Here is a 57,671-nt window from a genome sequence, read left to right as displayed (position 1 = left end):
TGCATCAGAGCATGCTTGTGGATTGAGGTATTCATCTACGAAGCGCATCACAAATTGAATGTGACCTTGAGGTTGCATATTCCCACCCATTACGCCAAACGCCATTGCTGGCTTACCATTCTTGGTTAAGAAGGCGGGGAGGATGGTATGGAAAGGGCGCTTTCCAGGGCTAACTTGGTTGGGGTGCCCATCTTGCAGGCTAAAGCTCATGCCGCGATTATGAAAAGCGATGCCGCCAGGTGCCACTACACCAGAACCAAAGCCTTTGAAGTTTGATTGGATGTAGGAAATCATCATGCCAGATTCATCGGCAGCGCATAAGTACACAGTGCCACCAGAGTGAGGATCGCCAGCGCCGTAGCTGCCTGCTTTATTGTGATCAATTAATGCAGCGCGGCTCGCTAGATAGTCGCGACTCAAAAGTTTGGTCACTGGAACACCCATAGATCTGGCATCAGATACATAGGCATATGCATCGGCAAAGGCCAGTCGCATAGCTTCAATCTGCAAATGGATACGTTGCGCAGAGTTAGCAGGGTATTGTTTAACATTTGCCGCTTGCAAGATTCCTAAAGCCATTTGTGCAGCAATGCCTGAGCCATTGGGCGGAATCTCTAGAAGGGTGTAATCACCATAATCAAATGCCAATGGCTCAACCCAATCTGGCTTATTGTCTGCAAAGTCTTGCATGGTGAAGCAACCACCTGTTGATTGCGCAAAGTCGACCATGCTTTGAGCTAAGGGACCCCTGTAGAAAGATTCACCTTGAGTAGTAGCAATTTCTTTGAGGGTTTTTGCTTGCGCTGGGTATTTCCAGATCTGACCAGCTTGAGGCGCTTTGCCATCAATCAGAAAGGATTCTGAAAATCCGGGTTGGTTTTTAAGAATCGGAATCGCTTCACGCCATTGACGTGCAATGACGGGGGAGACAGGAAAGCCATTTTCTGCGTAATCAATCGCACGCTTAAATAGTTGTGCAAATGGAAGCTTGCCAAATTTTTTGGAAAGCTCAACCCAGCCAGCCACCATGCCAGGCACGGTAACTGTATTCCAGCCAATTAAATCCATTGCGGATTTGCCAGCAAAATATTCTGGGGTCCAAGCTGCCGGCGCACGACCTGATGCATTGAGTCCATGAATTTGTTTGCCATCCCACAAGATGGCGAAACCATCGCCTCCAAGACCATTCATGGTGGGCTCTACAACTGTCAGTGTGATAGCTGTGGCTAAGGCGGCGTCAACTGCATTCCCACCGCTCTGAAGTGCCTCAATACCTGCTTGAGTGGCGAGTGGCTGAGAGCTGGCAACCGTATTTCTGGCAAGAACTGGGGCGCGACCGCCACCGAAAGGAGGGGAAATCAACATGACTTATATATTTAGTGGGTTAATCGACTTTGACATTGGCAGACTTTACTACTTTCTCCCATTTGTTTGCTTCATTTGCGGTGATTTCACTTAACTTCTCTGAATTAGCAAATTGCGGATGAATACCTTGGGTTGCCATCCGCGCCTTGAAATCGGGATTAGTCAAAATCTTGCGGATTTCGCGCTCTAACTTTGCAACAATGCTTGGCGATGTACCCTTAGGAACATATATAGCGTAAAAGTTTTCCACATCAAATGACTTCATTCCGTCTTGGCCGAGTGTTGGCACATTTGGCATGAGTGGTGAGCGTTCCGCTGCAGCAATCGCAATCGGGCGTAGCTTTCCACTTTGAATATGAGGTAGCGAGGCTGTCACACTATCAAACATCATCAAGGTGTTGCCTGCAATTAAATCAGGAAGGGCAAAGCTGCTGCCTTTGTAAGGAATATGTGTCCCGCTGGCACCTATGCGTTCCATAAACATGGTTGACTCTAGGTGAGACAAGCTGCCATTACCTTGAGAGGCGTAGTTGAAATTCCCCTTCTTGGATTTGATAAAGGCGATGAGTTCAGGAAGATTTTTAGCCGGCACTGTGGGGTTAATCACAATGAGATGGGGTACTGTTCCAATCAAGGCAACCGGAACAAAATCTTTTTGCAAATCAGCCGGGGGATTTTTAAATAGTGCCGAAGAGATGGATTGATTCGTAAGAGCGCTAATGTGAATCGTATAGCCATCTGGAGCAGCTTTAGCGGCTGCTTGAAGACCAATCATCCCACCAGCACCTGGTTTGTTATCGACCACAATCGATTGACCCAAGGCTTCGGCCAAAGGAGCCGTTACGCTGCGCGCAAAAATATCGGTAGATCCACCTGCAGGAAAGGACACTATTGCAACGATGGGTTTCTTAGGCCAATCAGTTTCATTGGCGGCATGAACCGATACGCATAAGCTTGCAATTGCGCAAAGACCATATAAGAGAGATTTTGTAAAGGTCATTTCAAAGTCCGAGAGTTCTAATGGTTGAAATAGATTGCTAGAGTTATTGGGTAATATAGTATTGGATATTTCAATGTATTACACAGAGACACAATCATATGAGCGGATCGAATAAAACCGTAAATGGAGTAGATATGTCAGCCTATTGGTTGCCATTCACGCCCAATCGATATTTTCACCAACATCCCAAGATCATGCAGTCTGCTAAAGGAGCATACTACTTTGATGATCATGGACGTAAGTTGTTTGATGGCTTATCTGGGCTGTGGTGCTCACCTTTAGGGCATGCTGATCCACGTATTGGTGCAGCGATATCCAAACAATATGAAACGATGGATTATTGCCCCGCATTTCAGATGGCAAGTGAAGATACTTTTCGCTTGGCAACCCGTATTGCGGACATGGCCCCTAAAGGCCTAGATAAAGTCTTTTTCACAAACTCTGGCTCGGAAGCGGTTGATACTGCTCTCAAGATTGCCATTGGGTATCACCGTGTGATGGGTAATGCTTCGCGCATTCGCATGATTGGACGAGATCGTGCCTACCATGGTGTTGGTATGGGTGGTATTTCAGTTGGGGGGATGGTGGCTAACCGCAAGATGTTTGCCAGCATGATGATGCCTGGTGTCGACCATTTGCCGCATACATTAAATCTTTCGCAGATGGCTTTCTCAAAAGGCTTGCCAACTTGGGGCGCGCATCTAGCGGATGAGTTAGAGAAGATCGTAGCTCTACATGATGCCAATACGATTGCGGCGGTCATTCTTGAACCAGTGCAAGGCTCAACTGGCGTGATTGTGCCGCCACAAGGTTACTTACAAAAGATCCGCGAAATTTGTACTAAGCATGGCATCTTGCTGATCTTTGATGAGGTGATTACCGGATTTGGTCGTCTAGGCGCAAATTTTGGCGCTGACAGATTTGGCGTAGTGCCTGACATGATCACTTTTGCTAAGGCGATTACCAATGGCGTGATTCCATTGGGTGGGGTGATTGTGCGTGGTGATATTTATGACAACATCATTGCCAATGGCGGCCAAGAGCAGGCTATTGAGTTTTTCCATGGCTACACCTACTCGGGGCACCCAATTCCTACGGCTGCAGGTCATGCGGTGCTCGATATTTTTGAATCAGATGATTTGGTGAATCGCGCAAGAGCACTAGAACCCGTCCTAGAAAATGGTTTGCATGCCATGAAAGGAAAAACAGGCGTATTAGATATTCGGAACTTTGGACTTTCTGGCGCAGTCGAGCTTGAGCACATTGCAGGTAAGCCAGGCTTACGAGCCCTCAAGGTTTTGGAGGCCTGTATTGAGCGTGGGGTATTAGTGCGAGTAGCGGGTGATGTCATCGCTGTTGGCCCCCCATTTATTTCTGAGCCGAAAGAGGTGGAGTTCTTGTGTAGCGTACTTAGCGATGCCGTTGATGCTGCGATGAAGCTCAGTTAATACGTTTATCGATTTAGTACGTGATAAATGATAGGGATAGTAACGGCGCTGATAACACCGTTCATTCCCATTGCTAGGCTGGCGTAGGTTCCTGCCTCGGGATGGATGCTAAAAGCGCGTGATGTGCCAATCCCATGCGCGCCAATACCAATCGCAAAACCTCTTTGCCACCAAGCCTTCATTCCAAGGGCATTCAAAACAAATGGCGCCAAGATTGCACCCAATATTCCTGTGCTAACTGCAAAGATGGCGGTTAGTGTTGGCGATACATTAATGCGTTCTGCGATACCCATGGCAATCGGAGCAGTTACTGATTTAGGGTACATAGCTCCAGTGATGCTGCTATCAGCACCTAGGAGAGTGGCAATGCCTACCGCACTCACAATAGACACCAAGCCACCCGTGCATAGCGAAACTAACAGGGGAATAGAGCGGCCTTTGAGACTATTGAGTCCTCGGTAGATCGGGATTGCAAGTGATACTGTTGCCGAGCCTAATAAGAAGTGAATAAATTGTGCGCCCTCAAAATAAGTTGAGTAGGGCATGTCAATCAATTGAATTGTGCTGGCAACTATCAAAATCGCAATTGCCACAGGATTGGCTAGCGGATTTTGTTTTGAGTGCTTATAGATAGTCAGGCCAATCTGATAAGCCGCCAAGGTGATAAAGAGCGCGAATAATGGGCTACCAGATAGGTATACCCAAATTTCAACGATGGAATGTTTTTCACTCATCGCTTGCTTTCTTGCTTAGAAGGCGAACCACAAAAGCGCTTGAGCTAATGGTGAGAATGACACTTCCAACTAAAGCTGTAATGATGGCAAAGGCATTTGCTTTGAGTTGCGGCAGGAATAAAACCACTCCAACAGCTGCTGGCACAAATAAAAGCCCAAGATACTGGCTAAAGGTGTCAGCGACTGTTGCCAGCTCCGCATTGATACCTTTGCGAATGACTAGCCAAATAACCAATAGAACTAGCCCAATAACTGGACCTGGGAGGGCGGGGAGCAGGAACTTGGAGACTAGTTCGCCTAGGCTTTGAAAGAGGAGGATTTGAACTAAGCCAAAAATCATGAATTGATCTTACAGGCTAGATTTATGTTGCATAGCAATAATTTAATTCTTGTTTAAGATATCTACATAAATACCTAGGGGTTTATGCCCCTATTTACTAAAACGAATACAAAAAGAGACTAATAGGAGACCGTAATGGCCGAGTTAAATGTCAATGGCAAAAAATATAAAGTGGACGTTGATCCGGATACCCCCTTGTTATGGGTAATCCGCGAGCAAATTGGCTTAACTGGAACTAAATACGGTTGTGGTGTTGGCCAATGTGGTGCTTGCACAGTCTTGTTTGAGGGGCAGGCTTTACGCAGTTGTTCTTTACCAGTTGCTGCAGCAGAAGGTAAAAAAATTGAAACGATTGAGAGTTTAGAGAAGAGTGGTCAGCTTTCTAAAGTGCAAAAGGCATGGGTTGACAATCAAGTACCTCAGTGTGGCTACTGCCAATCTGGCATGGTGATGGCAACCACTGCATTGCTTCGCAACAATCCAAAACCAACTGATGCTCAGATTGATGAGTCCATCACCAATATCTGCCGTTGTGGCACATTCCAACAAGTGCGTGCAGCTATTCATGCTGCTAGCAAGGCTTAAGGAGGTAATCATGACAAATGCAATTAATACTTCCCGCCGCCAGTTTGTAGTTGGTTCTAGCGCCATTGCTACAGGCTTAGCAATCGGTTTTGATTTGAGCTTTATGTCCAGTGCCAATGCTGCAATGGGCACAGGTACTACCTCTATGGCACCTTTAGCTACTCCAGAGATTGGTGTATGGGTAGTCGTGAAGCCAAATGATGATGTTGTTGTTCGTATCGTTCGCTCAGAAATGGGTCAAGGCACGATTACTGGCTTGGCACAGATGGTTGCCGAAGAGTTAGAGTGCGACTGGAAAAAAGTCAATTATGAATATCCAAGCCCGGCAGAAAGCTTAAAGCGTAAAGCGGTATGGGGTAGCTACTCAACCGGCGGTAGCCGTGGTATTCGTACTTCAGAGCAATATGTTCGTAAGGGCGGTGCAGCTGCCCGCATGATGTTGATTCAGGCGGCAGCAAATCAATGGAATGTGCCCGCTTCAGAGTGCGTTGCCGCTAATAGCGTGATCACCCACACTCCATCAGGACGCAAAACAACGTTTGGAAAAGTTTCTGTAGCGGCATCTCAGTTGCCAGTACCAACGGAAGTTCCACTGAAGGATCCAAAAGGGTGGAAGCTGATTGGTAAGCCAGTAGATCGTATTGATGGCGTATCTGATAAGGTGACAGGCCGTCAGATTTATGCCATTGACCTCAAAATGCCTGGCATGCTCGTTGCCAATATTAAGGAGTGTCCAGTATTCGGCGGTAAAGTAAAGAGTTATGACGCCGCTAAAGCTCAGAGCATGAAGGGTGTTAAGAAAGTTGTTCAAGTTGGCGATTCAGCAGTTGCTGTGGTTGCTGATACTTTCTGGCAAGCTAAGACTGCTTTGGACCAAGTTAACATCGTTTGGGATAACGGTGCGAATGGTGATGTTTCAAGCGCTTCAATTAAGAAGATGCTTGAGGATGGCCTGAATGCAGATGATGCATTTGTTCACAACACTAATGGCGATGTTAAGTCTGCTCTCTCAAGCGCATCCAAGAAGGTAGAGGCTACTTACTTCTACCCATTCTTAAATCATGCAACGCTTGAGCCACAAACAGCTACAGCAAAATGGACTCCAGATTCTTGCGAAGCATGGGTTCCTACCCAAGACGGTGAGGCATCTTTAGCGGCGGTGATTGCTGCTTCTGGTTTGCCTGCCGAGAAGTGCAATGTCTATAAAGTAAACCTTGGCGGCGGCTTTGGTCGTCGTGGCGCCTTCCAGGATTACACCACCCAGGCGGTGAATATTGCCAAGCAAATGCCTGGTACACCGATTAAGTTGATCTGGACCCGTGAAGAGGATATGACGCAAGGTCGTTACCATCCGGTGATGATGTGCAAAATGACTGCAGCAATCGATGATAAGAAAAATGTCACTGGTTTGAATATGCGCTTATCAGGCCAATCTATTTTGGCTGCCGTGCGCCCAGCAGTTGTAGCAGCAAATAAAGGTAAAGATCCATTGACATTCCAAGGTCTTGAGCCAAGCGGTGAGCATGGCATTACCTACAGCTTCCCTAACTTGACGATTGATCATGCCATGCGTAACACCCATGTGCCACCAGGATTCTGGCGCGGTGTTAACGTTAACCAAAATGCCATTTTCATTGAGACATTCATGGATGAATTGGCAGAAGCAACTGGTATGGATGCGGTGGAGTTCCGTCGCAAGCATATGCAAGAGTTCCCAAGAGCGGTAGCGGTATTAAATGCAGTTGCTGATGGTATTGGCTGGACTAAGCCTGCAGCGCCCGGTTTTTATCGCGGTGTTGCGCAGATGCGCTCATTTGGTAGCTACGTTGCAGCAGCTTGTGAGCTTTCGGTGACAAATGGTAACGAGGTGAAGATTCATCGCATTGTTGCTGCAACTGATCCTGGTTATGTAGTTAACCCAGCGCAAGTTAATCGTCAGGTATCAGGCTCTTTCGTGTACGGCCTATCCGCACTCTTTGAGGAGGAGATTACGCTTGAGAAGGGCGCGGTCGTACAGAAGAACTTCGATACCTTTAATTCGATTCGACTTGCGCAAATGCCAAAAGTAGAAACTATCATCATCCAAGGTGGTGGTAAGGACTGGGGTGGCGTTGGTGAGCCAACAATTGCAGTTGCAGCACCTGCGGTGCTCAATGCAATCTATCGCGCTACTGGCAAGCGTTACCGCACAGTCCCTCTGAAAAATAGCGGCATCAAGCTCGTTTAATTCAGAGAAGTGCAGTAGATGAGCAAGAAGGGCGTTCTAGCGATCATATTGCTAGGCGCCCTTAGTTTTTCTGGAGCATTTGCCCAAGAAATGGTGGCGGGTCAAATTGAAAAGCCCCTTACCGTAATCCCAGGAGATCCACAACATGGTCGTGCGATTGTTTTGAGTCGTCAAACAGGCCTGTGTATTCTTTGTCATAGCGGACCATTTCCAGAAGAACGCTTTCAGGGTAATTTGGCTCCGGATCTAGCTAGTAGCGTTGCCTCTTTGACCGCGCCTCAGCTGCGTGCCAGAATCGTTTATGCAAGTTATTTCAATCCCAATACCATCATGCCTTCTTATTACCGTACAGATCATTTAAATCGTGTGGCAAGTAAGTTTGCAGGCCAAACGATTTTGACTGCGCAAGAAATCGAGGATGTTGTTGCGTTTTTGCTAACCCTGCAGAACGGGAATCAAAAGCCAAAAATAACAAGCAACTAAACAATAAACAAAATACACTTATTGAGTTATGAAGATGCAATCAAGTCGCCGCCATTGGTTAAAAAGAATTCAAAGTCTCAGTATTTTGGCTTTGGGTGCTTGGTTTAGCCCCTTAACTGTATTGGCCAAAAAAGAAGATGCAACAAAAGCTATACAAGAAATCACGGGTGGTAAGCCTATTATTGACGGCAAGGTGAAGCTGGTTATTCCACCGCTTGTAGAAAACGGAAACTTAGTGGTACTCAAGCTGAGTGTGGATAGCCCAATGACTGCGAATAATTATGTTAAATCCGTTCACGTCATTGCAGAGGGCAACCCTTTGCCAAATATATTCACAGTGCACTTAACACCACGATCTGGAACCGCCAATATTACGACTCGTGTACGTTTGGCAGACAGTCAAACAGTATGGGCAATTGCGCAAATGAGTGATGGCACTTTCTATCAAGGTTCTGCCGAAACTTTGGTAACACTCTCAGCCTGTACAGAGCTTGTGTGAGGACACGATAATGAGTAAAACATCACGTACCTCAATCACCATGCCAAGCACAGCAAAGCAGGGTTCGATTATTGAGATTCGCGCAATTGCGCAGCATGATATGGAGTCAGGTTTTCGGTATACCGAAGGCGGTAAATTGATTCCTCGCGATATTATTCGTGAATTCACCTGCACCTATAACAATGTAGAAGTCTTTAGGGCTGATTTTTATCCAGGTACTGGCGCCAACCCATTAATTATTTTCACTACCATTGCTACAGAAACCGGTAACCTGGAATTTAGATGGGTTGGCGATGATGGCTATGAAGCAATTAACCAAGCCCACATAACGGTTTCATGAGCACTTCAAAAGCTTGGGCTTTTGTATTGGGCCTTTTATATTTATTTGCTTCTACTGTCAGTGGTGCAACGGATCTCAGTAAATTAAAACCTCAGTCAAGTTATGAACTCATGTCGGCTGAGAACAAAGCTATGCAAGACGATGCAAGCTTAAATCCAGCGATGTTTTGGGTGGGTGATGGTGAGACCCTGTGGAATAAGCCCTCTGAACAAAATGGAAAATCATGTGCCAGCTGTCATGGCGAGGCGAAAAAGTCGATGCGTGGAGTGGCCGTTGTATTCCCCAAAATCATTAAAGGGAAATTGCTAACCCTTGAGGGACAAATCAATCAATGTAGAACTCAGGCTCAAGCCTCAACAGCTCTTGCTTACGAGAGTAAAGATCTTCTTGCTCTGACCGCGTTTGTTGCCTATCAATCAAAAGGTTTGCCTATTGCCGTTCGCGAGACCCCTGAAAATAAAAGCGCCATGCAAAAAGGTCGCAAAAATTTTTACGAACGAATGGGGCAGCTCAATTTATCTTGCGCACAGTGTCATGAAGAGCGAGCAGGACTTAAATTGGGCGGTGCAGTCATTCCACAAGGGCATCCCAATGCCTATCCAATCTACCGCTTGGAGTGGCAAACTTTGGGTTCTTTACAGCGTCGTTTGCGTAACTGCATGAGTGGCGTTAGAGCTCAGCAATTTGATTACGGCTCCCCTGAAATGGCGCAACTTGAATTATTTCTTGCTGCCCGTGCTCGAGGACTTCCCCTGGAGTCTCCAGGGGTAAGGCCTTAATGAAAGCAAAAAACTAATTAGTCAGAGCCAATTAATCAGAGTTAATTAGTCAGAAAACACGACTGAGGTTGCGCCGTTAATTAATACGCGGTCGTGCAAGTAATAGCGCAGAGCGCGTGAGAGAACAGTACGCTCTAGGTCGCGACCTTTGCGTACGAGATCTTCTGGGGTATCGCCGTGTGTAACACGAGTGACGTCTTGTTCAATGATTGGGCCTTCATCTAAATCGCTTGTAACAAAGTGCGCAGTTGCACCAATCAATTTAATGCCGCGAGCGTGCGCTTGATGGTATGGCTTAGCCCCCTTAAAGCTAGGCAGGAATGAGTGGTGTACGTTAATGCAACGTCCCGATAATTTGGTAGATAAATCATCAGAGAGAATTTGCATATAGCGCGCCAAAATCACCATATCAACCTTAGATTCGGCAATGATGTCCAAGAGTTTTGATTCTTGTGCAGGCTTGGTCTCCGGGGTCACTGGTAAGTGATAGAAGGGGATATCAGCAAAATCAATGCTGGCATAAACATCACGTGGATGATTAGAAACAATTCCACAGATAATCATCGGTAGTTCACCAATACGCCAGCGATAGAGAAGATCGACCAAGCAGTGATCTAATTTAGAAGCCATGATGAGTACGCGTTTGAGATCTTTTACTGCGCGCAAATTCCAAGTGAGCTCAAAACGTTTTGCGATTTCAGTAAAACCAGATCGCAAAGTGTTGCCATCGGTAGGGCAGCTAAAGCTAACGCGCATGAAAAAGCGTTTTGAAGCCTTGTCATCAAACTGTTGTGCCTCCTCAATATCCCCACCAGCTTGAAAAATATAAGTGGATACAGCAGCCACAATTCCAGGTTTGTTTGGGCAGGTCAGCATGAGGTAATAGTTTTCAGTTGTCATCTTCAGAAGCGTAAATAGTGCTGGTAAACCCTGATTTTAGCCTTTACTAGTCGGTAATGACTAAATTCAAAGTAATTATTTCTTGATAGGGTCTTTGGGTGGATCGGCTGGGCCAGTGAGTGGCGAGCTCTTATCGATAACTCTAGGGACGGGTATTTCTTCGCAGATGGGTTTGGGGCCAACGATATTGGTAAAGCTGCATTCCTTTTTGGTAGCCGCAGATGCTACATGCTCTAAAGGTGATTTACCCGTAGTAACGGTTGATGCCACACTGGTTGCGGTAACGGGGTTAGCTACTGCAACAGCAGCAACGCTGGTGCCAGCCGAGCTAGCTGCAGCCGTGCTGCTGGCACCAATTGCCGCAAGAGGAGCGGCACAACCTTGTAGATAAATTGTGCTGGCTATAGAAACTAAAAGCGAGGCAATCCAAAGCGCCCGCATAGATTAAATCGAGCTTACTTCGCTACTTTGCAGACAGTATTAAAAACACCAGCAGTCCAGCTTTCGCTCACTACAGGCTCATACTTGCTGTCAGGAGTATTGTTTTCTGAAACGACCTTGCCTGCCCCTTTGTTTCCTGAAAATTCTTTATAGGCTATTGGGCGGTAGCTCACTGATGGGCAGTCAAATTCATTTAGTCCAATGATGGAGTTAACAGGCTCTTTATTGTTTGGATTGGTTCCTGGTTTCTTAAAGTCGAGCATAGAAAAGATTTGGGCTTTCTCACCTTGCGTTTGAACGGTATCTAGATCGACGTAAACAGTCATGACTGCATTGGAGCCGAGTTCTTTCCAGGCCGCATTAGCAACGCCTTGTGTGGCAACAAAAAGCGTTGAAGCAGTCAGCGTAGCAAGAAGAATCTTTTTCATGAAGTACCTTATTAATGAATGATGTAGCTAAGGATTAAGCTTGAAGATTATTTTATACGGCTACAGCAACTTTGCCATATCGGGGCCTATTTATTGCTTAATTCCAGGGTGTGGGTCATCTTCTCAGGCTTCATTTGTAAGGGGAGGTACTCATTTTTAGCCCAAAGCGAACTCATATTTCGGTACCAAGGGCTCTGGACCCAACCTGATTGACCCGCTTGATAAATAAAGAGGGATTTTTCAAGATCGGATAAGTCATAAATCGTGCGAAGACTAGGGGCTTGTAATGTTTCAAATGGATTTTGGGAATTATTGAGCTCAAGTCGACCCACATTGACTGAAAAGCTATCACCCGGAAATGGTGTGGTGATATTAAAGAACTTGCCAAGCACGGGAACCTTGCTTAAGGGGCGATGCTCTGAAATGGCAAGATGCGCCTTACCCCATGACCATGATTTTGGATCATTACCATATTGATCGCTTAAGTACTCTAGTGCGCGATCAAAGGCGATATTGGAAGACTCGGCACAGGTTTCAACAGCAGGAGTGCTTGGTATGTCGCACCATGGGCTATTGGGATTCTGGAGGATCGAAATCAGTGGAAAGCGATAGTTCCGTGCTCCATAGTTTTCAAAAAACAAATAGCTTAGTCTGGAGAACACATTGCGAGTAAGTTGATCGGCCCAGGCATTAAAGATTAATGCGCTCGGACTATCAATGCTCATATTGCCATCAAAGTTTTTAGTGAGCTCAAGTGCTTTTGCGCCCAGGGCATGTTTTGGTTGGGAAGACTTGAATAAATCGAGAAGCGGGGTGGCGCCTAATGAGAGCGTATCACCCTGCATCTTCTTTACATATTGCGTATCGTGAGTGCTTCGCTCCTTAATCATTTGCACAATACGGTCATATCGGGTTGGTACATCCCAATCAGCCGTGAGTGGATTGGGATTATTGGAGGCGATGATTTGTTGGTTTGCAGTTGCAATCCAGCCTTGCTCCGGATTATTGCTAGCTGGTAATTGATCAAAGGGTAGATAGCCATTCCAGTCATACTGCTTATCCCAGCCAGGGGCTGGGGCAACACCATAGAGTCCCTGATGAAGCGTCCGTTTTGGCGCAACACCTGCAGCTTGATAGGAGATATTTCCTTCTGTATCTGCCATGACAACGTTTTGCATCGGCGCATAGTTTTTATGCAATGCCGCCTTAAATGAATCAAGGTCCTTGGCTCGATTCATCTCAAGTAGGCCAGCGACAGATTGGTTTTCAGTATCCAAAGCAGTCCAACGTAGAGCAAGCGCATAACGTTTGGTATCAATCGCACGTTGTACACGAGCATAAGAATCTGAAATCACCGGACCATGGCGTGTTTCTTTAACAATAAATGTTAGCGGAGTTGATCCCTTGATATCAATAATTTCTTGGCGAACTGTAAATGGCAACATCCCATTTGGGCCGCGATACATTCCTGGATTATTTGGATCTAATTGTTCTAGGTAAGTATCTTGAACATCAGGATTGGTGTTCGTAAAGCTCCATGCGTATTTTTCAGTTCTACCTAAAACTATCGCTGGAATACCGGGAAGCGTGCCGCCGATAACATTTAATCCTGGCGCATCTAAATGGGCAAAGTACCAAACCGCAGGTGCAGACAAACCAAGATGTGGGTCATTTGCCAATAATGGCTTACCAGTATCGGTAAGCTTGCCGCTCAAAACCCAATTATTTGAACCAATTCCATCTTTGCCGCCAGGTAAGTCATTTGTACTTAGTTCGGTAGAGGGTAGTTTCTTGGATTTATGATTTTCCCCCTTGGGATTTGTATTAAATACGTTCAGCTCATGGTACATCTTGGCAAAGTCCATATTGCTGACTGGTTCGTTGTGAGAATAGGGCTGGATTACTTCCCAAACTTCTTTTGTGCTTAGGTATTGCGAAAGCTCAAGTCGTTGCAATTCTTTCTGCCAGTTACCGCCTAAGTCATACGCCATCATCAACATCCAGGCAACACTATCGGTAGGTGACCAGTGTCCTGGTTTAGAGCCAGTTAAAAAATATTCCACTGGAAGCGCCCATCCCAAGTTCGCATTACCAGCATTGACACCATCGGCATAAGCTTGAAGCAATCTTTTTGCGGCAACGGGATATTTATCAAACTGCTTTTCTGCTGCGCGTTTTACACCTAAAGTTCTAATGAAACGGTCGATGCTCACCGTGTCTTGACCTAGGATTTCCGATAGTCGTCCGCTAGCGATGCGACGATTCATTTCTAGCTGCCAAGAGCGCTCAGTTGCATGAAGGTAGCCTAATGCAAATAGGGCATCAGATTGGCTTTTTGCTTGGATATGCGGGATGCCAGTTTCATCAAAAGAGATAACAACAGAATCACCTAGGCTTTTGATTGTTCTTTTGCCGGAGGGGTTAGATTGGGCTGAGTACAGATAAGCAATAACAACTGCCAGTACGATTAATACAGAGCCCCCAGCAACCCAACGAAGCGGTCGCAAGAGTTTGTAAATGCCGGCAATCTCGCCCCGAGAATTCATATAAATATTGTAATGATTTAGGTCAACCCACCTTTGGATTTTAAGTCCGAAGGACTATTAAAGTCTGTTTTTAGCCTACATGCTAAAATTCACCCTGTCTTGATTTACATGCGCGGCAGTTATTGCTTGTGCGAGCCCGGGTGGTGAAATCGGTAGACACACAGGATTTAAAATCCTGCGACCTAAACAGTCGTGCCGGTTCGATTCCGGCCCCGGGCACCAAACTCATTCCTCGTATTCATTTCTTATGAATTTGTCCAAAATCCTTTTCTGTCTTTGCCTGTCTTCAATTCCTGTATTAGCGTGGTCGATTGATGTGATGGAGTTTCATTGCTCAAGAAAAGAAAAGGATTACACGGAGGAGTACGACATGAAAATTACCTTGGCATCTGGAAACCAGAAAGCCAAGGTGTATCTAGATGATCGTGATTTAGATCAGTCTGATGAATTCGGAAAGCAGGTGGTCAAGAGTGTAACTATGGCGCGTCCCAACATTGTGATTTTGATTGAGGCGAGTTTTGAGCCAGAAAAAATAATGGATGTTGCTTATTCTGCTGGAACGGTAGCAACGCAAATCACACTAGACCCCATTACAGGCAAGCTCAAAAAAGTAGAAAAGATTCAGGGTGGAATTTTGGGTGCCACAATTGGTAATGGCACACATGTGAGCGAAGAGAGTTGCGCGTTAACGAAGATGCCTTACAGAGTCACTAGTAAATAAGACGCACCAGGCCCAGACCTAGCTTCTAAGGGGTCTAGTTAGGCTCTGTAACAAATCCCAGTTTCGTCAAGCCTGCACGGCGAGATGCGGCAAGCACTTGCGCCACATACTCGTATTTCACAGCCTTATCGGCGCGTAAATTTATCTCTGGTTGAGGATCTTTTTGAGCTGCTTTTTCTGCATAGCCATCAAAGGTCTTGAGATCAATCTGAGTGCTATTCCAAAAGATTTGACCTTTGGCATCAATCGTCAGTTGGACTGACTCAGGCTTTACTTCATTGCGCACGCTATTGGCTTTAGGTAATTCAACTTTCACGGCTTGTTGAATAACAGGTAGGGTGATGATGAAAATAATCAGCAGCACCAACATGACATCCACCATTGGCGTCATGTTGATTTCCGCCATGATGGCGTCATCGTTTTGATCGTCTTGCAAATGAAACGCCATACTTATTCTCCGGAATTCACACGGGCACCAGTGACAAAATAGGCTAACAAATCATTGCCAAAGCGATTGAGATCGGCAACAAACAATTTGTTTGCGCGATTAATAGCGTTAAATCCCAATACCGCAGGAATTGCTACGGCAAGACCTAAGGCGGTCATGATCAAGGCTTCACCAATTGGGCCTGCAACTTGATCGATTTGAGCGCTACCAGAGCTACTAATCGAAATCAGCGCATGGTAGATGCCCCATACAGTGCCAAATAAGCCGATAAACGGTGCAGTCGCGCCAGTTGAGCCCAAAAAGGTTAGACCCTTCTGTAGAGTTGCGGCTACGCCATCAATGCTGTTCTTAATGCTTCTTGCCATCCACTCTGAATAGTTCAAGGTTTGAAGTAATTCACGATGATTGCTCGATTGGCCTTGGTGGTGCACTGAAGCGCTGCTCGCAGATTTGGCAATCTGATAGTAGGGATTGCTAGTCGGTGTGCTAAAGGATTGCAAGCCTTGCTCAAATGAGTTTGCGTGCCAAAATTGATCGAGCTCAGGCTTGAGTTTGCGAAGGTTGCGTAATTCCCAAAGGCGAGTGAGCAAAATAACCCAAGTAATGATTGAGCATGCTAGTAGGGCAATTGCCACAAAGCGGGTGATGCCGTCGCCTTCAAGCCAGAGATTCGCAATTCCAAAAGGTGTATTCATAGCGCTTAATTCTTGAGGTTAAATTTAATTAAAAGATTTGTTGAAATTCGTTGGGGTGAGCCATTGACTAAAAAAGGTTTAAAGCGGTAACGCCGGCCGATATCAGTAGCAGCGCGATCGAGTCTAGGAAAGGAGCTTGATTGCAATAAGGCAACATCTTCAACTTCACCCGTTTCAGAAATAATTAAACGCACTACTGCCGTTCCTTGCTCCCCAGATCTCTTGGAGAACGAAGGGTAATATCCATCAGCATCAGGCTGGAACACGACGACCAGTTTACCAATGTCCGTCTGTATTGGGGTGCCACTTGCTCCACCAGAAGTCGCTGGTGCTACAGCGGCATTTTGCATCTGACTTTGAGAAGATGATTCATTCTTTTGTGTAGGGGTATTTTGAGTTTGTGCTGGTGTTGGCTTTTGAGAAGACTTTTCTTCCGCCGTTTTCTTTTTTGGTTCTACTTTGGGCTTTGGCGGTGGCGCAGGTGGTTGTTGGCTTTTGCTTGAATCTGTATCTGGGCTAACTAGATTGGCCATGACTCGCTCATCATCTACGTGAGTTGGCTTAGATGACCAGTTTAAGAATTCAAAGGCAGGCAAAGCGTGCAATAAAAGCACGATTCCAATAATGATGCGTTCACTTTTGGTGAATGGTAGTCGTTCATCCATCCTTTGCCAAAATGTACTCATAATGCCGATCCCAATTGCGCTGTACTAATGCGATGGTTCTTGAGATCGGTGTGCATTAAATCTTGCGCCATCTTCAAAAGCGCTTGCTCATCTTTGCTGCTAAAAAAATGTACGGCACCATATTCTGAGGAATCGCTATCGGCGAAATCTCCTTGATTGAGCGCAAGCGTCTCTAATTGCCGCTTTAATTGCTTTACTACTGCTTCACTGGTATCGATGAGAGTAATTTTTTCGCCAAGTAGTTTGCGAATGGCTTTGCGTAAAAACGGGTAGTGAGTGCAGCCTAAGACAATCGTGTCGGAGCCTGCCGCCTGAATGGGCTCTAAATGCTTAGCAAGTAACTCTAGAGTTTCACCATCGTTAGCTTTGCCTGCCTCAATTAGCGGCACTAGTCCTGCGCCAGCTTGTTTAATAAATTGACAATGATTGGGTAATGTTGAGAGTAGGGCATTGAACTTGTCGCTATTTAAAGTCGCTTCAGTGGCTAATACTCCAACGATGCCGTTTGCCGATTGCATGGCAGCAGGCTTAATGCCTGGCTCAACGCCCACAATGGGAATTGGGATTGCTGCGCGAATATCTTTAATTGCTTCTGCGGTAGCAGTGTTGCAAGCAACCACGATGGCATCGCAGCCAGCTTGAGCGAGATACTTGCAAAGGCTTAGGCTACGATCCGCAATCCAATCAGGAGATTTTTCACCATAAGGCGCATTTGCTGAATCAGCCAAATAGATGTAGTCGTGTTGTGGAAGCTGGCGTAGCGCCTCATCCAAAATGGATAAGCCACCAACGCCAGAATCAAAAACGCCTATTAACGACAATTCAGTGTCAACTCAGTACCAAGTTAAAACTAATCAGCAAAAATGGATTAAGCAATCTTGACGGGAATTCCGCCAATTTTTGCTTGCCATTCTTTTGGACCAGTCTCATGCATAGAGATGCCTTCTGAATTCACGGCAACGGTTACTGGCATATCTTTGACTTCAAATTCATAGATTGCTTCCATGCCAAGATCTGCAAAGCCAACCACTTTAGAGGTCTGGATTGCTTTAGAAACGAGGTAAGCAGCGCCACCAACTGCCATGAGGTAGGCGGACTTATGTTTCTTAATCGCTTCAATAGCCACGGGACCACGTTCTGCTTTACCAATCATGGAGATTAGGCCAGTTTTAGCCAACATCATTTCGGTGAACTTATCCATGCGAGTGGAAGTAGTGGGGCCTGCTGGACCAACAACCTCATCACGTACTGGATCTACTGGGCCAACGTAGTAGATGACACGGTTTTTGAAGCTTACTGGTAATTCTTCACCCTTCGCGAGCATGTCCTGAATACGTTTATGAGCTGCATCACGACCAGTCAAGATTTTGCCGTTCAGGAGTAATGTCTCCCCTGGTTTCCAGCTAGCGACTTCTTCCGCAGTTAAAGTATCTAAATTGATGCGCTTAGATTTTTGAACGTCTGGTGTCCAAGTCACATCTGGCCAATCAGATAAAGAAGGAGCCTCAAGCTTCGCTGGACCATCACCGTGTAAATGGAAATGCACGTGACGTGTCGCTGCGCAGTTTGGAATCATTGCTACAGGCAATGAGGCTGCGTGAGTTGGGTAATCCAAAATCTTAATATCTAAAACTGTGGCTAAGCCGCCCAAGCCTTGAGCGCCAATACCGAGTTTGTTGACTTTGTCATAGAGTTCTAAACGCAATTCTTCAACGCGGTTTTTAGAACCACGCTCAATCAATTCTTGAATATCTACCGGACCCATTAAAGCTTCCTTAGCCATCAGCATCGCTTTCTCTGGTGTGCCGCCAATACCAATACCAAGAATGCCAGGAGGGCACCAGCCAGCACCCATAGTTGGCACAGTCTTCAGCACCCAATCGACGATCGAGTCAGATGGGTTGAGCATCACCATCTTGGCTTTGTTTTCAGAGCCACCACCTTTGGCTGCGCAAATTACTTCAACATCATCGCCTGGAACAATCTCATAGTGAACAACAGCGGGGGTGTTATCGCCAGTGTTCTTACGTTTACCTGCGGGGTCAGTTAATACAGAAGCGCGCAAGGTGTTGTCAGGATTAAGGTAGGCACGACGCACACCTTCATTCACCATTTCAGTCACGCTCATGGTGGCATCCGCCCATTGAACATTCATACCAATCTTCAGAAAGACCACTGCAATACCAGTATCTTGGCAAAGCGGACGATGGCCTTCAGCGCACATGCGGCTATTGGTCAAAATTTGCGCAATCGCATCCTTGGCTGCTTCACCTTTTTCTAGGGAGTAAGCCTTGCCCATGGCATCAATAAAGTCTTTCGGGTGGTAGTAGGAAATGAACTGGAATGCGTCCGCAACGCTTTGAATGAGGTCGTTTTGTTTAATCTGAGTCATGGTTTTAGGCTTATTTCCACATAATTAGTAAGGTTTCCCCTATTTTAAGGGTTTGCCATAGAGCAAATCCCAAGTGTTTTCACTTATCTTCGTAATTCTTGAGGGGGTATAACCCGTCATTTTGCTGGTTTTTGGCAAAAAAAGAACATTGTTTATTAAATAGAGGGCAGTGAAGCATGGAACCATTAAAGCAAGAAAACCGCGTTTTTAACCCACCTGCAGACTTTGTAAAGGGTGCGGCTATCCCAGGCATGGATGCCTACAAGAAGCTTTGCGCTGAAGCTGAAAAAGATTACGACGGTTTCTGGGGTCGCCTCGCTAAAGAGAATATCTACTGGAAAAAACCCTTTACTAAAGTTTTGGATGAATCTAAAGCGCCTTTCTATAAGTGGTTTGAAGACGGCACAACTAATGCGTCTTATAACTGTTTAGACCGCCAAGTAGAAGCTGGTCTCGGTGATAAGACAGCCATTATTTTTGAAGCCGATGATGGCACAGTAACTAAAGTGAGTTACAAAGAGATGCTTGAGCGCGTTTGCAAAATGGCAAACGCATTGCGCAAAATGGGCATCAAGTCTGGTGACACGGTCATTATTTACATGGCCATGACCATCGAAGGTATTGTGGCAATGCAAGCATGTGCTCGTATTGGTGCTATTCACTCTGTAGTGTTTGGCGGTTTCTCTGCACAAGCATTGCGCGACCGCATTATTGACGTTGGCGCAGTAGCGGTGATTACTGCTGATGGCCAATATCGTGGTGGCAAATCATTGCCTCTTAAAGCGATCTGCGATGAAGCACTCTCTACTGGTGAATGCGGCAAGGTAAAGCATGTCATCGTGAGCAAGCGTACCGGTACCGCAATTGAGATGAAAGCAGGCCGTGACGTTTGGATGCAAGATATTGTGGCCAATGAGCCAACAACTTGCGAGCCAGAGTGGGTCAGTGCTGAGCATCCACTCTTCATTCTGTACACATCGGGCTCTACCGGTAAGCCAAAGGGTGTGCAACACTCAACTGGTGGCTACCTCTTGTGGGCGATTCTCACAATGAAGTGGACCTTTGATATCAAGCCAACTGATGTCTTCTGGTGTACGGCTGACATTGGTTGGGTAACAGGTCACTCATACATCACATACGGCCCACTCGCAGTAGGGGCTACTGAGATTGTGTTCGAAGGTGTGCCAACTTATCCAAATGCGGGTCGTTTCTGGGACATGATCCAAAAACACAAAGCAACGATTTTCTACACAGCACCAACTGCGATTCGTTCATTGATCAAAGCATCCAGCAATGATCAAGCAGTGCACCCAAAGAGTTATGACTTATCTTCATTACGTCTCTTGGGTTCAGTAGGTGAGCCAATTAATCCGGAAGCATGGATGTGGTACTACGAGAATGTGGGCGGTTCACGTTGCCCAATTGCCGACACTTTCTGGCAAACCGAAACGGGCGGTCACATGATTTCCCCATTGCCTGGTGCAACACCAATGATTCCAGGGTCATGCACATTGCCATTGCCAGGTATTCAGGCGGCGATTGTGGACGAAGCTGGTCATGACGTGCCAAACGGAAATGGCGGTATCTTAGTTGTGAAGCGTCCATGGCCTTCTATGATTCGTACTATTTGGAATGATCCAGATCGTTTCGTGAAGTCTTACTTCCCAGAGGAGTTAGGTGGCAACCTTTACCTCGCAGGTGACGGCGCGATTCGTAACAAAGAAACTGGTTACTTCACTATTACTGGCCGTATCGATGACGTTCTGAACGTATCAGGTCACCGCATGGGTACGATGGAAATCGAATCTTGCTTGGTAGCGAACCCATTGGTTGCAGAAGCGGCTGTAGTAGGTCGTCCAGACGATCTCACTGGTGAAGCGATTTGCGTATTCGTGGTGCTCAAAGGTGGTCGTCCAACTGGTGAAGATGCCAAGAAGGTTGCAACGGAATTGCGTAACTGGGTGGGCAAAGAGATTGGTCCAATCGCTAAGCCAAAAGACGTTCGCTTTGGTGATAACTTGCCAAAAACCCGTTCAGGCAAGATCATGCGTCGTCTCTTGCGTGTAATCGCGAAGGGCGAGGAAGTAACTCAAGATACATCCACTTTGGAAAACCCAGCAATCTTGGAGCAACTCAAAGAGTCTCTCTAAGCCGTATTTACTTGGATTTGGGGCAAAACCCTTTCGGCAATCGTATAATCAACGGTTCCGGAAGGGTGGATGAGCGGTTTAAGTCACACGCCTGGAAAGCGTGCGTAGGTTAATAGCCTACCGCGGGTTCGAATCCCGCCCCTTCCGCCAATCAATCTCAAGTGCAGATATCACGCACTCGTTATCAAAACATCTACTGGCGCTTATTGCGATCAATTCAACTTAAATCAAATTCTTCGTTGGAGAAAAAATGAATCAAACCATTTTTAAAAAAATAGTTGCCACATCCCTATCGGCGGCATTGGTCTTAGCGCCTGCTGTTAGTAATGCATGTACGAGCTTCATGTTGTGGGGTAGTGATGGTGGTGCTGTTTACGGCCGTACTATGGAATTTGGTATGCCACTCAAATCTGAGCTCCTCTCCATTCCTCGTAACTACACTCTAAAGGGTATTGGTGTTGATGGTCAGTATGGCAGTGGACGTAGTTGGATTTCTAAATATGCTGCTGCCGGAATGAACCCGCTAGGATTGCCCGAACTTGTTGACGGCATGAATGAAAAAGGCCTGATTGGTGGCGTGCTTAATCTTCCAAATAGTGCTGAGTATCAAGCGGTGACCAGTGCCGAATCTGGTGAGAGTATTAACTCCTTACAAGTCCTTACTTATGTGTTGACAAATTTTGCAACGGTAGATGAGATTAAGGCGGGTCTAAAAAATATCAAGGTTAATGGTGCAAAGATTGCCGCCTATGGCAATAGAACACCATTAATACATTACACCTTTCATGATGCCAATGGAAAAAGCCTTGTCGTTGAGTACATTAAAGGTCAATTGATGGTTACCGATAATCCTTCAACAATTCTGACTAATGATCCTCCGATTCAGGATCATCTAAATAGTATTGGTAACTATGTAAATCTTTCAAATGTAGAAAAACCGCCATTGATCATTCATGGTACTAAGTTCAGTGCACCTAGTTCGGGTTCAGGCTTGCATGGCATGCCTGGAGATTCACTAAGCCCAAGTCGGTTTATTCGTGCGCTCTTCCTATCAAACTCCGTACCTGCAAGTTTTACCAATGCACAAATGGGTGATGCAGCTTGGCATATTTTGGGTAGTTTTGATATCCCCCCTGGTTCTGTAACATTGCCTGCAAGCAATCCTTACGGTGGTGGCTTGGGTGGTTATGAGGTAACTGAGTGGAGCGTGGTGGCCAATAATAAAAGCATGACTTATAGTGTAAAGATGTATGAAAACACCAATATTTATGAATTTGATTTTAAGAAGTTTGATTTCAATTCAAAAGAGATTAAATCTACAAAATTAAATCAGCCTAGATTAATTTTTCCAGTTAACTGAAGTTGGCACTATGCACAATAAAAACCACCGTCAGGTGGTTTTTATTTATGGTTTGACGTAAGATTTGAATCAACAGAATTAATAGTTAATAGACAAACGTGGAGACCAAATGATTTTTGCAATTTTATTAATGGATAGGCCCGGCACTGCAGACTTGCGCGTAAAGGTTCGACCCGAGCACCGCGCGTATTTAGGTCAACAAGCTGAGCGTATGGCATTTGCTGGACCGCTGACTTCTGAAGATGGCCAAACGGTTACAGGAAGTCTCTTAGTGATGGATTTTCCAAGCCGGGCTGCGGTAGATGAGTGGTTAAGTAATGAGCCTTTTACAAAAGCAGGCGTATACGAAAAACCAGTAATTCATGTATTCAATAATATGTGGGCGCAGAAGGTTGGATTTCCACCGGTAGCATAAGAAGTTCTGCTATACCCATACTTAAGTATGGGTAATCATTTTTGATATATCATTAGTTGATATAGTATGGGAGATGAAAATTGATGGCATCTCCACATTATTAGATTTACATCAACAAGTGATTGATCAAGAGGATGGTTATTGGGTGAAGATAGATGCTTGGCAAGTAGCGCCAACAGAAGCCATTCCGCACGGAATTCGATACTCTTTGACCTTGCATAATCCTGCCGGAGATCGAATTCTAGGTTATGACAATGCACATGCATTTAAGTCAGTGAGATCATATGCTGGTAGACGGTTCCCTTATGACCATAAACACCGCAATTCCATAGATCGTGGCACCAGATATGTGTTTAAGGATGCCTATCAGTTATTGAGTGATTTCTTTGTTGACGTTGATAAAGCACTACAGATGGATAAATCAAAATGAAAGTCATCAAAATTGGTATCGCATCTCAGGCGGATATCCGCAGGCGTATGTTGGCAATTGCAAAAGGGGATCTAAAGGTAAAGCCTAGCGATCCTAAAATCTGGTTTACTTCGATGCGATCGTTGGCCCAGGTGCTGAGCGATGAAAATCGCGCATTACTGGATGTGATTCGATCATCCAAGCCAGTGTCTATTTCTGAGTTGGCTGAGATGACTGGTCGTAAACAGGGAAATCTATCAAGGACCCTGAAAACGATGTCAAACTATGGGCTAGTAAAAATGCAAAAACAGGATAGGGCTCTTAAGCCAATAGCATGTGGCGATCGAATCGAGATATCTGTTTAAAACTAAATCGACTTAATTTGTAGCTTTCTAAATTTCACAATTCCGCCTGCAGATTGAAGCGCAATAACGCCTTCAGCAAAACGACTATCTTGTCCGTCGCCTACAGTTACGACACCATTGAGGCTCACTTTAAAGTGTGAACCATTGGCCACGATTTCCATCGTATTCCAACGACCGCCTGCTTTATGAATCGGGTTTACTTTGGCAACATCCACAATCGCACCAGTTGCATAGGCTTGCTCAGGGCGGGTATCCCAAATATTGACTTCATATCCGTTAGCAGCAGTAATTTTATTTGGGTCTTGGCAGCGAATAAAGATACCGCTATTCGTGTTGGACTCAGCCCAAAATTCAGCTTTGATAATGAAGTTTTTGTAAGACTTGGTGCTGACTAAAAAGCCCATGGGTTTGTTGCCCTCAATCATGCCCTTGCCAATAACCCAATTGGCATCACCCACGATATTCCATCCGCTCAGGCTAACACCATCTATTAGGTCCACGAAGCCGTCTTGATTTTGCGCAATGGCGGGATTACAAATCGCCAGATGCAAACAGGCAAAAAAGAAAGCGATTCTCTTGAGGGTCAATTTCATGGGGTCTCCACTTTGTTATTCGTTTTAATGTGACCCATTGTTACTGATAAGAATTAAAGAAGACAAGTAGATGCTTTCCCTGAATATGCTCAATTTGCCTTGAATGGGCATCAAAATCCATTAGACTTGCGGTATGAAATCAACAAATTTGCGCCTAGCCCTAGTTCCCCTTGCCTTTATGGCCATTGGCCTTACTGCTTGTGGCTCGATAGAGCAGGCGGCCCGGGATGATTGCACCTCGATTGGCTGGCAAATCGGTAGTAAGGGCTATCAGGACTGCTACAAAGTAAGGCTTTATGAGCGTAAGTTAGATTACTCAATGCCTCCAGGGGATCAACCATCCCCATCCCTACTATAACTAGGGTTTACCCTTAAAATAGGCCATTAAATCTCCCTTGAGCTCCGTCAAGGACTTAGGGCTAGAAATAACCCAAAATCTGCTGTTAATGAGGAAAAAACCCAGTTTTTGGGGGTATGCACTCGAGCACGAAATACAGAAAACGAAGTACATAAAAACGAACTTTATAAAAACAGAGACTACAGACTATGAATCACCCAAAGCCTTCCAAAGAAGTCAACGCGGTTGCGGTTGCAACTGCAGATGATTTGCGGGAGACCATTCGTCGCAAAAGTAAATTAAAAGGTCGTCAAGCAGATGACGCTTCAATTGCTGAGGTGCGACAGTTAATTGGTAATGCGCCACACCGCCGTGATTTGCTTATTGAAAATCTACACAAGCTCAATGATGAGTACCGCGCATTGCATGATCGTCATTTAGTTGCGCTGGCAAAGGAAATGAATTTGCCGATGTCTGAAGTGTATGAAGTTGCAACTTTCTATCATCACTTTGAAGTAGTGCGTGGTAATGATCCAGTTGCCGATATCACTGTGCGTGTATGCGATGGTGTTGCCTGTGAATTAGCGGGCGCGCAAAACTTGCTGGCTAAGTTACCTACGATTTTGGGTAATCCGGATGTAAAAGTGGTTGCAGCGCCTTGCGTAGGTCGTTGCGAGCAGGCTCCAGTGGCAGTGGTGCATCAATATCCAGTGATATTCGCTACTACCGACAAAGTAAAAGCCGCAGTTAACAACAAATTGACGACTCAGCCATTGGCTAAAGATGATGCGGTATTTGAGCCAGCAGAATTAGCGCAAAAGGGTGTTTCACCTCAGGGCGAGAATCAAGCAATCTCACCTGACTATGTAGGCTATGAGTCCTATCGATCAAAAGGTGGTTACGCTTTAGCTAAAGAAATTGTTGAAGGCAAACGTGATGCAGAAAGCATCATTAAGGCCATGGAAAATTCGGGTCTGCGCGGTTTGGGTGGTGCAGGCTTCCCGGCGGGTCGTAAGTGGCGCATTGTGAAAGATCAAGCAGCGCCTAAGTTAATGGCTGTCAATATTGACGAAGGTGAGCCAGGCACATTTAAAGACCGTACTTATCTGGAGCGTGACCCACACCGTTTCTTGGAAGGCCTATTAATTGCTGCCAATGTAGTGGGCATTGATGCTTGCTATATCTACTTACGCGATGAATATCACGGCTGCCGTGAGTTGCTCGAAAAAGAATTGGCCAAGCTCAAAGCCAATCCGCCATTTGCGATTCCAAATATTGAATTGCGTCGTGGTGCGGGCGCCTACATTTGTGGTGAAGAATCCGCCATGATTGAAAGTATCGAGGGCAAGCGTGGTGAGCCTCGTATGCGCCCACCATACATTGCACAAGTCGGTTTATTTGGGCGGCCAACCTTAGAGCATAACTTTGAGACCCTGTATTGGGTGCGCGATATTGTGCAGCGTGGTCCTGAGTGGTTTAGCTCATATGGTCGTCATGACCGTAAGGGTTTGCGTAGCTATAGCGTGAGCGGTCGTGTAAAGAATCCTGGTGTGAAATTAGCGCCAGCAGGCATCACGATTCAAGAACTCATTGATGAGTACTGTGGTGGCATGCAGGACGGTCATCAGTTCTATGGCTATTTGCCCGGTGGCGCATCAGGCGGCATCTTGCCAGCGACCATGAACGATATTCCGCTCGACTTTGATACCTTGCAGCCTTATGGTTGCTTTATTGGTTCCGCAGCCGTAATGGTATTTAGTAATCAAGATAAAGCGCGCGATATGGCATTAAATGTCATGCACTTTTTTGAGCATGAGAGCTGCGGTCAATGTACGCCATGCCGCGTAGGAACGGGTAAAGCAGCCAAACTCATGCAAGCTAAGTCTTGGGATCAAGAAACGCTTGAAGATTTGGCGACCGTGATGGTCGATGCTTCGATCTGTGGTTTAGGTCAAGCAGCGCCAAACCCTATTCGTTGTATTCATAAATATTTCCCACAAGAAATCGTATAAGTAAAAGATTAGGGAAGAACGAGACTAATATGAACGCACCAACTAATCCAAAAGAACTCGAATTACAAACCGTGGAATTCAAGTTAGATGGCAAGACGATTGTTTCCTACGAAGGCGAAACGATTCTCAAGGCCGCAAAACGTCATGGTATTGATATTCCACATTTATGCTTTAAAGATGGGTATCGCCCAGACGGCAATTGTCGTGCTTGCGTAGTTGAAATCAATGGCGAGCGTACTCTAGCGCCAAGCTGCTGCAGAAGCGCAACCCCAGGCATGGAAGTTAAAGCCAATAGTGAGCGTGCTCTTAAGAGCCAGAAGTTAGTGTTGGAGATGCTGCTCTCTGATATGCCCGATGAAGGCTTTAAGTGGGTAGGCGACTCTAAGGAAGAAGAGAAAAAACATCAACATGGTGAGCTGAGTACTTGGGCAGCGCGCATGGATGTGACTGTGCGCCCTGAGCTTAAAGCGCTACGCCGTGAAAAAGTTAACAACGATCTTTCTCATCCGGCGATGGCAGTGAACCTCGATGCTTGTATTCAATGTAACCGTTGTGTGCGTGCTTGTCGTGAAGAGCAAGTTAATGATGTGATTGGTTACGCCATGCGTGGTGCTCATAGCGAGATCGTGTTTGACCTCAATGACCCGATGGGCGAGAGCACTTGTGTTGCTTGTGGCGAGTGTGTGCAAGCCTGTCCAACTGGCGCATTGATGCCAAAAGGATTAATTGGTTCGCAAACAGTCGATCGTAAAGTCGATTCTGTATGTCCGTTCTGTGGCGTCGGCTGTCAGATTACCTATAACGTCAAAAATGACAAGATTGTTAGTGTTGAGGGTCGCGATGGCCCAGCTAACCATAATCGTCTGTGTGTCAAAGGCCGCTTTGGTATGGATTACATCCATAATCCACAGCGCTTAACTAAGCCCTTAATTCGTAAACCGGGCGTTCCAAAAGATGAATCGATCTTAGAAGGCAAACAAGATTGGTCCGATATCTTCCGTGAAGCAACATGGGAAGAGGCGCTTGATTTTGCTGGCGGCAAACTCAAAGAGCTCAAAGATAAACATGGACTCAAAGTTCTTGCTGGCTTTGGTTCTGCTAAAGGCAGTAACGAAGAGGCTTACTTATTCCAAAAATTGGTCCGCACTGGCTTTGGTAGCAATAACGTCGACCACTGTACTCGTCTATGTCACGCTTCATCTGTAGCCGCACTATTAGAAGGTGTAGGCTCTGGCGCTGTAAGTAATCAAGTTAATGATGTTGAGCACTCTAGCTTAATCATGTTGATTGGCTCAAATCCAACTGCTAACCATCCAGTTGCTGCAACTTGGTTCAAGAACGCTGCCAAGCGTGGCGCTAAATTGGTTTTGTGTGATCCACGCAAGACTGAAATTAGTAAGCATGCCTGGCGCACCATGCAGTTCAAGCCAGACACTGATGTGGCGATGCTCAATGCCATGATCTACACGATTATTGAAGAGGGCTTGGCAGATAAAGATTTCATCGCCAATCGTGCGAATAACTTTGAAGCCCTAAAAGAAAACATCAAAGGATATAGCCCAGAGGCGATGGCGCCAATCTGCGGCATTCCAGCAGAAACCTTACGTGAAGTCGCTCGAGAATTTGCTACTACGAAATCAGCCATGATTTTGTGGGGCATGGGTGTGAGTCAGCACGTTCACGGCACTGACAATGCCCGTTGCTTAATTGCCTTGGTCAGTATCACTGGTCAAATTGGCAAACCTGGTTCAGGCTTGCATCCACTGCGTGGTCAAAACAACGTGCAGGGTGCTAGTGATGCTGGTTTGATTCCAATGATGTTCCCGAACTATCAGCGCGTGGATAACCCAGAAGCGCATGCTTGGTTTGAGAAGTTCTGGAATACACCGCTGGATAAGAAGCCGGGTTACACCGTCGTTGAAATCATGCACAAGATTACCGCGTCTGATAGCGACCCCGATAAGATTCGTGGCATGTACGTTGAGGGTGAGAACCCTGCAATGAGTGATCCAGACTTAAATCATGCACGCCATGCGCTCGCATCACTTGAGCATTTAGTTGTGCAAGATATTTTCATGACTGAAACTGCTTTATTGGCTGACGTCGTATTACCAGCAAGCGCTTGGCCTGAGAAGGTGGGCACTGCAAGCAATACCGATCGTATGGTGCAAATGGGTAGAAAAGCAGTTGAGCCGCCAGGTGATGCTAAGGCCGATTTGTGGATCATTCAGGAAATTGCCAAGCGCATGGGTCTGAATTGGAATTACCAAGGCCCTGATGCTGGAGTGGCTGAGGTTTACGAGGAGATGCGTCAAGCGATGCATGGCGCCATCAAAGGCATTACTTGGGATCGTTTGGTAAAAGAATCCAGCGTGACGTATCCATGCTTGTCCTTGGAAGATCCGGGTCGCCCAATCGTGTTTGATGATGCCTTTGCAACACCAGATGGCAAAGTCAAGCTCGTACCAGCAGATATCATTCCTGCAAATGAGCGACCAGACTCTGAATATCCTTTTGTACTCATTACAGGTCGTCAGTTAGAGCATTGGCATACTGGCAGTATGACGCGCCGTGCAACGGTATTAGATGCAATCGAGCCCATGGCGACAGTATCGATGAACGGTGAAGACATGACTCAGCTAGGTGTATCTGCTGGTGATGTGATTACCGTGCAATCGCGTCGTGGTGAAGTTGGTATCCATGTACGAAGAGATGATGGCACACCAAGAGGGGCTATCTTCATACCATTTGCTTACTATGAGGCAGCAGCTAACCTCATTACCAACTCGGCCTTAGATCCGTTTGGCAAGATTCCAGAGTTTAAGTACTGCGCGGTGAGGTTAAGCAAAGGTGGCGAGCCATCCAAGGTGATGGGTTACGGCACCAATGCTCCTAACGGGCCAAAGTTGATGGTGAACGTATAAATTTGATTAAAAACTCTCAGTCAAACCCCGCCCATAGGCGGGGTTTTTAATTCAACTTGCGCTGGTTTGTTAATGTATCTACAATGTAGATACATTAATTTGGGAGGTTTAATATGGAAACTGTGATTAAAAAGTGGGGCAACAGCCCAGCTTTACGCTTAAATGCCTCTGTAATGAAGTCCGCGCAGCTAAAAATAGACCAGCAAGTATCTGTAAAGGTTCAAAAAGGGCGAATTGTGATTGAGCCAGTAGCGAAACGAGAATACCAACTCGAAGAATTACTTGGTGGAATTACGGCTAAGAATCTGCACGGTGAAGTAGATTTTGGTGGTCCAGTTGGCAAAGAGTTGATTTAATGGTCAGACCATATATTCCAGGGCCTGGGGATATTGTCTGGCTGGAATTTGATCCCCAGGCGGGTAGAGAGCAAGCTGGTCATCGTCCAGCAGTAGTTTTGTCACCTAGCGCCTACAATAAAAAAACGTGTTTGATGGTTTGTTGCCCTCTATCAACTCAAATTAAAGGCTATCCATTTGAGGTATTGGTGGATATTGAGGGAGTTCAATCCGTTATTTTGTCTGATCAAGTCAAATCACTAGATTGGGCAATTCGAAAGGCTAAATATAAATCTAGAGTTGGATCAGAGATTCTGCTTGAAGTAAGGGCCAAGGTTAAATCACTGCTCTTGATTGAATAATATCTAGACTATGGCCAGTTCCAAAACATTTTCCTCACAAACTCAAAATGAGTTGCCTGTTCTCATTATTGGGGCGGGGCTTGCTGGTTTAACCGTTGCTTTGCATATGGCAGAGAGCCAGCCCGTCATTTTGATGGCCAAGCGTGGTCTGAATGAAGCGGCAACTGCATGGGCACAAGGCGGAATCGTTGGGGTAGTTGATAAAGAGCATGACAGCATTGATGCTCATGTGGCCGACACCTTAAATGCTGGTGCAGGCTTAGTAGTGGAATCTACAGCACGCTACATTGCCGAGGAAAGTGCTGAGGCAATTAAATGGTTGGTAGAGCAGGGTGTTCCCTTTACTGAAGATAAATCCGGTCCGATGGGTTTGCATCTTACGCGTGAAGGTGGACATAGTCATCGTCGCATTGCGCATGCTGCCGATGCCACAGGCAAAGCGATCCATGAAGTGTTGCTTGATAAAGCCAAGGCACATAAAAATATTCAGATTCTGGAGCATTGGATTGCTTTAGATCTCATTACCAATCGACACCTCGATGCCAAAACACAGCGCACTAAACCGAATCGTTGTTATGGTGTGTATGCTCTGGACATCAAAAATAATCGGGTAGAAACCATTGCCGCAAAGTCAATTGTACTCGCTACAGGCGGTGTGGGCAAAGTTTATCGCTATACCAGCAATCCTGATACGGCTACTGGTGATGGCATCGCCATGGCTTGGCGTGCTGGTTGCCGCGTTGGCAATATGGAATTTATTCAGTTTCATCCAACCTGCTTGTATCACCCCAGTGACAGAACATTCTTAATTACTGAAGCTATGCGTGGTGAAGGTGGCTTATTAAAGCTGCCAAACGGTACGCATTTTATGCCCGAGCATGATGAGCGTAATGAATTAGCGCCTCGGGATATCGTCGCCCGCGCCATCGACTTTGAAATGAAAAAGCACGGCTTGGATTATGTGCATCTAGATGCTACTCATTTGGGTGAAGCCTTCATTAAAGAACATTTCCCGATGATCTATGCCCGTTGCTTAAGCTTGGGTCTAGATATCACCAAAGAACCCATTCCGGTAGTTCCTGCGGCGCACTATACCTGTGGCGGTGTTGTCACGGACCTCAAGGGTCGAACTGATTTGCCTGGTTTATATGCGGTAGGTGAGGCTACTTATACTGGTTTACACGGAGCCAATCGTTTGGCTAGTAACTCATTGCTAGAGTGTGTGGTGATTGGTAAAGCAGCGGCGCAAGATATTTCTGAACTTAATACTCCAGAAGTGCCAAATCTGCCCCTTTGGGACGAGAGTCAAGTCGAAGATGCTGATGAGCAGGTAGTTATTGCCCACAACTGGGATGAATTGCGTTCACTCATGTGGAACTATGTGGGTATCGTGCGAACCAATCGTCGATTAGAACGTGCACTACACCGCATTAAGCTGCTTCGATATGAGGTTCAGGAGTATTACGCAAACTTTAAGGTGACGCGTGACTTAATCGAGTTGCGCAATTTATTGGAGTGCGCAGAGCTTATTGTCAGATCGGCGCTGATGCGAAGAGAAAGCAGGGGATTGCACTACAGCCGTGATTATCCGGGGACTTGGGCAGTGTCTTATCCGACCATTTTGACGCCGCAAGCCGAGGGTAGCGAAACTTCTCAAGAAGGCTAAAGTAAAGCCTTAGCCTAGAACCCTCATCGAAAAATCAACCGCAATCACATCTTTTGTGAGTTTGCCTAAGGAGATGCGATCAACACCGGTTGCGGCAATGGCGCGCATTTGATCTAAATTAATGCCACCTGATGCTTCTAGCAATGCGCGACCAGCAGTGATAGCCACTGCTTGCTTCATTTGATCGGTATTAAAGTTATCAATCAAAATACTCTTCGCTCCAGCAGCTAGGGCTTCTTCTAATTCTGCGAAATTCTCAACCTCAATCTGAATATCCACACCAGAATTCAGGGCCTGTGCATTCTTAAGGGCCGCAGTCACACTGCCGGCCGCAGCAATGTGATTTTCTTTAATCAAAATGCCGTGCCATAAAGCAAGACGTTGATTTTGTCCCCCACCGATACGTACTGCGTACTTCTGGGCTTGACGCAGACCTGGAATGGTCTTGCGGGTATCGAGTACTGCGCAACCTGTAGGGTTAGGGCTAGCGCCATCAATAGCATCCACGTGTTGGCGCGTAATACTGGCTGTCCATGACAGAGTTTGCAAGAAGTTAATGCAGGTGCGCTCAGCGGAGAGCAGGGCTTGAGAGTCGGCCGAAATTTCGCAGACCTTGGTATCCGCCCTCATCATGTCGCCTTCTATGTTATGCCAGGTAAGCTTTGCATTGGGATCCAATTTCTTAAGAGTGCCCTCAAACCAATCTACGCCGCATAACACGGCATCCTGTCGAACAATTAATTGTGCTTGCACATTTTTGCTGGGTACGAGTTTAGCGGTCCAATCACAGATACCAATATCTTCCATGAGCGCATCATGAATATTGCGTTGGCGAGCTTGCTCTAAGGTTTCGTTGTAATCAAACATGAATAAATTAAAGAAATGGAGTAATTAAATGAGCAATGAACAAGAGCCAAAAGAAATGAACTAAATAAACCAAAGAAACCTTAGGCGGCACCGATATTTTTGACAAAGCCGTGTTGCGCTTTCGCTAAGAGGTCAGGGTGATGGGTGGTGAAATCCAGCATGCGTTCAATACACCCTAAAGCTTGGGTACGAATAGGTTCATCAACGAAGATTTCGCCTGAGGCATTTTCTAGGCAATCTAATATGCCCTGCAGGCCATTCATGGCCATCCAGGGGCAGTGGGCACAACTCTTACAGGTAGCGCTGTTACCAGCTGTAGGAGCTTCAATCAATTTCTTGTTGGGAGCAAGTTGGCGCATGCGATGCAAAATGCCTTTGTCGGTTGCGACAATATATTCGGTAGCGGATCCTTCAACGACCGCCTTAATCATGGCGGAAGTAGAGCCGACGACATCAGCTAGATCAACTACAGCTTGTGGTGATTCAGGGTGAACTAATATTTTTGCATGAGGGTGTGCGACTTTGAGAACCTTCAGTTCAGCAGCCTTGAATTCATCATGAACGATGCAAGCCCCATTCCATAACAACATATCAGCACCAGTTTGCTCTTGAATGTATCTACCCAGGTGACGATCTGGTGCCCATAGAATCTTTTTTCCCTCAACTTTGAGTTGATGAACAATTGCTAGGGCGCAAGAGCTGGTTACCATCCAATCTGCTTGTGCTTTCACCGCGGCACTCGTATTGGCATAGACCACAACCACGCGATCAGGGTGGGCAGCGCGAAACTTGGCAAAGTCAGCAGCATTGCAACCTAAATCTAAAGAGCAGGTAGCATCAAGGTCTGGCATAAAGACATGTTTCTCAGGGCTGAGAATCTTGGCCGTCTCACCCATGAATCGCACTCCCGCAACAATTAAATTTTTTGCAGGGTGATTTTTTCCAAAGCGAGCCATCTCTAGGGAGTCGGCCACAAAACCACCAGTTTCAATCGCTAAGTCTTGAATAGCACCGTCAACATAGTAGTGTGCAACTAAAGTGGCATTTTTAGCTATCAAGAGCTCCTTAATACGAGCAATGATCACTGCTTTTTCTGAGTCTTGTAATGGGGGTGGGGTTTTAGCCCAAGCTTGAGCGGTACAAGTGACTCCAGCTGCATTTTGAGCTGGGTAATCATAGGTTTCAGTCTGAATGGAAAGGGGGTTCATGGCAAATATTAACCCGAGGATGTTTTGTTTGGGTCTAGGGTGTGATTTTAACGAAATCGGCAGGGTATAAGGTATTCTTTTATTAGCCATTAGGCAAAAGCTAGAACCAGTAAAACCAATATTTGATTGCTCCAAAATGAACTTAATCAGTCGCCTTCAGAACCATCCTTTGGTAAAAAATCGAGAAATTGCCTCGGCAGTCCTCTGGTCGATTTTGTATGCCTATATAGCTGGATACATACTAAAAAACTTTTCAAGTAGTTCTGGCGCAAGCATGATTTGGGTGCCCGCAGGAATTGGCTTGGCCATGCTACTCAATTATGGCAATCGATTTTGGCCTTTTGTTTTTGTAGCTGCAGTAGCTGGGGAGGTTTTAGGCGGTTTTGATTTATATATTTCTTTTCAGCTTGCCGCAGGAAGCACTGCAGCTGCTTTAGTTGGTAGCTTATTGTTGCACCATGTTTTTGCTTTTAATAAAGACATCACCTCTATTCTGGATATCGCTTCATTATTTGTTGTCTCGGTTGTCACGGCGCTAATCAGTAGTTCGCTCAGTACGCTACTCTTGATGAATGCCGGTTTGGTTGAAAATGAGACTTACCTCAGTCTTATCTATACCTGGTTTATTGGCGACTTTTTTGGGGCAGCTTTTTTTACGCCTGTCATTTTGGTTTGGCGAACGGTACCGCGGGATTGGTTTCGCGCACCAAAACTCTATGAAGTATTAGTATTTTTTGGTCTTGTCTTTCTTTTTGGTCAGGCGGTAATTTTTGGTTGGCTAAACAATGATTTTGCCCAACTTGAGTTTTTAAACCGGGGGTATTTCGTTTATCCCATTTTGTTGGTAGCGGCATTGCGCTACGGCAGACATGGCGCAATGCTGATTTTAGCCATGACGGTTTTGCAGTCTATTTTGGGTGCTTATGAGGGTCATGGATTTTTCAATAAAAATCTGATGAATGATCCTGCCCCAATTAGCATCTGGGCTTATTTGAGCCTGATGTGTCTGGTAGGTTTGCTGGTCAGTTTGATTATTGAAAGCATTGAAGGCAAAACCAATGATTTGCTTCAGGTGGAAGGGCGCTTTCGGGCAATTATTGAGCGGATGCCCGTTTCGATGGCGTTACTGGATTTGCAAAAACGATCAGTCGATTTTGTGAACAAGGCGTATACGGATTTGACTGGTTACCAAGCTGCTGATTTAAATAATAGCGATCAATGGTGGGATCTAGTTTACCCAGACCCGGATTACCGCAAAGAAGTTAGAGGTGAGTGGAATACGCGTTTGCATCAGGCGCGTCAAACCCGATCGGTAATGACCCCATTAGAAACTTGGACTACCTGCAAGAACGGCACCAAGAAATATATCAGCTGGGGTTCGGTACAGGCAGGAGATAAATTTGCAATCTATGGCATTGATTTAACCGATAGAAAGCATGATGAAGATCTACTCAGAATTACCTCTTCGGTCTATCAGGCAATTGGGGAAGCCGTCTTTATCATGGATGGTAAGAATACGATTGTGGTGGTCAATGATGTTTTCCAGGAAATCACTGGCTATACCGAGGCCGATATTATCGGCAAAGACTTGCCATCCATACTAGTTAAGGCTCATGGGGCTCGTTCATATTCAGACTTAATTCCTTCATTGGACTCGGTTGGTCACTGGGAAGGGCAAGTTTGGATTAGGCGAAAAACGGACGCAGAATATTTAGGGTTTTTATCGATCTTCACCGCCTTAGATGATGCTGGCTCAGTTCGTCAGAGAGTGGGTCTGATATCACCTGTTTCAGATCAAAAGAGAACGCGTGAGATTATCAATCGCCAGGCTAACTATGATGCATTAACGGGTCTTCCCAACCGGCGTCTGTTTCTCGATCGCGTAGATGAGTCTATTAAACGCGCAGATCGAGCAAAAAATACTTTCGCTTTATTGTTCGTCGACTTAGATCACTTTAAAGATATTAACGACACCTCGGGTCATGATATCGGGGATGAGATTCTGAGAAGGGTTTCCGATCGTTTTAAGGAAGAGGTACGTGAATCCGATACGGTTGCTCGTATTGGCGGGGATGAGTTTACGATCATTCTGAATGATTTAGAGAGCCCACAGAACATAGATAAGGTGTTACTGGGAATTACAGAGCGCCTAGCTGAGCCTGTAGAGATTGAGGGGCAAGTCTTTCATATCTCAGCGAGCTTGGGTATTGCCTTCTATCCTCAGGATGCCAGCAGCACCAAAGGTTTGCTGATGAAGGCTGACCAGGCAATGTATGCGGTAAAAAATCAAGGTCGGAATGGATATCACTACTTCACCCAATCCCTTCAAGAGTTGGCTGATCGCAAGATGAAAATTATTTCTGAGTTGAGGACGGCGCTGCAGGAAAACCAATTCGATGTGTTTTATCAGCCTATTGTTGATCTTAAGACTAGAGAAATTATTCATGCTGAGGCTTTATTGCGTTGGCGAAGGCATGATGGTGTTCTAATTTTGCCGGAACATTTTATTGAGGTAGCAGAGGATTCAGGCTTGATCATCGAAATGGGTGACTGGGTTTTCCGTCAAGTGTGTCAGTTTTTACTCGCGCTGCCAAAGTCTGAGAAGGACATCAGCGTGGGCATTAACGTGTCCGCGACACAATTCAATTCCAATAAACACTCAGCTTTAAACTGGATCGAATACTTGAAGGAATTAAATCTATCCACTCAAAGAGTAATTTTGGAGATTACCGAGCACACGATGATGAATCAGAATGCGCGAGTTAGTCAGAAAATTGCACTCTTGCATGAAGCTGGTTTTAGATTTGCGATCGATGATTTTGGAACGGGTTATTCTTCTTTGTCAGCATTAAGAAACTTCAACTTCGATTTTCTAAAGATTGATTCTTCATTTACTGCGCAAATTGTAAATGCCAACGCTGATCGTGCTTTAGTGCAAGCCATGATTACGATGGGGTCAGGTCTCAATCTGCAGTCAATTGCTGAAGGGGTTGAAACCGAGGAGCAGCGCCAAATCCTACTAGATATAGGGTGTCAAATTGGACAGGGCTACCTATTTGGTAGGCCAATGACTGGTGCAGACTTCCAAAAGCATCTAATTGGGGCACCTAATGTCTAATTCGCCTGTTGTTTACTTGCAACTTTATACAGGTGTTTAATTAAATAAGTGTCTAAATTATTTATATAGCTGTATAAATACACTCACGGCGTTGTATTTTTATCTGTGTTGTAGATGAAAAAGCCAGTAAATTGGACATGTGTATAAATGATTTCAAGTAAAGAAGTGCTGGAGTTATCTGGCATTTCGAGAGCAACCCTCAACAACTATATACAGCTCGGCATTTTGCCAAAGCCTGTATTTCAGTCGCCAGCCGATGATTTGGCGCAGGGGGCAGCTCGCCTATTGGGTTTTTTCCCTGATGACACTTTGGACACCATTCAGACTGTTCAAGCACTCAAGTCGCAGGGCTTGAATATGGCATCTATAGCGGAACGTCTCGCACAAACCAATGATTTATTAGGGGCAGTTTCCCAAACCTCTGAACCTGAAATGGCTGATGTGTCATTAGCTCAGGCTAAGCACAATAGTCGGCGCGCTGGAGTGAATGTTGAAAAGCGTGGCTCACATTCCGCAAGCTTTCAGAATGCCAAACCGAATTCTGCAATGGCTTTGTCCTTAGAGGGTTTAACTCAGCCTGCCTACATGCTCAATTACAACCTAGAATTAACGTGGTTGAATGAGTCCGCTCGAAAAGAAATATTCCGCTTTTCTGCTCCGCCCGCACAAAGTGCCGAACGTAATTTATTTGATCTACTCTCTCGCCCCGAGGCACGCATTGGCTTGTTAGATCAAAAGGCATTAGCGAATCTACATATACAACTAGCCAGCGCCCGAGTTGGTCGGGAGGCTCTATCTAAGTTAGTACTCGCGGCCGATCCAGATTTGCTAGGCCTCTTTGAAAATGTGCAGTTTGCTCATTCTGATGGTGAAAAAGGTCAACAGCAGTCCGTTACCGAAATAGACTTATTCCGTACCGATGTCAATGGAGTTCCTACTCGCTACCGTGTTTATGCAGTCTATTTCCGTGAAGGTATTTTGGTGATTCACACCTTGGCTGAAGATCGCGGTGATGATCTTTTGAGCTTCTTGGGAAGACGTGACCAAGTGATTCAGAATCTCTTGAGTAAACGTTTGCCAGTCATGACCCCGCTAGCGGTGTTGGTTGCTGACTTGCAAAATTCCGTGAGGATTTGTTCAGAGCTTCCTCCAGATGAGTACTTTGAGCTGATTAATCAAATTTGGGCAACGATGGGTCCAATATTGCGAAAGTACACCGGCACTCATGGCAAACATGCGGGTGATGGAGTTGTTTACTACTTCTTCCCGCAACCTGAGAGTAATTACCTCTTTAATGCGGTTGCCTGTGCCGATGAATTACGCGCCGCAATGCGTAAGATTAGTGCCGATTGGCAGTACAGAAAAAATTGGCTCACTGAGCTGCAGCTGAATATTGGATTACATGAAGGGCAAGAGTGGTTGGGAAGTTTCCAATCGGCCAATCATGTGGAGTTTGTTGTGTTGGGAGACACCATCAACCGAGCTTCCCGCTTGAGCGATTTTGCAAGGCATGGCACGATTTGGGCTACCAAAAACTTGATAAGCAGATTAACCACGGATGAGCGCAGTCGCATTGAGTTTGGCGTGATGCGTTATAGCCAAGAAAATGGCGATCGATTTGTTGCATCTTCTTATTCACAAATTGACTCTCTTGTACCGCTAGAGCAGGATAAATTTGAGAAGTTGCGTGATATTGCCCAGTTAGCTGTAACCGAAATACGTCGTGTTAGCCTGACACGTAATTATTAAGAAAGATGAATGATTAAGTGGCCAATTAAAAAGATCAATTAAATACAAATTAAAGACAAATAAAAAAGCAACAATAATGCCCCACAAATGGGGCATTATTGTTTCTGAAGGCTAAGAATGGGGTTGAGCCTGACTACATTGAAGCTGACAATTAAAGCTGACTACAAGTTAGGCATTGAAATAATTGTCAGGTGGTGGGTTGTAGCCTGGAATTTTGGTGACATCAATTTCATCTATTTGTTCGGCGGGTAAGTATTTCAAGGCATATTGTTCGTAGACCTTTTCCCAGATAAAGACATCAAATAAATCAGGGTCAATATGGGATCCAAGCTTCATTTTCCCAAGTATTTCCAATGACTCGCTCAGTTTTTTACCCTTTTTGTAAGGGCGGTCTGAGGCGGTAAGTGCTTCAAATACGTCGGCAATTGCCATGCAACGAGCCTGAACAGACATTTGATCTCGGGCAAGGCCCTTAGGATAGCCCTTACCATCCATGCGCTCATGGTGACCGCCTGCATACTCTGGAACATTCTTTAAATGCTTGGGCCAAGGCAGCTTCTCTAACATCGTAATGGTGACTTCGATGTGGTGGTTAATAATTTTGCGATCCTCTTCGGTTAAGGTGCCAGCGCGGATCGTTAAATTTTTAATTTCGTCTGCGCTTAAGAAGGGTGTTATTTCACCGGCACCATTTTTCCAGGTATAGCGCTGTGCGATTTCACTGACCCTATCGACATCGGCGTTGGACATAAATTCACCGCCAATATTCGTTTTTTGTAAGTAAGCTAAGTCATCTAGTAATTGATTCTTTTTAGAGAGCGCTGTTGCCTCATCGAGCTTTCCTTCTTTTACCTCAAGAGCAATATCCCTGAGAATCACTTGCGCTTTTAAATCGATGAGGGCAATGCGATCAAAAATAGCCTCTAACTTTGTAGCTTTATCTACTATGTGTACAGGAGTGGTAATTTTTCCGCAGTCGTGAAGCAGGCCAGCAATCTTCAGCTCATGACGATCGCCCTCAGTCATGGTGAACTCTTTCAGTGGGCCCGCTTTTGCGTTGTTGACTGCATCTGCTAGCATCACGGTTAACTCTGGGACGCGCATACAGTGTCCGCTGGTGTAGGGGGATTTATCATCAATTGCATCATTAATCATGTTGATAAAACCCTCGAACAATTCTTCAAGACGATTAATCAAGAGTCGATTGGTTAGAGCAATTGCTGCTTGAGAGGCTAATGCCTCTAGAATTTCCTGTTGTGTTGCTGAAAAAGCGGTGATCTTTTCTGTGCTGGGATCTGAGGCATTAATCAGCTGCATCACCCCAATGATTTCAGTCTCATGATTTTTCATGGGCACTGTTAGGAAGGATTGGGAGCGGTAATTATTCTTCTCATCAAATAATTTGGTGCCAGAAAAATCAAATCCTGAAGCGTTGTAAGCGTCAGGAATATTTACAGTCTCACCTTTATGGACTGCGTAACAAACTACCCTCGACATTTCTGGGCTGCCATCGGGTTTGTTAATAGCAATTGGAGGAAAGGGTATAGGCGTGCCGCTTTTGCCTCCAAGGTACGCACCCTTGCTTTTAGTAATCAGGATTTCAAACTTTAGATGCCGATCTTCGGTGAGGCGATAAATTGATCCACCATCAGCATTGGTAATGCTCATACCGGCTTGCAAGATGTTCTCAAGTAACTGATCAATATCCTTTTCGCTGCTTAACGAAACTCCAACTTGCAGTAGCTTATGCATCATTCTTATTTCGGGGCTTTTATCGCTCATTACGGCATTCTAATAGGAGGAATGGCGCGTTGCACTTATGTTTTGTTAGTTGTTCATTGTTTCTTATAAACCAACTTATTAATAGTATATATATACTATTAATTTATATAAATAATAGTACTTAAGTATTGTGATTTAGATGCAACATCTACTCTATGAATTTAGTTATATATCGAATCTAATACAGACTTCCCTAGTTAGAACAATTAGTTTAGCTATGGGGTGCAACGAATTAATTTTAAAACAATAAATTTATTCTAATAAGTAGTCTTTATGATTCGAATTTCTGGTCCTACGTCAGGCAAAAGATTGCATTTGGTGCGTCTGCCGATTCATGTGGCGTGCTGTGCTTTGGTGCTGGCAGGCTGTACCTCGCCGATTGTGAATGAAGGGGATGCGCCGAATGGGCCAGAGTACGTTCGATGGATGCCGAACTCTTACAAAACACCACCTATCGAGGCCCAACTTCCACGTCCAAAAGAAATGTGGTGGACCGAGTTTGAAAGCGAAGAGCTCAATGGTTTAGTCGATACAGCCTTAACCAATAACTATGATTTGAGAATTGCAGTTGCACGCGTGGCTCAAACTCGCGCGCAAGCAGATGTCGTGAAGGCTAATGAGTCGCCGACGATTGATGCTACTGGTAGTTATAAAAACCAAGCTCCTGGCTTGGGGCCTGGTTACGCCCCTACAACTGCGCAATGGGGCAGTCAACCTGTTTGGCAAGTGGGGCTATTAGCCAATTATGAAGTCGACCTCTGGGGTAAAAAAGGGTTTAACACGCAATCGGCATTTTCACAGGCGTTGGCTAGCGAATACAACCGTCAGGCAGTTGCACTAAGTTTGGTCGGCGATACGGCTACTGTGTATTTTCAGGTGTTATCACTAGATGAGCGCATTGCGGTTGGCGAGAGAAATCTGGAGGCCATACGTACCGTCGGCAGGGGTCTTGAACGTAGAGTTGATCGTGGCGATGCCACTATTATTGATTTATCTCAGCAGTTAATTTTGCAAACCAACACAGATGCGTTGGTAACCAATCTTAAGTTGCAACGTGAACGCGCGTTCAATCGCCTTGCCGCTTTGGTTGGTAGAACTCCTTCTACTCTGAAAATTAAAGGCAAGTCTCTTCGGGACGTTAAGGTTCCACAAGTAGAGCCTGGTTTACCGTCCGATCTCTTATGTCGAAGACCAGACATTCGTAGGGCTGAGGCCGCATTGGAATCCTCAAAAGCAGATTTATATGCAGCGCGTGCGAATTTACTTCCTACCTTTGCTCTAACCGGTGGTGGTGGTTATGGAAGTTTCCTTCTATCCACACTGACGATGCCGCAAAGCTTGTTTTATAACGTGACGACTAACTTGGTGCAAAACGTATTTGATGGCGGTCGAAGAAGGGCGGAAATTCAGGTAGCAAGCGCTAAAAATGTGGAGTTGCTCGAGGCTTATGCAAACACCGTGCTGGCATCTTTGCGCGATGTCGAGGATGGTCTTGCGGGAGTCACTCTTACTGCAAAACAATATGAAGCATTAAATGAGTCACGTAATCGCGCTCAATTACTAGCAACGATGAGCGCTAAGGTCGTTGAGCGTGGTGGAATGGATTTTGTGCAGTTATATGAGATTCAAAGAACCGTTCTCGCAGCGGAGGACTCTGCAATTAGCGCCCGAAATGATCAACTGGCAGCATCGGTCGGCCTGTTTAAGGCAATTGGTGGCGGCACAAAATTAGATAACGATCCGTGCTTGGGCGGAGGAAAATTACCTGCCGCTGATGCGCGCTGGGCAGATGCTGCGGCTAAGGCAGACTCTGATTTCTCTAAAAAGCCAGCAGTAGGTGTGAATAAAGCAGGCCAGCCTATGTACGAAGGTACTGGAGGCGTATCTCTCAATCAGAAACCCCTCAAGTCGCCCGAGCAACCATTCAACCAAGTCAACACCAACTCAACTAATACTGGGGGGTCTACAACAACCCCTCAAGAAACCAAATAAATCATCGAATGAACCCCATTGAGGCGAAATAAGCTATGAATGATTTTAAAAAATGGATGTCGCAAGTCGGTCATTCAATCAAAAAAGCAGTTAATAAGATATTGGCTTTAATGGGTTGGGTGGTAGTTTTATTCGAGACCTTGGCAAGAGCGCTTTATAAGCAGATTCGATATGACTTTGATCTAGTTTTAATGCGCATCCGTGGTGCAAAAATTAACCTTGAGGATCGTTCGGCCGCTGCTCCGCAGGCTAATAAGCAATTTGCGATCAATTGCCTGCAAAAAGCTCATCCAAGTTTTTGGATTCCGCTTGTGAAGGAGCATTATCAAAAAGCTCTTCAGTCTTCCTCTATCGAGTGGAATGCTTTTAGGGCAGATATTGATAAGCTGCAAGAGCGAATTCGTCAATTTCGTAATCCGACCGCCAAACAAAAGACTGTCGGCGACCTTTCGCCATTTGCGGGCGAGCGCACGACGATTATTGCTTCGAGCATTGTCATTAACTTGCTGGCCTTAGCATTTCCATTGTTGATGTTGCAGTTGTATGACCGAATCTTGCCGCATCAATCTTTAGAGACCTTGGCTTTAATTGCCGTAGCGGTTGGCGTGGCGGTAGCACTGGAGTCTGTAATGAGAGCGGTGCGATCGTATACCACCGCTTGGATCTCTGCGCGCTTTGAGCATAAGGCTATGTTGGCAGTTACAGAGCGTGCTCTCGCCGAACCTTTGCATGACTTTGAGCGTAAAGGCACAGGAACGGTGATGGATGACTACAAATCTGTGTCATCTTTGAAGTACCACTATTCTGGTCAAACCTTTCAGCAGTTGATGGATTTACCATTTACTTTGTTGTATGTGCTGATTGTGTTCATTTTGAGTCCTTGGGTTGGTTTATTGCTCACCGCAGGCTATGCGGTTTTTGTTTTTATCACTTGGAAAAATGGTCGCGAAGACCCGATTTTGATTAAAGATCAAAAGCAAGGGGACCTGCGCCGCGCGAATTTTCTCAATGAAACGCTGAGCAACGTCCACACCTTAAAGTCCATGACGATGGAATCTTTAATGTTGCGTCGTTATGAGCGCTTACAAGAAAATTGCGCGCGCTTAATGTCTCGCGTGACCTATGCGCTAGATATGTCGGCAGGCATTGGCAATATTTTCTCACCCATGATGAATATGTTGATAGTGGCTTTGGGTGCTTGGTTGGTGATCACCCATCATCTAACCAATGGTGAATTGGCGGCTTGTATTTTGCTGGGTATGCGCGCGCTCGCACCCTTACAACGCTTAGGTGGCATGTGGGCGAAGTATCAGCAAGATGAGGTGTTGCGCGATAACCTTGCGCTTACTCTGATGCAAGAGGGTTTGCCCGCAAAGGTGGCTAGCCAAGAGGGCGCTGTGGAATTAGCAAACCGTCCTCTACAGTCGGCTAAATTGCAATTAGAAAATGTGCATTACCAATTCCCGGGTAGCAAAACAGAGCTATTCTCTGGATTGAATTTAACTATTGAACCTGGGGAATTTTTAGCGATTAAAGGGGATTCAGGTTCAGGACGCAGTACCTTGTTGCAGCTCATGGCTGGAGTTTTGCAGCCAGTACAAGGAAAAGTTTTGATTGATGGTTCGGATCTTAAAGAGATCCCCTTGGATAGGCTAAGCGAGCACGTGGCCTATCTGCCGCAAAAAGCCATGATGTTTGAGGGTTCGTTACTCGATAACGTCAGTGTGTTTGAACCCAATCGGGTTGAGCGCGCTTTGCTGACCGCAAAAATGCTGGGCTTAGGTGATTTCGTGGCAAAAATGCCGCGAGGCTGGGATTCTCCTGTTGGGGATACGGCTGCAGATGCCATGCCGCCTGGATATCGTCAACGTATCGCGATTGTGCGTGCACTCTCCAATCAACCGAATATTGTTTTGTTTGATGATGCTACATCTGTCATGGACTCTGACGGCGATGCTACCTTCTTGAAGTTTATGGAGGCGGTACGCGGCAAGGTGACTGTGGTTCTAGTTTCTCAGCGCCCATCGTTTTTGCGTTTAGCTGATCGTACTTTGTATTTACAAGACGGTAATTTGCATGAAGTGGAACCGAATAAAGTAAGTTCGATTCATGAGGCAAGTTCAGCACAGTACTCTGCTAAGGATCCTGTTTTCGTTGGTTCGACGCCTCAATACCGCGCTATACCTAAGGAAGAATTTTTTGATTCACCATTTAAGGGCGGTGGAGTAGATGACAATCGTTGGAACCATACCCATGAAACGATTGAAAATAATTTCAAGGTACAAACTGACCTTTCAGGCTGCTTAGCACTTTTGTTGAAGTTGATGAATGCGCGAGGGACCGCTCGAGAGGTAGCGGAATCATTGCCGTACTACACCGATAGCTTGGATTTAACAAGCTTTCATAATGCGATGTCGCAGATGGGTTATCGCACCAATGAAGTGAAGTGCACCCTTGGCATGCTTGAGCCTCGTTCATTGCCATGCTTGTTCGTTCCAGATAGCGGAATGGCGTTTATCGCCATGGGGCGTTTAGGTAGTCAAATGCGCGTGGGAGACACTGCTACTGGAGAGGCTCGCATGGAGCCTAATCTCAATATTTCTGGCCGAGCATTTTTCTACGAGCAGGCTGAAATCAATGTGAATGACACGCGTTCGTGGGTGGGTAGAGTGTTGCTGCGATTTAGCCCATTGATTGGTCAGGCCACTTTATCTGCGCTCGTATCGGGCTTGGTCATGATGTCAGGCCCATTATTTTTGTCGATTGTCTATAGCACGGTGATCCCATCGGGCGCAAAAGATACGTTGTTGTATTTGACGATTGGCGCAACGATTGGCCTTGGTGCTGGTTACTTTTTTATGCGTCATCGTGCTCGTATTTTGGCTTACATATCAGGCCGTATTGAATACTTGTTCGGCGCAACTATTTTGCAGCAAGTGTTGAAAATGTCCCCTGCTTATACCGAGCGTGCTTCAGTGGGCTCTCAAACCTCACGCCTGCAAAGTTTTGAAGCTATTCGTGATTTATTTACAGGGCCCTTAGCCTCTACCATCTTGGAATCTCCCGCAACCCTCGTATTTTTAATTGCGCTGTCCATCATGAACCCAATTTCACTATTGATCTTTGCAATCATGGTGGTGGTGTATGCGTTGCTTTATTGGATATTTTCTGGTTTAACTCACGATCGAGTTGCGGCAGTAAGTAGGGCGGTTACCAAGCGCAATGAATTTATCGTGGAGATGGTAAGTAAGATGCGCATCATTCGTGAGTGTGGCGCTCAGCAACTTTGGTTGGAGCGCTTTAGGGAGATCTCCGCCAACGCTACGATGGCTTCTTACAAGGCAGAGCAAGTCTCTTCTTTATTAGTGGCGGTATCCTATTTTGTGATGATGCTATCGGCATTAATGATTGTTTCGGCAACAGTGCCTGCAGTTTTAATGCAAACAGTTTCAGCTGGTGGTTTGATTGCTTCGATGCTTCTCATGTGGCGCGTGTTAAGTCCAATTCAAACCGTCTTTACCAATATGACCCGTATTGAGCGTGTACGCAGTGCGACCCGTCAAATCGATAGCTTGATGAAGATTCAGGGAGAGCGTCAAGAGACGGCAACTTCATTGGTTTCTCGTGGCCTTGAGGGCGCACTCGAATTTGCTCGTGTCTCATTCCGTTACTCCATGAATGTCGACCCAGCCTTGATTGGTGTGGAGTTCAGAGTTAATCCGGGTGAGTTGATCGCGATTAGCGGCCCGAATGGTGGCGGTAAATCGACGCTCTTAAAACTCATTCTCGGAATGTATCAGCCACAAGCAGGATCAATTTTGATTGATAACGTAGATCTGCGCCAATTGGATCCGATGGAATTACGGCGCTCCATTGGCTATGCGCCACAAGATACGCAACTGTTCCGCGCCACGATTGCTCAGAATTTGCGTTTAGCTCGTCCTGATGCGAGTGACGACGAGGTTTATCAAGCGCTCGATATGGCGGGCGCATTAGAGCAAGTGATGGCCTTGCCAAAGGGTATTGAGTACAGGGTAGGCGATAACACCAATGAATTGCCATCCAGTCTGAAGCAAAAATTATCCTTGGCGCGCGCTTACCTCACACGAGCGCCCATTATGCTGTTTGATGAACCCGGTGCCGGTTTGGATGAATACGGTGACCAGAAGTTTATGGAAACGCTTAAAGCATTGAAGGGTAAAGCAACCGTCTTGTTTATCAGTCATCGACCAAGTCATATTCGTTTGGCCGACACATTATTAGTTTTAGATAAGGGTTACTTGCGGGCTGCAGGACCACCCGATGTTCTCTTAAAACAACCTACCGCAGCGTAAGACACTATTTCATCGAGAAGAGTACCGATATGAGCACACTACCTACCTTGCCATCTGATGATCAATCAAAGAGTCAGCCGCGGCTGACTCTTGGTGATCGCACCGATAATTATGTTGCTAAGGCAATCTTGCTTGAAGAGGCAGCGCCACCCGCCTATATGAAAACCACGGTGAAGTTGGTTTGCTATGCCTTGGGCATCTTTTTCCTGTGGGCCATTTTTGCCACTTTGGATGTGGTGGCGATTGCTCCAGGGCAAATCATGCCGATTCAGGCGGTTAAAGTCATTCAGCACGTTGACGGCGGAAGAATTGCCACCATTGATGTGGTTGATGGTCAATCGGTGCATGAGGGACAAGTGCTGATGCGCCTCAATTCCACTGAAGCTGGTGCCGAGTACCAAACCCTTGCGGCAAAGTATTGGGGTCTTTTTACTCGGGTAGAACGTTTGCGTGCATTGCTAGGCGATCGACCTGCTGATTTCTCAAAAGTGCCCGATGAATATAAGCAACTGGTGACTGAACAAGAATTCACCCTAAAAACTCAAAAAGATCAGCTCACCCAGTTGCAAAATGAAATCAAGATCTTTTCTGAGGTGAGTGCTATTCGTGGTGATTTGGCGAAAGAAAAACTCAATACCCGGGTTCAAGCATTGGATGCTCAGCGCAACCTAAGTGGCGCTCAAGCCGAGTTGCTGCGGTATCGCCGTACCAATATGGATGAGCTCAATGCAGCCGCGAATGAACTGGCCCAAACCGAAGAGCAAATGACAAAGTTGCAAGACCGCTTAACTCGGGTAGATGTTCTATCTCCGGTTGATGGTGTGGTGCAGGATCTCAAGTTCCGTACGATTGGTGGCGTCATTCCTCCAGGCGCAACCCTGATGAACGTGATTCCATTGGATGGAAAAATGCATGCCGAGGTTCGCGTGCTTCCCACTGACATTGGCTTTGTGAAAGTGGGTCAACCAGTGCGCCTCAAGATCGGCACGTTTGACTTTATGCGCTACGGCACGATCGAGGGTAAGGTGTCTATGGTTTCCTCATTTAGTACTTTGGATGAGAAACAACAGCCTTATTTCAAAGTGATTGTTAGTCTTCCTCAAAGTTATGTGGGCGATGATATGAATAAGCGTATTGATCCGGGTATGACTGTGCAAGCTGACATCATGACAGATCGTCAGTCTGTATTGCGTTACTTGTTGCGTCCAATCTACGTTGCATTTAAGCAGGGTATGCGGGAACGTTGATTTGGTAAACGCTGATTAAGAGCATATGATGAGGACGCAAACCGTCGCCTCAACAACGATTAAAAGAGAGGCCTCTCAAGGCCTTTCTTTGTCTGCTCGTCAGCGCGAGCTGCTCGATTTATTGGTCGAAGGAAAAAGCAATAAAGAAATCGCCGAGGAACTGAAGATTGAGTCAGGCACGGTCAAGCAACACTTGTTTGTGCTCTTCAGAAAATTGGGGGTTAATAGTCGTGCTAAGGCAGTGATTGCAGCTTCTCAGATTTTTAAGCCAAATGTACTTGAAAATACTACTAAACGCGGCAACACCAAAGCAAGAGCTGGAAAGAGTGCAACCAAGACCACTGCAAAAGCAGATGAAGGTTATTCTTGGCGCTTAGTTTCGGCTGTAGCGGTATCGATTGCTGAGCTTGGCGAACTGAAGCCCAGTGCGATTTCCATGCGCGATCAATTTCTCAAATCACTGCGAGAAACGATCGAAAAATTAGCAGGCGCATTGGATGGGCAAGCGAGCTTTCTGCCTGGCGGAGGATCGGTAATTTGGTTTGGGCATCCTTATGCCCATCTGGATGACGCCGACCGAGCGGTTTTCTTGGCTCAGTATTTGCAGTCTTGGGCAGAACACTATCAAAAAACCAGTGTCAGTCAAGTCAGTAAAAAAAATCCTCCTATGGCCTTACTTGGGATTGGACTTGCATCACACACCGAGGTAGTTTCTGAAAGGGCAACTGAACTCTATGGTGCTGAAGCCTTTCGTAAAGCAGAAACCTTGGCGCATCACGCCATGGCTTTAAAAATGCCACTATCTGATCTATTAACAAAAAAAATCGCCCCGATGAGTGGTGCTTGGATGGAAATCAAATCCAAAGAGGGCAATAAAAAATTGGTGGTCAAGGATGTTGGCCCAATTGTGGTGGTTGGGCAAAACAGATCAATGCTGTATGACTCGGCTGCTAAATGGGGCGGATTACCGTTCTTGGACAATGCCTTTGAAGCTATTAACAGTGGCTTGGCACAATGGATCTCGGTCGAGTCTTGGCCTCCTGCAGCCGCAACACTGCTAATTGATTCTGTCGCGAGTGTGGTTGTCAAAAAGAACTTTCAAATTCTGAAATTGAGAACCCCAGGTTCTCATCGTCGGGATCGGGCATTAGCCAGCTTTACTTCTCAGATCGAAATGCAGTTTAGCGAGCTCCTCTCACTCTCAGAAAAGATTTATCCCTCACAAGGCGAAAGAATTGCTGGTTTATTGGCCGAGATTTCAAAAGCGAGCCCCCTAGCGGTTTTGGTCTATGGCATGAAGGCCCTAGATGTATTTAAGTCGGTGATTGGTGAAGCGGGAATCGATCGTTTAGCCTCACGTCAAATCATGATTGTTGCCGCGAATATGCAAGATCAAGGGTCGGCACAGATTAGTGTTCGTATATTGGGGCCAAAACCCAATATAGCGCCGTTTTCACGAGTATTTAATTTACAAATGCCAAGACTTGATCAATTGCCCGAGGGAATACAAGTCGATTTTCGTGCTTTGCTAGATGGCCTCAATTCATTATCTCGAGAGCTGGTAATTCGAGCGGCGAGTGATCTTGAAACGCCGATGCTGACTATTCTGAGTCAAATGAATGAGCCACATCATAAAGTTCAAGCGTGCATTCAAGAGCTGACAAGCTCCGGATTGATTTGCGCTAGCCAGGGAGGGGGCTTTGAGTTTCGCGATTTAAGTACCGCACAGGCGATTAAGCAGTTGAGTATTGCAATCTCCAATTCGGAGACTGCCTCATGAGATTTACCTTGCTACTAACCTTTTTGATAGCAAGCCTGCTCTCTGTAGTTGCTCATGCTTCTGTTCGAACATCTGCCTTGACAGTTTCATTGCAGACGATCTCTCCAAGTCCTACTGTAAACATGGATAAGGGAGTCACTGCTAGACCCCCTCTTGCAAATGCCGTGAGCGAGGAAAAATCCGAATCTAAGCCAGAGGGTAGAGTAGTGGTGATGGCCATCAAAGGTCAAATCTCCAAAAAAGTTTTGGAATCCATTCGCACTTCTATTGGTAGTGTTAATAGCGACCCCATTCCAGCAGGATTGATTGTGTTGTTAGATTCGCCAGGCGGCGATGGCATTGCTGCCATGAAGATTGGTGAAATTCTGCGAGCTAATAAAGCCCATGTGTTTGTCACCGGGCAATGTGCCAGTGCGTGTATTTTTGTTTTAGCTAGCGGCGTGGTTAGGGCTGCACCTGCATACACGGTTGGCATACATCGCGGCCGCATTACGAAAAGCGATGCTAATGCAAAAATCTTGGAGGAGATTGATGTTAAAACCAATCCACAAGCAAGAGAAATGCTAGAGCGCTTTGAGAAAGCCGTGCCTGTTTATTTTGCGCAGATGGGAATGCCACCAGATTTATTTCAGGCGATGCAATCCCACCAATTCAAAGGGGTTTATCGTCTCAGCACCGAAGAAATTACCTTTTATGGGCTCAGTGGTTTTGAGCAAAACTACTTAGATGCAAGGGCGCAACAGTTTGAGAAGTTGCAGGGGCCTTATCACATGGACAAGGATGAACTGCATCGCCGCTCTCTCAAAGTTGCCTCCCGTTGCGCAGAGTTTGATCAAAAGCATACTGCTTTTATCAATTGTTATAAACAAGTGTTGAGAGACCCCTTTTTAAACTAAATCATGTTCAGTCAATTACGGTCATCTCTTACACATCTGCAGACCACGGCGAATGGCTTGGTGAAGCACTGCGTTAAAAAGTTAGACTACGCACTTTGCATTATTAGCTTGAGCGTTTTGACAGGCTTAGTGCTCAGTTTTAATTTACTCATTAGCCTACTGTCTGAATGTGCCAAAAAATTCAAGGCCTTTGCGTATCCTTTTGCGTACCAAAATGCATATGCCCTTTGTGTACGAAGTCAGGAAATTTGGTTAAGAGAAACTAGCAAAATTGTGCGAATCACATTGGTAATCTGCAAATTGTTCGATGATGGTTTGGTTTATTTGGGTAAGGTCACGCTTAATCTTTTCTCGATTCCAGTGAATGTCATCATTTTCGTTATCCGACTTACCTTTATGTGCTTCAATCAACTTGGTGAGGATTTGCGTAAGGTAGTCGTGACTGGCTATCACTGCATGAGGGATGGGTTTAATGCGGCTTTAAATATTTCTATACCACTCATGAAACCCTCGATGTACGGCGCCATTTTGGCGACCGCGATCATCGGCACGACTAGTAACGCTGATGTTGCTGATGAGATGAAAGTGCTCATTGAGCAAAAAAAATCCGCCGAGGCCTATGCTCTTGGATCAAAGCATCCCGAGCTCATGGGCGATCCACTCTTTGATTATTTCTATGGGGTTGCTGCGACTGAAACAGGACATGTTTCTATGGGCGTACTATCGCTAGAACGTGTACTGCTGAATGACCCCAATAACGACTTGGTTCGTTTGGAATTGGCGCGAGCTTACTATGCGCAAGGCGAGTATCTGCGAGCAAAAGATGAGTTTTTAGCGGTTAAGAAAAATCAACCGCCAGCTGGAGTAGTGTCAACTATTAACGTGTACTTAGATGACATTAAGGCTAAAGAGGGGATGTATAAGGCCACGTATGGCTTTTATGTAGAGCTGGGTATGGGTTACAACAATAATGTCAACGCTGCCACTGCAGTCAATAACATTATTCTGCCTTATATCGGCCCCATTACCCTAGGTGCGAGCTCGCTCCCGCAAAAATCGGTATTTGGCTATGACAGTATCGGGGCAAATTTTGCCATGCCGATCACTTCCGATGTGAGTGTATTTGCGAATGCCAATACCAGTGCACAGCGCTATTCGCAGGTCAATGGTTATAACTTAAACGTTACGAACGCCACTACTGGTGTCAAAATTACTGACGGACCGAATACTTACAAAATTGCAGGCTTTGGCAGTATTGCGCAGATTGATCAGGTGCCGGTGCCTAATACCTATGGCGCAGGCGGTGAGTATGTACGTCAGCTCACTGATACGCAGTCAGCTATGCTGGCAGTCGGCAGTACCGTATTGCAGTACCCAAGCCAATTTAATGCTTATAACTCAAACCTCAATATTGTCACCGCAGGCTATCGCAAGGCATTTCCTACGGTCAAGTGGAAGCCTGTATTGGATGCGGCTCTGAGTACATCACACCAAACCGATACGAGCAATCGCCCCGACTTAGGCAGAAAAATTAATGGCGCAACCTTGCAAGCTAGCTTTTTGCCAACCGATAAATTTGGTATCACCTTAGGGGCTGGCTATGCGCAAAGTAAATACGATGCTAATGATCTGCTTTACCAAGCTGCACGTAAAGATAATTTGTATTCTGGTAACGCCGTATTGCAATACAAATTGACTAAAGAGTTATCTGCTCGAATGGAGTTTACCTACTACAACAACCAATCGAATCTTGTTTTGTATGGATACGAACAGTGGACAGGTGCGATTAAATTACGATATGCTTGGGACTCAAACTAAATGAACGCCTTGTCTTTCATGCGCACTGCCCACCTACTTCACAGCGTTGCGGGGGTTGCTATGACTCGAATTTCCGTCTACTTCAAATTGCATCAGACTCGCATGCTTGGCATAGTGTTGCTCTTGCTTATTGCCATGATCCATCTTGGTAACGCTCAGGCTCAAACCCCAGCCGCTGCGGGCAAAGTGTTGATGGCAATTGGAGATGTCAAGGCTATGCGTGGTGGACAAGCAATCGCATTGGCGAAAGGTGCCGATATTTTGGCGGGCGATGCTGTTGTTACGGGTATCGCGAGTAATGCTCAACTACGCATGAGCGATGGCGCTGTGATTGCATTGCGTGCGCAATCTGAATTTAAGATTAATCAATACAACTTCAATGGCAAGACTGATGGCTCTGAAAAAGCTGAATTAAGCTTGGTAAAGGGCGGGGTGAGGGCAGTTACAGGTGCTATTGGCCGTGAAAATAAAGACAATCTGCAAATTAATGCGGTAGTGGCTACCGTTGGTATCCGAGGAACTGGATTTAACATCAATGTGTGCGAGGGCAACTGTTTTAATCCCGATAAAACCCCAGTCAAAGATGGTTTATATGCTGGTGTATTTGAGGGCAAGATTGTGGTTAAGAACCAGGTATCCGTTGAGGCGGTAGGCGTTAATCAGTACCTGTATGTTTCTGACAAAGACACCAAGCCCCAGTTCATTATTGCCCCACCCAATTTCTTGCCAGACCCATTAACAGGACAAAAGTCTGCCAAGCCAAAAGGCCGTAGCGATGCCGTCACAGAAATCCCTTCCTTAGCAGTTGCAGTTAGTGCACCATCAAAATCCGCCGACGCACAGGTGCCAGTAGCAACAAGCGCGCTGCCCAATGTAACTGGGGTGACAGTGACCCAGCCGCCAGCACTTGCTGCCAGCACTAATGCTTTTGTACCGTCCCAGCTCTATAACGACCCTGGATTAGGAAATGGCCTCCCTGTGCAAGCCAATGCAGGCTATGCCTTTTACTTGCAAAAGGCGGAAACATATCCCGCGGGAACCCTAGGCAGTGATGGGCTGCCTCCCCACAATATCCTGCCTGATTCAAATCCAGTCAGTGGCGGTGTAACCCTCAATGCCATGGCAGTCACGCCATCAGCCACTTCTGGTCAAACGGCTTACATGACTCAGATTGGGCTAGATCCAAATGTTTATCATGTTACGGGTACCAACATACCGGTAACCTATGCCATTGGAACCGCTCAACAGATTGAGGGCGGCAATTTGAATAATGTGGTTTCCTGGGGTCGTTGGGCCAATGGCGATATTCTACAAATTGCTGGCTATAACAGTGGTGGCCCTGTAACGATTCCAGCTGGCAATGGCTTTCATTACATTGTTGGCGATAGAACTAGTACTGCCAATCTTAATCAATTTGTAGTGAATGGTTCAGTACTCAATTTTGCGTTGTTGGCCGCAACCACGCCAACTCCTGTCGGAGCCTCCCAAGGTACTTGGTCGGTAACTAGCGGTTCAATGACTGCAAATTTTGCAAGTGCTCAGTTAAGTGGTAATTTGGGCATGTTTAATACCCAATCGTCTGGCTATGGCATCTATAACATGACGTTTTCGGGCGGGTTGAGTCCCAGCGCCGCCTCAAATACGATTTCTACCAATGTTATGAAGACTGCAGGGAGTCTCAATTTGTGCGCTGCAGGATGTGCTGGAAGCGGTAATATCACGTTTTACGGAGGGGGAGCGGTCAATCCTTCTTTGACGCCTGCCCAAGCTGCTGGTATGTCCTATAACTTTAATACCGGTAACAATGTGGTGCAGGGGGTGGCGGTGTTCAAACGCTGATACCAATCTAACAAAATCCATCAAAATTATACAACTATAGTTATAGAACAAATATCAGTGTTGTAAGCTATAACTCGCAAGCATACAGTCAAGGCGTAAACAAGGGTTTTTTCCTTGTCAATTTCTATAGAAATACGAGAAGACGCCATGGCAGATGCAAATACCTCATCAACACAACAAACGTTTGATGCGCAACATCTAGATAACATTACATCGTTGCAACAGGCTGGTCCTGAGGCGCCAACGCAAGCGAGGGCAGATGCTCCTGTTTCAACGAATAATGTTGGCCCACAAGATGGCCCCAGTCTTCTCAATAGCACCACCAACCCAAATAATAATGTTGCCAATCAAAATGCCGTAGGTGCGAATTCAGCTCTTGGCACAAGTGCTAACACTTCCCTAGGTGGGGGTTACACGGGGGGCGGTACAGATGCTCTGGGACGTATCGCTGGAAATGGAGCTAATTACAACGGCGCTGGTCTTACAGTCACTGCTTTTGCTGGTGTAGGTACGGCCAACATTGATGGTGGCGGTCAAGGTCAGCAGGGTGGTGGGACCATTGGGCCTGTAGGGCAGGCCGCAACTGCACAAGCCGCAGCTGGGGTTGCTATTGCACCTCCCGGGGCACCCGGAACTCCCGTTACAACTGGCGCATCCCCTGTTACAGCTGGCACTGGTACTACATCAGGAACAACGACGTCGGCCCCTACCGGCGATGGTGGTTCTCCCGCCCCAACAACAGCGCCGACTACTGCTCCAACAACGACAACCCCTCCAACAACAACAGTTGATACCGTAACCCTTGGTGGCGGTGGTGGAAGCGGGCCGCCAGTACCTGCAAATCCCTTAAATACCTCATCTGGTGGACCTGAAGTTGCGGCATCACCCTCGTTGTTGAGTTCAATTTCTACCAATGTCGTAGAGATTCTTGGTGGCACCAATCTATCAAGCGCATCGAGCACTAATCCTGCAACTGGCCTACCTACTGGAGATGTAGCGCAAATTCAGTTCTTTGATCCCAATCCAATTAATACGCAACTGGTTTCGATCTCTCTGAATAATTTAGTTGCTAGCGACGTTGGTGGCAGTGCCTTATCAGAATTGCAGCTGACTGCACTTAGCACCGCCTTATCTCCTGACCCCAACAATACTGGAAACATCACCCAAGTATTTTCGATTGATCCACAAAACTATTCGAGTGTCATTACTACCGATCCAGGCACTGGTCTGCAGGGCTACCTCAAGACATTGCCTTTGTTATTTACGGTTCCTGACAAAACGTTTGATGCGCTATCTGTTGGCCAAACATTAACGGTTACCTACAACGTTACTATCTCGAATACGGGCTCTGGCTTAAGTTCAGCTACCCAACAATTCTCGATTGTCATCACTGGTACGAACGATCTCCCTGTTATCACAGGGGCGAGTATTACTGCTGTTTTGCCAACCTCAGTCTCTGTGGACCCCACCAGTTACGTATCCAATGCTACATTCACAGAATTGGTTCAGTCTGGACAGCCAGTGAACGGTGTATCCGATATTGCGACGGGCATTATTAATTTTGCCGATCCAGATGTGCTCAATGTGCACACCGTCTCGGTTACGAATGGCCCATTGAGTTCAAGCAATGATCTGCAATCGGGTTATATCACTTATACCGATGCAAGCAATCAGGCTGTTGCCTTAACGAGTCTTACTCCAATTGAGCAAGCTAATCTCAAGTCTGCTTTGACTGCTGCATTTACTACTGCAAGCACACCTTCTGTTGATAGTATTGTGAGTAATTCAGGGGGTGATGGCATTGGAAAAATCGCCTGGAATTTTTCCGTTGAAGACAATAAATTCGCTTTCCTAGCGCAAGGTGAAAAGTTAAACCTGACTTATACCGTTCAGGTTGATGATGGTAATGGCGGTACTGCATCAACTAATGTCACTGTTACTATTTTCGGTACTAATGACAAGCCTTTGATTACTGGCGGTAGCATCAGTAATACCGAAGCTGGCAATAGCACCTCTCATGGGATTGATCCCATTAGTCATGTAACAAATGTAGGTTTTACGGAAGTTGTTGATCCCAATACCGCAGTGATTGATCAAGCGGCTGGTCACATAACCTTTAGTGATTTTGATTTATCCAATACGCACTCGGCATCTATCAGGGCAACCCCATTTACCTTAACGGATAGTAATCACAACGATATTACTAGCGGGATTTCTTCTGGCGACGCAACTGCGCTGCAAACCATTCTTGCTAATGCCGGCAAGTTGGATAGCACGCAAAGTCATGACAGCACGGGCAATGGCACGGGCACTGTCGCTTGGAACTTTAATGCACCTGACAAAGCATTTGCCTTTTTGGCAGCAGGCGATCAATTAACCGTTACCTACAACGTAACCATTACGGATAACAATGGTGCATCTACTGTTGAGCCTGTCACAGTCACCATTACGGGTACAAACGATGCCCCAACACTGACTGCATCCTCTCCTTCCTATAACCTTGATGATGAAGTTGCACTCCCTGGCGTCAACGATGGTTACTCGATTAGTACATTTACAGCACAGGCAGCGGATGTTGATCATGGTGCGGTAAAAGGCATCGCCATTTCTGGAATTGCCGATACTGCGAATGGTACTTGGTACTACACAACCGATGGCGGAAATCACTGGACAGCAATTGACAACACTCAAATTGGTAACAACCATACCTTGTTGCTGGCCGATAATGCGTCAACCAAACTTTATTACGTTCCTGGGTCTGAGCCTGCGGCACATGGTGAGCAATCTACTCTCACATTCCATGCATGGGATCAAACCTCTGGATTCTCAGGAGGCTATGCTGATATCACCACATTGACTGGTAGCGGTGTTGGTGGGACAACTGCTTTTTCAGTTGGTACTGATACTTTAGGCGTTACAATTGCCGATGACCATGTGGTGGTCAGCTTAGCGCCAACAAGCACCCATGATGCAATCATCTCCGATGAAACCAATAGCGTTGGTTACACCATTAGCGTTGATGCTGGTAGCCAAGCTAGTACCGCTGGTGTATTATG

General features: G+C 45.9%; 46 protein-coding genes and 2 tRNA genes (1 of these 48 only partly in view). 31 read left to right on the top strand and 17 right to left on the bottom strand.

What is annotated here, in order from left to right; genetic code table 11:
• Window positions 1-1,365 carry the 5' portion of a gamma-glutamyltransferase family protein gene (locus ICV39_RS08965; protein ID WP_215389744.1) on the bottom strand. It extends 225 nt beyond the left edge of the window, so 1,365 of the gene's 1,590 nt are visible here — the first part of the coding sequence; it begins with the start codon at window positions 1,363-1,365; its stop codon lies off the left edge, out of view.
• Between the two features lie 19 nt (window positions 1,366-1,384).
• Complete coding sequence (locus tag ICV39_RS08960; protein ID WP_215389743.1) at window positions 1,385-2,365, bottom strand: tripartite tricarboxylate transporter substrate binding protein; 981 nt, start codon at window positions 2,363-2,365, stop codon at window positions 1,385-1,387.
• A 98-nt stretch (window positions 2,366-2,463) separates the two neighbouring features.
• On the opposite strand from ICV39_RS08960, the gene ICV39_RS08955 reads away from it, so the two are divergent.
• Window positions 2,464-3,813, top strand: coding sequence for an aspartate aminotransferase family protein (locus ICV39_RS08955; protein WP_215389742.1), 1,350 nt, complete (start codon window positions 2,464-2,466; stop codon window positions 3,811-3,813).
• A gap of 5 nt (window positions 3,814-3,818) precedes the next feature.
• Here the strand turns inward: ICV39_RS08955 and ICV39_RS08950 are convergent, their stop codons facing one another.
• Window positions 3,819-4,547, bottom strand: coding sequence for an LrgB family protein (locus ICV39_RS08950; protein WP_215389741.1), 729 nt, complete (start codon window positions 4,545-4,547; stop codon window positions 3,819-3,821).
• Window positions 4,540-4,887, bottom strand: a complete 348-nt coding sequence (locus tag ICV39_RS08945) for a CidA/LrgA family protein (RefSeq protein WP_215389740.1) — start codon at window positions 4,885-4,887, stop codon at window positions 4,540-4,542. Before ICV39_RS08945 ends, ICV39_RS08950 begins: the two co-directional genes overlap by 8 nt.
• A gap of 135 nt (window positions 4,888-5,022) precedes the next feature.
• Between ICV39_RS08945 and ICV39_RS08940 the strand changes: the two genes are divergently transcribed.
• Genes ICV39_RS08940 through soxA form a run of 6 tightly spaced genes read left to right on the top strand, consistent with a single transcriptional unit; the run spans window position 5,023 to window position 9,800 of the window.
• Window positions 5,023-5,472, top strand: a complete 450-nt coding sequence (locus ICV39_RS08940; RefSeq protein ID WP_215389739.1) for a (2Fe-2S)-binding protein — start codon at window positions 5,023-5,025, stop codon at window positions 5,470-5,472.
• A 10-nt stretch (window positions 5,473-5,482) separates the two neighbouring features.
• The gene (locus ICV39_RS08935) at window positions 5,483-7,699 is read left to right on the top strand and encodes a xanthine dehydrogenase family protein molybdopterin-binding subunit (RefSeq protein ID WP_215389738.1); all 2,217 of its coding nucleotides are present in this window, start codon (window positions 5,483-5,485) and stop codon (window positions 7,697-7,699) included.
• 18 nt (window positions 7,700-7,717) lie between these two features.
• On the top strand, window positions 7,718-8,182 hold the full coding sequence (gene soxX / locus ICV39_RS08930) for a sulfur oxidation c-type cytochrome SoxX (protein ID WP_215389737.1): 465 nt from the start codon (window positions 7,718-7,720) through the stop codon (window positions 8,180-8,182).
• A gap of 28 nt (window positions 8,183-8,210) precedes the next feature.
• Window positions 8,211-8,681, top strand: coding sequence for a SoxY-related AACIE arm protein (locus ICV39_RS08925; RefSeq protein ID WP_215389736.1), 471 nt, complete (start codon window positions 8,211-8,213; stop codon window positions 8,679-8,681).
• A gap of 10 nt (window positions 8,682-8,691) precedes the next feature.
• Entirely contained in the window at window positions 8,692-9,021 is a 330-nt protein-coding gene (locus ICV39_RS08920) for a thiosulfate oxidation carrier complex protein SoxZ (protein ID WP_215389735.1), read from the top strand.
• Complete coding sequence (soxA, locus tag ICV39_RS08915) at window positions 9,018-9,800, top strand: sulfur oxidation c-type cytochrome SoxA (protein ID WP_215389734.1); 783 nt, start codon at window positions 9,018-9,020, stop codon at window positions 9,798-9,800. Before ICV39_RS08920 ends, soxA begins: the two co-directional genes overlap by 4 nt.
• Window positions 9,801-9,845: 45 nt before the next feature.
• Here soxA and purU read toward each other — a convergent pair whose 3' ends face one another.
• From purU to ICV39_RS08895, 4 genes are all read right to left on the bottom strand, one after another.
• Window positions 9,846-10,700 carry a formyltetrahydrofolate deformylase gene (gene purU / locus ICV39_RS08910; RefSeq protein WP_215389733.1) on the bottom strand — a complete coding sequence of 285 codons (855 nt, stop codon included), beginning with the start codon at window positions 10,698-10,700 and terminating at the stop codon, window positions 9,846-9,848.
• A gap of 75 nt (window positions 10,701-10,775) precedes the next feature.
• Entirely contained in the window at window positions 10,776-11,141 is a 366-nt protein-coding gene (locus ICV39_RS08905) for a hypothetical protein (protein ID WP_215389732.1), read from the bottom strand.
• Between the two features lie 14 nt (window positions 11,142-11,155).
• Window positions 11,156-11,569, bottom strand: coding sequence for a surface-adhesin E family protein (locus ICV39_RS08900; RefSeq protein ID WP_215389731.1), 414 nt, complete (start codon window positions 11,567-11,569; stop codon window positions 11,156-11,158).
• An 86-nt stretch (window positions 11,570-11,655) separates the two neighbouring features.
• Window positions 11,656-14,115: a penicillin acylase family protein gene (locus ICV39_RS08895; protein WP_215389730.1), complete on the bottom strand. Its 2,460-nt coding sequence runs from the start codon at window positions 14,113-14,115 to the stop codon at window positions 11,656-11,658.
• 134 nt (window positions 14,116-14,249) lie between these two features.
• On the opposite strand from ICV39_RS08895, the gene ICV39_RS08890 reads away from it, so the two are divergent.
• Both ICV39_RS08890 and ICV39_RS08885 read left to right on the top strand, forming a co-directional pair.
• Window positions 14,250-14,337, top strand: a tRNA-Leu gene (locus ICV39_RS08890).
• 148 nt (window positions 14,338-14,485) lie between these two features.
• Window positions 14,486-14,836 (top strand): hypothetical protein, encoded by a 351-nt coding sequence (locus ICV39_RS08885; RefSeq protein ID WP_251372672.1) that lies wholly within the window; start codon window positions 14,486-14,488, stop codon window positions 14,834-14,836.
• A gap of 34 nt (window positions 14,837-14,870) precedes the next feature.
• Here the strand turns inward: ICV39_RS08885 and ICV39_RS08880 are convergent, their stop codons facing one another.
• From ICV39_RS08880 to ICV39_RS08860, 5 genes are read right to left on the bottom strand one after another with little or no spacing between them, the layout of a single operon-like run.
• A complete protein-coding gene (locus ICV39_RS08880) occupies window positions 14,871-15,284 on the bottom strand; it encodes a biopolymer transporter ExbD (protein ID WP_173955595.1) in 414 nt (137 codons plus the stop codon).
• Between the two features lie 2 nt (window positions 15,285-15,286).
• Window positions 15,287-15,979, bottom strand: coding sequence for a MotA/TolQ/ExbB proton channel family protein (locus ICV39_RS08875; RefSeq protein ID WP_215389729.1), 693 nt, complete (start codon window positions 15,977-15,979; stop codon window positions 15,287-15,289).
• A 5-nt stretch (window positions 15,980-15,984) separates the two neighbouring features.
• Window positions 15,985-16,665 carry an energy transducer TonB gene (locus ICV39_RS08870; protein WP_215389728.1) on the bottom strand — a complete coding sequence of 227 codons (681 nt, stop codon included), beginning with the start codon at window positions 16,663-16,665 and terminating at the stop codon, window positions 15,985-15,987.
• Window positions 16,662-17,486 (bottom strand): glutamate racemase, encoded by an 825-nt coding sequence (gene murI, locus ICV39_RS08865; RefSeq protein ID WP_215389727.1) that lies wholly within the window; start codon window positions 17,484-17,486, stop codon window positions 16,662-16,664. Before murI ends, ICV39_RS08870 begins: the two co-directional genes overlap by 4 nt.
• A gap of 47 nt (window positions 17,487-17,533) precedes the next feature.
• A complete protein-coding gene (locus ICV39_RS08860; protein WP_215389726.1) occupies window positions 17,534-19,057 on the bottom strand; it encodes a fumarate hydratase in 1,524 nt (507 codons plus the stop codon).
• A 176-nt stretch (window positions 19,058-19,233) separates the two neighbouring features.
• Here ICV39_RS08860 and acs point away from each other — a divergent pair, with 176 nt between their 5' ends.
• The 6 genes from acs to ICV39_RS08830 all read left to right on the top strand — a co-directional run bounded on the left by acs (window position 19,234) and on the right by ICV39_RS08830 (window position 23,756).
• Window positions 19,234-21,207, top strand: coding sequence for an acetate--CoA ligase (acs, locus tag ICV39_RS08855; RefSeq protein ID WP_215389725.1), 1,974 nt, complete (start codon window positions 19,234-19,236; stop codon window positions 21,205-21,207).
• Between the two features lie 59 nt (window positions 21,208-21,266).
• Window positions 21,267-21,357: transfer RNA gene (locus tag ICV39_RS08850), tRNA-Ser, on the top strand.
• Window positions 21,358-21,457: 100 nt separating this feature from the next.
• A complete protein-coding gene (locus ICV39_RS08845; protein WP_215389724.1) occupies window positions 21,458-22,567 on the top strand; it encodes a linear amide C-N hydrolase in 1,110 nt (369 codons plus the stop codon).
• A gap of 109 nt (window positions 22,568-22,676) precedes the next feature.
• Window positions 22,677-22,982, top strand: coding sequence for a YciI family protein (locus ICV39_RS08840; RefSeq protein WP_215389723.1), 306 nt, complete (start codon window positions 22,677-22,679; stop codon window positions 22,980-22,982).
• 73 nt (window positions 22,983-23,055) lie between these two features.
• Complete coding sequence (locus tag ICV39_RS08835; RefSeq protein WP_215389722.1) at window positions 23,056-23,412, top strand: DUF6516 family protein; 357 nt, start codon at window positions 23,056-23,058, stop codon at window positions 23,410-23,412.
• Complete coding sequence (locus tag ICV39_RS08830; RefSeq protein ID WP_215389721.1) at window positions 23,409-23,756, top strand: winged helix DNA-binding protein; 348 nt, start codon at window positions 23,409-23,411, stop codon at window positions 23,754-23,756. Before ICV39_RS08835 ends, ICV39_RS08830 begins: the two co-directional genes overlap by 4 nt.
• Before the next feature lie 2 nt (window positions 23,757-23,758).
• On the opposite strand, the gene ICV39_RS08825 is transcribed toward ICV39_RS08830, so the two are convergent.
• Complete coding sequence (locus tag ICV39_RS08825) at window positions 23,759-24,349, bottom strand: DUF1080 domain-containing protein (protein ID WP_215389720.1); 591 nt, start codon at window positions 24,347-24,349, stop codon at window positions 23,759-23,761.
• A gap of 133 nt (window positions 24,350-24,482) precedes the next feature.
• Between ICV39_RS08825 and ICV39_RS08820 the strand changes: the two genes are divergently transcribed.
• The 6 genes from ICV39_RS08820 to nadB all read left to right on the top strand — a co-directional run bounded on the left by ICV39_RS08820 (window position 24,483) and on the right by nadB (window position 31,985).
• The gene (locus ICV39_RS08820) at window positions 24,483-24,707 is read left to right on the top strand and encodes a hypothetical protein (RefSeq protein ID WP_215389719.1); all 225 of its coding nucleotides are present in this window, start codon (window positions 24,483-24,485) and stop codon (window positions 24,705-24,707) included.
• Between the two features lie 188 nt (window positions 24,708-24,895).
• Window positions 24,896-26,698 carry an NAD(P)H-dependent oxidoreductase subunit E gene (locus ICV39_RS08815; protein WP_215389718.1) on the top strand — a complete coding sequence of 601 codons (1,803 nt, stop codon included), beginning with the start codon at window positions 24,896-24,898 and terminating at the stop codon, window positions 26,696-26,698.
• Window positions 26,699-26,727: 29 nt separating this feature from the next.
• The gene (gene fdhF, locus ICV39_RS08810; RefSeq protein WP_215389717.1) at window positions 26,728-29,622 is read left to right on the top strand and encodes a formate dehydrogenase subunit alpha; all 2,895 of its coding nucleotides are present in this window, start codon (window positions 26,728-26,730) and stop codon (window positions 29,620-29,622) included.
• 113 nt (window positions 29,623-29,735) lie between these two features.
• A complete protein-coding gene (locus tag ICV39_RS08805; RefSeq protein WP_215389716.1) occupies window positions 29,736-29,978 on the top strand; it encodes an AbrB/MazE/SpoVT family DNA-binding domain-containing protein in 243 nt (80 codons plus the stop codon).
• On the top strand, window positions 29,978-30,319 hold the full coding sequence (gene mazF, locus ICV39_RS08800) for an endoribonuclease MazF (RefSeq protein ID WP_215389715.1): 342 nt from the start codon (window positions 29,978-29,980) through the stop codon (window positions 30,317-30,319). The genes ICV39_RS08805 and mazF overlap by 1 nt, the downstream gene beginning before the upstream one ends.
• 10 nt (window positions 30,320-30,329) lie before the next feature.
• Window positions 30,330-31,985: an L-aspartate oxidase gene (gene nadB, locus ICV39_RS08795; protein WP_215389714.1), complete on the top strand. Its 1,656-nt coding sequence runs from the start codon at window positions 30,330-30,332 to the stop codon at window positions 31,983-31,985.
• 9 nt (window positions 31,986-31,994) lie between these two features.
• Here nadB and nadC read toward each other — a convergent pair whose 3' ends face one another.
• Both nadC and nadA read right to left on the bottom strand, forming a co-directional pair.
• Complete coding sequence (gene nadC / locus ICV39_RS08790; RefSeq protein ID WP_215389713.1) at window positions 31,995-32,852, bottom strand: carboxylating nicotinate-nucleotide diphosphorylase; 858 nt, start codon at window positions 32,850-32,852, stop codon at window positions 31,995-31,997.
• An 80-nt stretch (window positions 32,853-32,932) separates the two neighbouring features.
• Complete coding sequence (nadA, locus tag ICV39_RS08785; RefSeq protein ID WP_215389712.1) at window positions 32,933-34,060, bottom strand: quinolinate synthase NadA; 1,128 nt, start codon at window positions 34,058-34,060, stop codon at window positions 32,933-32,935.
• A gap of 136 nt (window positions 34,061-34,196) precedes the next feature.
• Here nadA and ICV39_RS08780 point away from each other — a divergent pair, with 136 nt between their 5' ends.
• The gene (locus ICV39_RS08780) at window positions 34,197-37,178 is read left to right on the top strand and encodes an EAL domain-containing protein (protein WP_215389711.1); all 2,982 of its coding nucleotides are present in this window, start codon (window positions 34,197-34,199) and stop codon (window positions 37,176-37,178) included.
• Between the two features lie 147 nt (window positions 37,179-37,325).
• Entirely contained in the window at window positions 37,326-38,927 is a 1,602-nt protein-coding gene (locus ICV39_RS08775; RefSeq protein WP_215389710.1) for an adenylate/guanylate cyclase domain-containing protein, read from the top strand.
• Window positions 38,928-39,095: 168 nt separating this feature from the next.
• Here ICV39_RS08775 and ICV39_RS08770 read toward each other — a convergent pair whose 3' ends face one another.
• The gene (locus tag ICV39_RS08770) at window positions 39,096-40,709 is read right to left on the bottom strand and encodes an HD family phosphohydrolase (RefSeq protein ID WP_215389709.1); all 1,614 of its coding nucleotides are present in this window, start codon (window positions 40,707-40,709) and stop codon (window positions 39,096-39,098) included.
• A 273-nt stretch (window positions 40,710-40,982) separates the two neighbouring features.
• Between ICV39_RS08770 and ICV39_RS08765 the strand changes: the two genes are divergently transcribed.
• The 8 genes from ICV39_RS08765 to ICV39_RS08730 form a co-directional block, all read left to right on the top strand.
• Complete coding sequence (locus ICV39_RS08765) at window positions 40,983-42,701, top strand: TolC family protein (RefSeq protein WP_215389708.1); 1,719 nt, start codon at window positions 40,983-40,985, stop codon at window positions 42,699-42,701.
• 35 nt (window positions 42,702-42,736) lie between these two features.
• Window positions 42,737-47,035: a peptidase domain-containing ABC transporter gene (locus ICV39_RS08760; protein ID WP_215389707.1), complete on the top strand. Its 4,299-nt coding sequence runs from the start codon at window positions 42,737-42,739 to the stop codon at window positions 47,033-47,035.
• Window positions 47,036-47,064: 29 nt separating this feature from the next.
• Window positions 47,065-48,282 carry an HlyD family efflux transporter periplasmic adaptor subunit gene (locus ICV39_RS08755; protein WP_215389706.1) on the top strand — a complete coding sequence of 406 codons (1,218 nt, stop codon included), beginning with the start codon at window positions 47,065-47,067 and terminating at the stop codon, window positions 48,280-48,282.
• Between the two features lie 25 nt (window positions 48,283-48,307).
• Window positions 48,308-50,062, top strand: coding sequence for a helix-turn-helix transcriptional regulator (locus ICV39_RS08750; RefSeq protein ID WP_215389705.1), 1,755 nt, complete (start codon window positions 48,308-48,310; stop codon window positions 50,060-50,062).
• Complete coding sequence (locus ICV39_RS08745; RefSeq protein ID WP_215389704.1) at window positions 50,059-50,958, top strand: ATP-dependent Clp protease proteolytic subunit; 900 nt, start codon at window positions 50,059-50,061, stop codon at window positions 50,956-50,958. The genes ICV39_RS08750 and ICV39_RS08745 overlap by 4 nt, the downstream gene beginning before the upstream one ends.
• Before the next feature lie 3 nt (window positions 50,959-50,961).
• Window positions 50,962-52,776, top strand: a complete 1,815-nt coding sequence (locus ICV39_RS08740) for a tetratricopeptide repeat protein (RefSeq protein WP_215389703.1) — start codon at window positions 50,962-50,964, stop codon at window positions 52,774-52,776.
• A gap of 60 nt (window positions 52,777-52,836) precedes the next feature.
• On the top strand, window positions 52,837-54,615 hold the full coding sequence (locus ICV39_RS08735; RefSeq protein ID WP_215389702.1) for a FecR domain-containing protein: 1,779 nt from the start codon (window positions 52,837-52,839) through the stop codon (window positions 54,613-54,615).
• A 147-nt stretch (window positions 54,616-54,762) separates the two neighbouring features.
• On the top strand, window positions 54,763-57,671 hold a 2,909-nt coding region (locus tag ICV39_RS08730), incomplete at its 3' end, for a VCBS domain-containing protein (RefSeq protein WP_215389701.1).

This window comes from Polynucleobacter sp. MWH-UH25E (assembly GCF_018687095.1).
GTDB lineage: Bacteria > Pseudomonadota > Gammaproteobacteria > Burkholderiales > Burkholderiaceae > Polynucleobacter.
The sequence above is the reverse complement of the archived record's forward strand: the minus strand, read 5'-3'. Positions and strand labels throughout refer to the sequence as shown.

Bases quoted from the DNA above. Each gene is read 5' to 3' on its own strand.
- ICV39_RS08960 (WP_215389743.1), bottom strand. From the start codon at position 2,365: ATGACCTTTACAAAATCTCTCTTATATGGTCTTTGCGCAATTGCAAGC.
- ICV39_RS08955 (WP_215389742.1), top strand. From the start codon at position 2,464: ATGAGCGGATCGAATAAAACCGTAAATGGAGTAGATATGTCAGCCTAT.
- ICV39_RS08950 (WP_215389741.1), bottom strand. From the start codon at position 4,547: ATGAGTGAAAAACATTCCATCGTTGAAATTTGGGTATACCTATCTGGT.
- ICV39_RS08945 (WP_215389740.1), bottom strand. From the start codon at position 4,887: ATGATTTTTGGCTTAGTTCAAATCCTCCTCTTTCAAAGCCTAGGCGAA.
- ICV39_RS08940 (WP_215389739.1), top strand. From the start codon at position 5,023: ATGGCCGAGTTAAATGTCAATGGCAAAAAATATAAAGTGGACGTTGAT.
- ICV39_RS08935 (WP_215389738.1), top strand. From the start codon at position 5,483: ATGACAAATGCAATTAATACTTCCCGCCGCCAGTTTGTAGTTGGTTCT.
- soxX (WP_215389737.1), top strand. From the start codon at position 7,718: ATGAGCAAGAAGGGCGTTCTAGCGATCATATTGCTAGGCGCCCTTAGT.
- ICV39_RS08925 (WP_215389736.1), top strand. From the start codon at position 8,211: ATGAAGATGCAATCAAGTCGCCGCCATTGGTTAAAAAGAATTCAAAGT.
- ICV39_RS08920 (WP_215389735.1), top strand. From the start codon at position 8,692: ATGAGTAAAACATCACGTACCTCAATCACCATGCCAAGCACAGCAAAG.
- soxA (WP_215389734.1), top strand. From the start codon at position 9,018: ATGAGCACTTCAAAAGCTTGGGCTTTTGTATTGGGCCTTTTATATTTA.
- purU (WP_215389733.1), bottom strand. From the start codon at position 10,700: ATGACAACTGAAAACTATTACCTCATGCTGACCTGCCCAAACAAACCT.
- ICV39_RS08905 (WP_215389732.1), bottom strand. From the start codon at position 11,141: ATGCGGGCGCTTTGGATTGCCTCGCTTTTAGTTTCTATAGCCAGCACA.
- ICV39_RS08900 (WP_215389731.1), bottom strand. From the start codon at position 11,569: ATGAAAAAGATTCTTCTTGCTACGCTGACTGCTTCAACGCTTTTTGTT.
- ICV39_RS08895 (WP_215389730.1), bottom strand. From the start codon at position 14,115: ATGAATTCTCGGGGCGAGATTGCCGGCATTTACAAACTCTTGCGACCG.
- ICV39_RS08885 (WP_251372672.1), top strand. From the start codon at position 14,486: ATGAAAATTACCTTGGCATCTGGAAACCAGAAAGCCAAGGTGTATCTA.
- ICV39_RS08880 (WP_173955595.1), bottom strand. From the start codon at position 15,284: ATGGCGTTTCATTTGCAAGACGATCAAAACGATGACGCCATCATGGCG.
- ICV39_RS08875 (WP_215389729.1), bottom strand. From the start codon at position 15,979: ATGAATACACCTTTTGGAATTGCGAATCTCTGGCTTGAAGGCGACGGC.
- ICV39_RS08870 (WP_215389728.1), bottom strand. From the start codon at position 16,665: ATGAGTACATTTTGGCAAAGGATGGATGAACGACTACCATTCACCAAA.
- ICV39_RS08860 (WP_215389726.1), bottom strand. From the start codon at position 19,057: ATGACTCAGATTAAACAAAACGACCTCATTCAAAGCGTTGCGGACGCA.
- acs (WP_215389725.1), top strand. From the start codon at position 19,234: ATGGAACCATTAAAGCAAGAAAACCGCGTTTTTAACCCACCTGCAGAC.
- ICV39_RS08845 (WP_215389724.1), top strand. From the start codon at position 21,458: ATGAATCAAACCATTTTTAAAAAAATAGTTGCCACATCCCTATCGGCG.
- ICV39_RS08840 (WP_215389723.1), top strand. From the start codon at position 22,677: ATGATTTTTGCAATTTTATTAATGGATAGGCCCGGCACTGCAGACTTG.
- ICV39_RS08835 (WP_215389722.1), top strand. From the start codon at position 23,056: ATGAAAATTGATGGCATCTCCACATTATTAGATTTACATCAACAAGTG.
- ICV39_RS08830 (WP_215389721.1), top strand. From the start codon at position 23,409: ATGAAAGTCATCAAAATTGGTATCGCATCTCAGGCGGATATCCGCAGG.
- ICV39_RS08825 (WP_215389720.1), bottom strand. From the start codon at position 24,349: ATGAAATTGACCCTCAAGAGAATCGCTTTCTTTTTTGCCTGTTTGCAT.
- ICV39_RS08820 (WP_215389719.1), top strand. From the start codon at position 24,483: ATGAAATCAACAAATTTGCGCCTAGCCCTAGTTCCCCTTGCCTTTATG.
- ICV39_RS08815 (WP_215389718.1), top strand. From the start codon at position 24,896: ATGAATCACCCAAAGCCTTCCAAAGAAGTCAACGCGGTTGCGGTTGCA.
- fdhF (WP_215389717.1), top strand. From the start codon at position 26,728: ATGAACGCACCAACTAATCCAAAAGAACTCGAATTACAAACCGTGGAA.
- ICV39_RS08805 (WP_215389716.1), top strand. From the start codon at position 29,736: ATGGAAACTGTGATTAAAAAGTGGGGCAACAGCCCAGCTTTACGCTTA.
- mazF (WP_215389715.1), top strand. From the start codon at position 29,978: ATGGTCAGACCATATATTCCAGGGCCTGGGGATATTGTCTGGCTGGAA.
- nadB (WP_215389714.1), top strand. From the start codon at position 30,330: ATGGCCAGTTCCAAAACATTTTCCTCACAAACTCAAAATGAGTTGCCT.
- nadC (WP_215389713.1), bottom strand. From the start codon at position 32,852: ATGTTTGATTACAACGAAACCTTAGAGCAAGCTCGCCAACGCAATATT.
- nadA (WP_215389712.1), bottom strand. From the start codon at position 34,060: ATGAACCCCCTTTCCATTCAGACTGAAACCTATGATTACCCAGCTCAA.
- ICV39_RS08780 (WP_215389711.1), top strand. From the start codon at position 34,197: ATGAACTTAATCAGTCGCCTTCAGAACCATCCTTTGGTAAAAAATCGA.
- ICV39_RS08775 (WP_215389710.1), top strand. From the start codon at position 37,326: ATGATTTCAAGTAAAGAAGTGCTGGAGTTATCTGGCATTTCGAGAGCA.
- ICV39_RS08770 (WP_215389709.1), bottom strand. From the start codon at position 40,709: ATGAGCGATAAAAGCCCCGAAATAAGAATGATGCATAAGCTACTGCAA.
- ICV39_RS08765 (WP_215389708.1), top strand. From the start codon at position 40,983: ATGATTCGAATTTCTGGTCCTACGTCAGGCAAAAGATTGCATTTGGTG.
- ICV39_RS08760 (WP_215389707.1), top strand. From the start codon at position 42,737: ATGAATGATTTTAAAAAATGGATGTCGCAAGTCGGTCATTCAATCAAA.
- ICV39_RS08755 (WP_215389706.1), top strand. From the start codon at position 47,065: ATGAGCACACTACCTACCTTGCCATCTGATGATCAATCAAAGAGTCAG.
- ICV39_RS08750 (WP_215389705.1), top strand. From the start codon at position 48,308: ATGATGAGGACGCAAACCGTCGCCTCAACAACGATTAAAAGAGAGGCC.
- ICV39_RS08745 (WP_215389704.1), top strand. From the start codon at position 50,059: ATGAGATTTACCTTGCTACTAACCTTTTTGATAGCAAGCCTGCTCTCT.
- ICV39_RS08740 (WP_215389703.1), top strand. From the start codon at position 50,962: ATGTTCAGTCAATTACGGTCATCTCTTACACATCTGCAGACCACGGCG.
- ICV39_RS08735 (WP_215389702.1), top strand. From the start codon at position 52,837: ATGACTCGAATTTCCGTCTACTTCAAATTGCATCAGACTCGCATGCTT.